At 66.5% G+C, this 57,671-nt stretch carries 48 protein-coding genes (2 of these 48 cut by a window edge); 28 read left to right on the top strand and 20 right to left on the bottom strand.

What is annotated here, in order from left to right; translation table 11 throughout:
- From ABWV23_RS07585 to ABWV23_RS07565, 5 genes are all read left to right on the top strand, one after another.
- Positions 1-882 carry the 3' portion of a glutamine synthetase family protein gene (locus tag ABWV23_RS07585; protein WP_353346592.1) on the top strand. The gene continues 453 nt to the left of window position 1, outside the view, so the window shows 882 of its 1,335 coding nt (coding positions 454-1,335); the start codon falls outside the window, past its left edge; it ends in the stop codon at positions 880-882.
- Between the two features lie 65 nt (positions 883-947).
- Positions 948-1,631: a type 1 glutamine amidotransferase gene (locus ABWV23_RS07580; RefSeq protein ID WP_353346590.1), complete on the top strand. Its 684-nt coding sequence runs from the start codon at positions 948-950 to the stop codon at positions 1,629-1,631.
- Positions 1,628-2,986: a glutamine synthetase family protein gene (locus ABWV23_RS07575; protein WP_353346588.1), complete on the top strand. Its 1,359-nt coding sequence runs from the start codon at positions 1,628-1,630 to the stop codon at positions 2,984-2,986. Before ABWV23_RS07580 ends, ABWV23_RS07575 begins: the two co-directional genes overlap by 4 nt.
- A gap of 50 nt (positions 2,987-3,036) precedes the next feature.
- Positions 3,037-4,341, top strand: a complete 1,305-nt coding sequence (locus ABWV23_RS07570; RefSeq protein WP_353346586.1) for an NAD(P)/FAD-dependent oxidoreductase — start codon at positions 3,037-3,039, stop codon at positions 4,339-4,341.
- 134 nt (positions 4,342-4,475) lie between these two features.
- Positions 4,476-5,693: a DegT/DnrJ/EryC1/StrS family aminotransferase gene (locus ABWV23_RS07565; RefSeq protein ID WP_353346584.1), complete on the top strand. Its 1,218-nt coding sequence runs from the start codon at positions 4,476-4,478 to the stop codon at positions 5,691-5,693.
- Between the two features lie 86 nt (positions 5,694-5,779).
- Here the strand turns inward: ABWV23_RS07565 and phaR are convergent, their stop codons facing one another.
- The 5 genes from phaR to ABWV23_RS07540 all read right to left on the bottom strand — a co-directional run bounded on the left by phaR (position 5,780) and on the right by ABWV23_RS07540 (position 10,995).
- Positions 5,780-6,340, bottom strand: a complete 561-nt coding sequence (gene phaR, locus ABWV23_RS07560) for a polyhydroxyalkanoate synthesis repressor PhaR (protein WP_353346582.1) — start codon at positions 6,338-6,340, stop codon at positions 5,780-5,782.
- 90 nt (positions 6,341-6,430) lie between these two features.
- Entirely contained in the window at positions 6,431-7,681 is a 1,251-nt protein-coding gene (locus ABWV23_RS07555; protein WP_353346580.1) for a hypothetical protein, read from the bottom strand.
- 239 nt (positions 7,682-7,920) lie between these two features.
- Entirely contained in the window at positions 7,921-8,379 is a 459-nt protein-coding gene (locus ABWV23_RS07550) for a phasin family protein (protein WP_353346578.1), read from the bottom strand.
- Positions 8,380-8,615: 236 nt separating this feature from the next.
- Positions 8,616-9,059, bottom strand: a complete 444-nt coding sequence (locus tag ABWV23_RS07545) for a phasin family protein (RefSeq protein ID WP_353346576.1) — start codon at positions 9,057-9,059, stop codon at positions 8,616-8,618.
- A gap of 130 nt (positions 9,060-9,189) precedes the next feature.
- Complete coding sequence (locus tag ABWV23_RS07540) at positions 9,190-10,995, bottom strand: PHA/PHB synthase family protein (protein WP_353346574.1); 1,806 nt, start codon at positions 10,993-10,995, stop codon at positions 9,190-9,192.
- A 110-nt stretch (positions 10,996-11,105) separates the two neighbouring features.
- Here ABWV23_RS07540 and phaZ point away from each other — a divergent pair, with 110 nt between their 5' ends.
- Complete coding sequence (gene phaZ, locus ABWV23_RS07535; protein ID WP_353346572.1) at positions 11,106-12,392, top strand: polyhydroxyalkanoate depolymerase; 1,287 nt, start codon at positions 11,106-11,108, stop codon at positions 12,390-12,392.
- Positions 12,393-12,459: 67 nt separating this feature from the next.
- Here phaZ and ABWV23_RS07530 read toward each other — a convergent pair whose 3' ends face one another.
- The 4 genes from ABWV23_RS07530 to ABWV23_RS07515 form a co-directional block, all read right to left on the bottom strand.
- Complete coding sequence (locus ABWV23_RS07530) at positions 12,460-13,176, bottom strand: alpha/beta fold hydrolase (RefSeq protein ID WP_353346570.1); 717 nt, start codon at positions 13,174-13,176, stop codon at positions 12,460-12,462.
- Between the two features lie 98 nt (positions 13,177-13,274).
- Positions 13,275-13,889, bottom strand: a complete 615-nt coding sequence (locus ABWV23_RS07525) for a hypothetical protein (RefSeq protein WP_353346873.1) — start codon at positions 13,887-13,889, stop codon at positions 13,275-13,277.
- A 22-nt stretch (positions 13,890-13,911) separates the two neighbouring features.
- On the bottom strand, positions 13,912-14,904 hold the full coding sequence (locus ABWV23_RS07520) for an alpha/beta hydrolase (RefSeq protein ID WP_353346568.1): 993 nt from the start codon (positions 14,902-14,904) through the stop codon (positions 13,912-13,914).
- Positions 14,904-15,653 carry an alpha/beta fold hydrolase gene (locus ABWV23_RS07515; RefSeq protein ID WP_353346566.1) on the bottom strand — a complete coding sequence of 250 codons (750 nt, stop codon included), beginning with the start codon at positions 15,651-15,653 and terminating at the stop codon, positions 14,904-14,906. The genes ABWV23_RS07520 and ABWV23_RS07515 overlap by 1 nt, the downstream gene beginning before the upstream one ends.
- A gap of 265 nt (positions 15,654-15,918) precedes the next feature.
- On the opposite strand from ABWV23_RS07515, the gene purU reads away from it, so the two are divergent.
- Complete coding sequence (gene purU / locus ABWV23_RS07510) at positions 15,919-16,803, top strand: formyltetrahydrofolate deformylase (protein WP_353346564.1); 885 nt, start codon at positions 15,919-15,921, stop codon at positions 16,801-16,803.
- Positions 16,804-16,941: 138 nt separating this feature from the next.
- Here the strand turns inward: purU and ABWV23_RS07505 are convergent, their stop codons facing one another.
- The 3 genes from ABWV23_RS07505 to ABWV23_RS07495 all read right to left on the bottom strand — a co-directional run bounded on the left by ABWV23_RS07505 (position 16,942) and on the right by ABWV23_RS07495 (position 20,382).
- Positions 16,942-18,207 (bottom strand): O-antigen ligase family protein, encoded by a 1,266-nt coding sequence (locus tag ABWV23_RS07505; RefSeq protein ID WP_353346562.1) that lies wholly within the window; start codon positions 18,205-18,207, stop codon positions 16,942-16,944.
- The gene (locus ABWV23_RS07500; RefSeq protein ID WP_353346560.1) at positions 18,204-19,658 is read right to left on the bottom strand and encodes a GumC family protein; all 1,455 of its coding nucleotides are present in this window, start codon (positions 19,656-19,658) and stop codon (positions 18,204-18,206) included. The genes ABWV23_RS07505 and ABWV23_RS07500 overlap by 4 nt, the downstream gene beginning before the upstream one ends.
- 109 nt (positions 19,659-19,767) lie before the next feature.
- Complete coding sequence (locus ABWV23_RS07495) at positions 19,768-20,382, bottom strand: response regulator transcription factor (RefSeq protein WP_353346558.1); 615 nt, start codon at positions 20,380-20,382, stop codon at positions 19,768-19,770.
- A gap of 244 nt (positions 20,383-20,626) precedes the next feature.
- Here ABWV23_RS07495 and ABWV23_RS07490 point away from each other — a divergent pair, with 244 nt between their 5' ends.
- From ABWV23_RS07490 to ABWV23_RS07480, 3 genes are all read left to right on the top strand, one after another.
- Positions 20,627-22,018, top strand: a complete 1,392-nt coding sequence (locus ABWV23_RS07490; protein WP_353346556.1) for a WecB/TagA/CpsF family glycosyltransferase — start codon at positions 20,627-20,629, stop codon at positions 22,016-22,018.
- A 100-nt stretch (positions 22,019-22,118) separates the two neighbouring features.
- Positions 22,119-22,625: a putative pterin-binding protein gene (locus ABWV23_RS07485; RefSeq protein ID WP_353346554.1), complete on the top strand. Its 507-nt coding sequence runs from the start codon at positions 22,119-22,121 to the stop codon at positions 22,623-22,625.
- Between the two features lie 56 nt (positions 22,626-22,681).
- Positions 22,682-25,228, top strand: coding sequence for a hybrid sensor histidine kinase/response regulator (locus ABWV23_RS07480; protein WP_353346552.1), 2,547 nt, complete (start codon positions 22,682-22,684; stop codon positions 25,226-25,228).
- A 15-nt stretch (positions 25,229-25,243) separates the two neighbouring features.
- Here ABWV23_RS07480 and ABWV23_RS07475 read toward each other — a convergent pair whose 3' ends face one another.
- Positions 25,244-26,440: a polysaccharide biosynthesis/export family protein gene (locus ABWV23_RS07475; RefSeq protein WP_353346550.1), complete on the bottom strand. Its 1,197-nt coding sequence runs from the start codon at positions 26,438-26,440 to the stop codon at positions 25,244-25,246.
- A 201-nt stretch (positions 26,441-26,641) separates the two neighbouring features.
- Between ABWV23_RS07475 and ABWV23_RS07470 the strand changes: the two genes are divergently transcribed.
- The 9 genes from ABWV23_RS07470 (at position 26,642) to ABWV23_RS07430 (ending at position 40,852) form a co-directional block, all read left to right on the top strand.
- Positions 26,642-27,877 (top strand): oligosaccharide flippase family protein, encoded by a 1,236-nt coding sequence (locus ABWV23_RS07470; protein WP_353346548.1) that lies wholly within the window; start codon positions 26,642-26,644, stop codon positions 27,875-27,877.
- 3 nt (positions 27,878-27,880) lie between these two features.
- Positions 27,881-28,798, top strand: a complete 918-nt coding sequence (locus ABWV23_RS07465; RefSeq protein ID WP_353346546.1) for a glycosyltransferase family 2 protein — start codon at positions 27,881-27,883, stop codon at positions 28,796-28,798.
- 22 nt (positions 28,799-28,820) lie between these two features.
- The gene (locus tag ABWV23_RS07460; protein ID WP_353346544.1) at positions 28,821-29,816 is read left to right on the top strand and encodes a glycosyltransferase family 2 protein; all 996 of its coding nucleotides are present in this window, start codon (positions 28,821-28,823) and stop codon (positions 29,814-29,816) included.
- A complete protein-coding gene (locus ABWV23_RS07455; protein WP_353346542.1) occupies positions 29,813-30,868 on the top strand; it encodes a glycosyltransferase in 1,056 nt (351 codons plus the stop codon). The genes ABWV23_RS07460 and ABWV23_RS07455 overlap by 4 nt, the downstream gene beginning before the upstream one ends.
- Positions 30,869-31,040: 172 nt before the next feature.
- Positions 31,041-32,492, top strand: a complete 1,452-nt coding sequence (locus tag ABWV23_RS07450; protein WP_353346540.1) for a hypothetical protein — start codon at positions 31,041-31,043, stop codon at positions 32,490-32,492.
- Positions 32,493-32,522: 30 nt separating this feature from the next.
- Entirely contained in the window at positions 32,523-32,756 is a 234-nt protein-coding gene (locus ABWV23_RS07445; protein WP_353346538.1) for a hypothetical protein, read from the top strand.
- Positions 32,757-32,790: 34 nt separating this feature from the next.
- Positions 32,791-33,768, top strand: a complete 978-nt coding sequence (locus tag ABWV23_RS07440; RefSeq protein ID WP_353346536.1) for a hypothetical protein — start codon at positions 32,791-32,793, stop codon at positions 33,766-33,768.
- Positions 33,769-33,799: 31 nt separating this feature from the next.
- The gene (locus tag ABWV23_RS07435) at positions 33,800-40,336 is read left to right on the top strand and encodes an ATP-binding protein (RefSeq protein ID WP_353346534.1); all 6,537 of its coding nucleotides are present in this window, start codon (positions 33,800-33,802) and stop codon (positions 40,334-40,336) included.
- A 123-nt stretch (positions 40,337-40,459) separates the two neighbouring features.
- A complete protein-coding gene (locus tag ABWV23_RS07430; RefSeq protein ID WP_353346532.1) occupies positions 40,460-40,852 on the top strand; it encodes a rhodanese-like domain-containing protein in 393 nt (130 codons plus the stop codon).
- 21 nt (positions 40,853-40,873) lie between these two features.
- On the opposite strand, the gene ABWV23_RS07425 is transcribed toward ABWV23_RS07430, so the two are convergent.
- Positions 40,874-41,641: an alpha/beta fold hydrolase gene (locus ABWV23_RS07425; RefSeq protein WP_353346530.1), complete on the bottom strand. Its 768-nt coding sequence runs from the start codon at positions 41,639-41,641 to the stop codon at positions 40,874-40,876.
- Between the two features lie 114 nt (positions 41,642-41,755).
- On the opposite strand from ABWV23_RS07425, the gene ABWV23_RS07420 reads away from it, so the two are divergent.
- From ABWV23_RS07420 to ABWV23_RS07410, 3 genes are all read left to right on the top strand, one after another.
- Positions 41,756-42,127, top strand: coding sequence for a hypothetical protein (locus ABWV23_RS07420; RefSeq protein ID WP_353346528.1), 372 nt, complete (start codon positions 41,756-41,758; stop codon positions 42,125-42,127).
- A 24-nt stretch (positions 42,128-42,151) separates the two neighbouring features.
- A complete protein-coding gene (locus ABWV23_RS07415; protein ID WP_353346526.1) occupies positions 42,152-42,565 on the top strand; it encodes a VOC family protein in 414 nt (137 codons plus the stop codon).
- Between the two features lie 95 nt (positions 42,566-42,660).
- Positions 42,661-43,701, top strand: coding sequence for an NADP-dependent oxidoreductase (locus ABWV23_RS07410; RefSeq protein WP_353346524.1), 1,041 nt, complete (start codon positions 42,661-42,663; stop codon positions 43,699-43,701).
- Between the two features lie 247 nt (positions 43,702-43,948).
- Here ABWV23_RS07410 and ABWV23_RS07405 read toward each other — a convergent pair whose 3' ends face one another.
- The gene (locus tag ABWV23_RS07405) at positions 43,949-44,854 is read right to left on the bottom strand and encodes a LysR family transcriptional regulator (RefSeq protein ID WP_353346522.1); all 906 of its coding nucleotides are present in this window, start codon (positions 44,852-44,854) and stop codon (positions 43,949-43,951) included.
- A 96-nt stretch (positions 44,855-44,950) separates the two neighbouring features.
- Here ABWV23_RS07405 and metF point away from each other — a divergent pair, with 96 nt between their 5' ends.
- Positions 44,951-45,820: a methylenetetrahydrofolate reductase [NAD(P)H] gene (metF, locus tag ABWV23_RS07400; protein ID WP_353346520.1), complete on the top strand. Its 870-nt coding sequence runs from the start codon at positions 44,951-44,953 to the stop codon at positions 45,818-45,820.
- Positions 45,821-45,880: 60 nt separating this feature from the next.
- Positions 45,881-46,387, top strand: a complete 507-nt coding sequence (locus ABWV23_RS07395) for a PaaI family thioesterase (RefSeq protein ID WP_353346518.1) — start codon at positions 45,881-45,883, stop codon at positions 46,385-46,387.
- A gap of 13 nt (positions 46,388-46,400) precedes the next feature.
- Here the strand turns inward: ABWV23_RS07395 and ABWV23_RS07390 are convergent, their stop codons facing one another.
- The 3 genes from ABWV23_RS07390 to ABWV23_RS07380 are packed head-to-tail and all read right to left on the bottom strand — an operon-like array spanning position 46,401 to position 50,935.
- Complete coding sequence (locus ABWV23_RS07390; RefSeq protein ID WP_353346516.1) at positions 46,401-47,468, bottom strand: T6SS phospholipase effector Tle1-like catalytic domain-containing protein; 1,068 nt, start codon at positions 47,466-47,468, stop codon at positions 46,401-46,403.
- Positions 47,446-49,743, bottom strand: a complete 2,298-nt coding sequence (locus ABWV23_RS07385; protein WP_353346514.1) for a xanthine dehydrogenase family protein molybdopterin-binding subunit — start codon at positions 49,741-49,743, stop codon at positions 47,446-47,448. The genes ABWV23_RS07390 and ABWV23_RS07385 overlap by 23 nt, the downstream gene beginning before the upstream one ends.
- A 34-nt stretch (positions 49,744-49,777) precedes the next feature.
- Entirely contained in the window at positions 49,778-50,935 is a 1,158-nt protein-coding gene (locus ABWV23_RS07380; protein WP_353346512.1) for a type III PLP-dependent enzyme, read from the bottom strand.
- Positions 50,936-51,040: 105 nt separating this feature from the next.
- Here ABWV23_RS07380 and ABWV23_RS07375 point away from each other — a divergent pair, with 105 nt between their 5' ends.
- A complete protein-coding gene (locus tag ABWV23_RS07375) occupies positions 51,041-51,475 on the top strand; it encodes an Lrp/AsnC family transcriptional regulator (protein WP_353346510.1) in 435 nt (144 codons plus the stop codon).
- 196 nt (positions 51,476-51,671) lie between these two features.
- Positions 51,672-54,788: a valine--tRNA ligase gene (locus ABWV23_RS07370; RefSeq protein ID WP_353346508.1), complete on the top strand. Its 3,117-nt coding sequence runs from the start codon at positions 51,672-51,674 to the stop codon at positions 54,786-54,788.
- A 123-nt stretch (positions 54,789-54,911) separates the two neighbouring features.
- Here the strand turns inward: ABWV23_RS07370 and ABWV23_RS07365 are convergent, their stop codons facing one another.
- On the bottom strand, positions 54,912-55,694 hold the full coding sequence (locus ABWV23_RS07365; RefSeq protein WP_353346506.1) for a crotonase/enoyl-CoA hydratase family protein: 783 nt from the start codon (positions 55,692-55,694) through the stop codon (positions 54,912-54,914).
- Positions 55,695-55,812: 118 nt separating this feature from the next.
- Here ABWV23_RS07365 and ABWV23_RS07360 point away from each other — a divergent pair, with 118 nt between their 5' ends.
- Together ABWV23_RS07360 and ABWV23_RS07355 are read left to right on the top strand one after the other, a co-directional pair.
- The gene (locus ABWV23_RS07360; protein ID WP_353346504.1) at positions 55,813-56,919 is read left to right on the top strand and encodes a pyridoxal phosphate-dependent aminotransferase; all 1,107 of its coding nucleotides are present in this window, start codon (positions 55,813-55,815) and stop codon (positions 56,917-56,919) included.
- A 146-nt stretch (positions 56,920-57,065) separates the two neighbouring features.
- Entirely contained in the window at positions 57,066-57,461 is a 396-nt protein-coding gene (locus ABWV23_RS07355) for a DUF6858 family protein (protein ID WP_353346502.1), read from the top strand.
- Positions 57,462-57,493: 32 nt separating this feature from the next.
- Here the strand turns inward: ABWV23_RS07355 and ABWV23_RS07350 are convergent, their stop codons facing one another.
- Positions 57,494-57,671: the 3' end of a pyridoxal-phosphate-dependent aminotransferase family protein gene (locus tag ABWV23_RS07350; RefSeq protein WP_353346500.1), read on the bottom strand. It continues 1,034 nt past the right edge of the window; 178 of the gene's 1,212 nt are visible here — the last part of the coding sequence; its start codon lies off the right edge, out of view — the gene reads right to left on this strand; it ends in the stop codon at positions 57,494-57,496.

Raw genomic sequence — 57,671 nt, 5'->3', positions numbered from 1 at the left:
TCACCCCGCTCGGGCAAGCGGCGCAAGGCGGCCGAGATCATGTCGATCCGGGCGCTGGATGCCTTCGACACCTTCTTCGGCGATCTCTACGATGCCTGCGAAGAGATGGACATCCCGGCCGATACCGCCATCTCCGAGGCTGGGCTGGGCCAGTTCGAGATCAACCTGATGCACCAGTCCGACGCGCTGCGCGCCGCCGACGATGCCTGGCTGTTCAAGATGCTGCTCAAGGGGATGGCCCGGCGGCACGGCTTTGCCGCCTCCTTCATGGCCAAACCCTATGAGGATTACTCCGGCTCGGGACTGCACATGCATTTCTCGATCCTCGACGACGAGGGCAACAACGTCTTTGACGACGGCGGCCCGCAGGGCACCGACACCCTGCGCCATGCCGTTGCCGGCTGTCTCGACGCGATGCATGATTCCGCGCTGGTCTTTGCCCCGCACGGCAACAGCTATGACCGGCTGGTGCCCGGCAACCACGCCCCCACCAGCATCTGCTGGGCCTATGAGAACCGCACCGCCGCCCTGCGCATCCCCTCGGGCAACCCCGCCGCGCGGCGGATCGAGCACCGAGTCGCGGGCGGTGACGTGAACCCCTACCTGATGGTCGCCGCCGTGCTGGGCGCGGCGCTGAACGGGATCGAGGACGGCGCCGAGCCGCCTGCTCCGATCACCGGCAGCGCCTATGAGCTCGACCTGCCGCAGATGCCGATCGACTGGGGCAAGGCCATCGACATCTTTGCCGACAGCAAGATCATGCCGCGCATCTTCGATCCCGGCCTGATCCGCAACTTCGTCCTGACCAAGCGGCAGGAACTGCATTACATGGCCGAGCTTTCGCCGGCAGAACAGGTGGATATCTATCTCGACACGGTCTGATCCGCACGGCCTTGTGCGGCCCCGGACCTGCGCCTAGGTTCGACCCATTCCACAATCGGTGACTCATGAAAATCGGCATCCTGCAAACCGGCCACGCCCCCGACGACCTGATCGGATCGACGGGGGATTACGACCAGATGTTCCGCACCCTGCTGGGCGGACACGGCTTTACCTTTGAAACATACCCGGTGCTGGAGGGCGTCCTGCCCGACAGCCCCGAGGCGGCGGACGGCTGGCTGATCACCGGCTCGCGCCATGGCGCCTATGAGGCTCACCCCTGGATCCCGCCGCTGGAACAGTTCATCCGTGACATCCGCGACAGCGGCCGGCCGTTGATCGGCGTCTGTTTCGGCCACCAGATCATCGCGCAGGCGCTTGGCGGCAAGGTCGAGAAATACGATGGCGGCTGGTCCGTCGGGCGCACCGAGTACGACCTGGGCGGCGAGACGGTCGCGCTGAACGCCTGGCACCAGGACCAGGTGACCGAACGCCCCGAAGGGGCCCGCGTCCTGGCCAGCAGCCCGTTTTGCGAGAACGCCATCCTGGCCTATGGCGATAGCATCTGGACGGTGCAGCCACACCCCGAGTTCACCCCCGAGTTCATCGAGGGCCTGATCCGCACCCGAGGCAAGGGGGTGGTGCCCGACGCGCTACTCTCCGACGCCGAGAAACAGCTCGACGCGCCGCTGGACGTGGCCCGCATTGCCGGGTTCATGGCCGATTTCTTTAAGAAAGAGAGGTCGAAATGACCGACTGGCTGAAAACCCTGCCCGAGGCCGCGCAGGCCTATCTCGAAGGCCGCCGCCTCGACGAGGTGGAGTGCATCATTTCCGACCTCCCCGGCATCGCCCGGGGCAAGGCGGTGCCGGCCAGCAAGTTCGCGCGGCAGGATTATTTCCACCTGCCCGACAGCATCTTTTACCAGACCATCACCGGCGACTGGGGCGAGGCCGCCGGCGAAGAGGGATTCATCGAACGCGACATGATCCTCAAGCCGGACATGTCCACCGCCACCGCCGCCCCCTGGACCGGCGACTGGACGCTGCAGGTGATCCACGACGCTCACGACCGCGAGGGAGAGCCGATCCCGTTCAGCCCGCGCAACGTGCTGAAACGGGTGGTGGAGCTTTACCACGCCAAGGGATGGGAGCCGGTTGTCGCCCCCGAGATGGAGTTCTACCTGGTCGCCCGCAACGTCGACCCGGCGAAAGAGATCGAACCGATGATGGGCCGCTCCGGCCGCCCCGCCGCCGCGCGGCAGGCCTATTCGATGACCGCCGTGGACGAATTCGGCCCGGTGATCGACGACATCTATGATTTCGCCGAGGCACAGGGCTTCGAGATCGACGGCATCACGCAAGAGGGCGGCGCCGGTCAGCTGGAAATCAACCTGCGCCACGGCGACCCGGTTAAGCTGGCCGACGAAGTGTTTTATTTCAAGCGGTTGATCCGCGAGGCAGCACTGCGCCACGACTGTTTCGCCACCTTCATGGCCAAGCCTATCGCCGAAGAGCCGGGCAGCGCCATGCATGTGCACCACTCGATCATCGACATCGAAAGCGGCAACAACCTGTTTTCCGGCCCGCAGGGCGGGGAAACCGATGCCTTTTACCATTTCATCGGCGGCTTGCAGAAACACCTGCCCTCGGCGATCGCGGTGCTGGCGCCTTACGTCAACTCCTATCGCCGCTACGTGCGCGACCACGCCGCGCCGATCAACCTGAGCTGGGGCCGCGACAACCGCACCACCGGCATTCGCGTGCCGCTCTCGGGGCCCGAGGCGCGGCGGGTGGAAAACCGGCTGGCCGGGATGGACTGCAACCCCTACCTGGGCATCGCCGCCAGCCTGGCCTGCGGCTATCTCGGCCTGGTGCAGGAAGAGCGCCCGGACCGGCAGCAACGCGGCGATGCCTATGACGGTGAACCGGACATTCCGCAGGTGATGGGCCAGGCGCTGGACCTGTTCGACGAGTCCCCCGATCTGCACGCGGTGCTGGGCGAGGAGTTCTGCCGCGTCTACGGCATCGTCAAGCGCTCGGAATACGAGGAGTTCCTGCAGGTGATCTCGCCCTGGGAGCGCGAGCATCTGCTGCTGAACGTGTAACCCCGTTCGGGGAATTTCGGGCGCGAATTGTACAAGGGGCGAGACCGGCGATGAACCTGCTCTATTCCAACGACCAGCGCGGCGCGTATCCCGCCAGCTGGTACGCGGCCACGGCGCATGAGCTGCCCCCCTTCCCGGCGTTGGAGGGCGAGGCGCGCGCCGATGTCTGTGTCGTCGGCGCCGGCTATACCGGGCTGTCGGCGGCGCTACACCTGGCCGAGGCCGGGCTGTCGGTGGTGCTGCTGGAGGCGCAGCGGGTCGGCTTTGGCGCCTCGGGGCGCAACGGCGGCCAGTTGGGCAGCGGTCAGCGGGTGGAACAGGACGGTCTGGAATCGCTGGTCGGCCCGGACGAGGCGAAAACATACTGGACCCTGGCCGAAGACGCCAAGGACCTGGTCAAGGGGCTGGTGGCGAAACACGGCATCGACTGCGATCTGAAACCCGGCGTGGCCTGGGCCGGATCGTCCAAGGGCGACGTGAGGCACCTGCACGACTATGCCGCGTTGCTGCAAACCCGTTATGGATATGATCAAATCGAGGCGCTGGACGCAGAGGCGTTTCACGCGCTCTGCCCCTCGCCCGATTACCGGGGCGGCGTGGTGGACTGGGGCGCCGGGCACCTGCATCCGCTGAACTTCGCCCTCGGGCTGGCGCGGGCGGCGCGGGATGCGGGCGTGCGCATCTTTGAGAACACCGAGGTCTTGCAAATCGACGAGGGGCACCCGGCCCGCCTGACCTGCCCGGCGGGCAGCGTCACCGCCGATCACGTGGTGCTGGCCTGCAACGGCTATCTCGGCGGGCTGAACGGCAAGGTCGCCGCGCGAGTGATGCCGATCAACAATTTCATCGCCGCGACCGAGCCGCTGGGCGACGAGGCCGCGAAGGTTCTGACCAAGGATATCGCGGTGGCCGACAGCCGGTTCGTGGTCAACTATTTCCGTCTCAGCGCCGACAAGCGGCTGCTGTTCGGGGGCGGTGAAAGCTATGGCTATCGCTTCCCCGCCGATATTGCCGCCACGGTGCGCAAGCCGATGTGCGAGATTTACCCGCACCTGCGCGACGTCAGGATCGACTATGCTTGGGGCGGCACGCTGGCGATCACCATGAAGCGGCTGCCCTATCTCGCGCGGGTGGCGCCGAACATCCTGTCAGCCTCGGGCTATTCCGGGCACGGGGTCGGCACCGCCACCCATGCGGGGCAGTTGATGGCGCTGGCGATCCGGGGCGAGGCGGAAGGGTTCGACACCATGTCGCGCCTGCCCAACACGCCCTTTCCCGGCGGGCCGGCCCTGCGCAACCCGCTGCTGGTGCTGGCGATGACCTGGTTTTCGCTGCGCGACCGGCTGGGGATCTGATCCACCGCCTGTTTCCGATCTGCAACGCACGCTGCGTCACCGGCCGGATTTCGCCGGACGTTTTGGCGTGCGCGCTTGGCTTCTCATTGCCACTGTTTTATATTTTTGAAAGGCTCTATTAAGGAAACAGAAATATGACAGCCATCCCGAACGTCCACGACGCCGAGCCCATCCCCCCCGCCGCGCGCGATGCCATTGATGCGCTGCTGCAATCGGGGGACCTGTTCCGCTATACCGCGCCGCAGGATGCGCCGGTCGCATTGCTGGAGCGGGAGTTCGCGGAGATGATCGGCAGCAAGTACGCGCTGGCGGTGTCGTCCTGTTCGGCGGCGCTGTTCCTGTCGCTCAAGGCGCTGGCCCTGCCGCGTGACGCGCGGGTGCTGATCCCCGGCTTTACCTTTGCCGCCGTGCCCTCTTCGGTGGTGCATGCGGATTGCCAGCCGGTGCTCTGCGAGGTGGGCGAGAATTACCGGGTGAACCTGGCCGATTTCGAGGCCAAGCTCGACCAGGACATCGCGGCCGTGATCATCAGCCACATGCGCGGCCATACCTCGGACATGGATGCGATCATGGCGCTGTGCGACGCGCGCGGCATTCCGGTGATCGAGGACGCGGCGCATTCGCTGGGCACCACATGGGACGGCCGCAACATCGGCACCATCGGCAAGATCGGCTGTTTCTCGTTCCAGTCCTACAAGATGATCAACGCCGGCGAGGGTGGCATCATGATCACCGACGACGCCGACCTGGTGGCCCGCGCGGTGATCATGTCGGGCGCCTATGAGCACAACTGGAAAAAGCACAAGGGTCCGCACGGCGACAATACCGACGCGCTGGAGGCCGCCTTTGCCAAGTGGCAGAACCAGTTGCCGCTGTATAACCTGCGGATGAGCAACCTCAGCGCGGCGGTGATCCGGCCGCAACTGCCCGAATTGCTGCGCCGTGTGCGTGACGGTCGCGCCAATCACGACCACGTTGCGGCCAAGCTGAACGGCTCGCCTTTCCTGTCGGTGCCCGATCCACTGGGCCCCGAGGTGCGCGCTCCGGATTCGATCCAGTTCAACCTGGTTGGCCTGGATGAGGGCCAGACCCGCGCCTTTGCCGAGGCCGCCGGTGCCAACGGGGTCAAGGTGCAGGTGTTCGGGTTGAGCGCCGACAATGCGCGCGCCTTCTGGAACTGGCAGTTCATCAAGGATCTGCCGGAATTGCCACAGACCCGCGCCATGCTGATGCAGGCCTGCGACGTGCGGCTGCCGGTCTACCTGAAGCCCGAGCAACTGGATGCCATCGCGGATGTGCTGATCAGCGCCGCCGCCGAGGCCGCTGGCCCGACCCGCGCCTACGGCACCTGACAAAACGGGCGCGGGAGCCCCCTGCCCCCGCGCCCGGTACCATCCGTCCTGTCACACCACCAGTCTTGTCATGCCAAGCGGCGCGTCTATTTCAGCTTGGACAGCTTGTCCTGAAGATCGGCGAGCTGCTTCTTGATCGCGTCGAGATCCTCGCCGCTGGCGCCACCGCTCTCGCCGCCGCCTTCGGCCTCCGGGCCGGACCAGCTGCCGCCAAGCCCCCCGGTCATCGCCTTGAGAAAGGCCTCTTGCTGCGCCTGCATCGCCTCGAACCCGGGGATCTTGGAGATCGGGTTCATCACGGTCATGTTCTCCATCATCTTCGACTGGCTCTCGCGCAGCATCTCGAAGGAGGATTGCAGGAACTGTGGCATCATGCCGCCGCCCGGCAGCATGTAACTGCGCACCAGGTCGTTCAGAACGTTGACCGGCAACACGTTTTCGCCGCGGCTCTCATGTTCGGCAATGATCTGCAACAGGTATTGCCGGGTCAGGTCATCACCGGTCTTCAGATCGACGATCTGCACCTCGCGGCCCGCGCGGATGAACCCCGCGATATCTTCCAGCGTCACGTAATCGCTTGTCTCGGTGTTGTAGAGCCGGCGGCTGGCATAACGCTTGATCAGCAGTGGTTTCTGGTCTGCGGCCACGTCTCGCCCTCCAAACACGTTGCGTTGCAGCAAACACTAAGCCAGCGCAAAACAAAAAGAAAGAGCGGCTGTTGGGCCGGGTGCAGCGGATCAGAACGTGAGTTTGGCCCCCAGGACGACCGTGTGCGAGGTGACGCCTGCATCGGACACCACCTTGGGCAGGATCAGCGGAACGAAGCCGTCGTTGAACAGGTATTCCGCCCCCAGCTTGAGGTGCTTGGCCACATCGACCTCGACACCCAGGGTGACCTGATCCATCTTTTCCCAAGGGGTGCCCTTGGCCCCCTGGATGCCGCGACTGGCGGCCAGCGAATAGGTGCAGGGGCGACCGAAAAGGGTCGAGCGATAGCGGCCTTGCAGCGTCATCGCGGTGACCTTGTGGCCGGTGGCGGGCCAGATATGCTCGGTTTGGGTGAATTCCCCCATCAGGTCGAAATTGTCACCGCTCAGCGTGACGTTCACGTCATAGGCGCCGTTCCAGCGCCGATTTATCCCCGTGCTCGGCGGGTGATAGGCGATCACGCTGTCATAGATCGTGCCACGCAGGTAACCGGCCCCGATCCTCAGGCTCAGATCGCCGCCCAGGTCGACCCGGTGGGCGATGTTCAGGGCGTAATTGTCGTAGGTTCCGTTGTTGTCCGGGCTGCTGACCACGCGAAAGCCACGGTGCTCGGGGATCAGCGAGACGGCGATTTCGGTGCGGTCGGTGACATAGCCCAGTTCGATCAGCGGATCCTCGACCTGCGCCCAGAAATAATGGGCGCTGTGGGTGTGGGTAAAGGGCGCATAGCTGGCGAAGTTGCCAAAGTTTACCGACTTGCGCCCGACCGCGAGGTAGAACGGCGAGCGGTCCAGATCGCCGATCGCGACCCAGATCTTGCGCAACTGGACATCGTCCTGCCCCGGGTAGGGCACCTCGGTGTATTCGCCCTGCGCAAATGCGGTGACCAGCGGCAGGGTCAAGGTGGCGGTGAGTGAAACCTCGTTGACCACCCGGTAGGTATCGGAGAGGCCCGAGGCATGGCTCGGCGGCAGACGGGACAGGATCGGGAACTTGCCCGCCGTGTTCGTCTCTTCATGGATGATCGTGCCAAAGGCCCGCCCACCGAGGTACAGGCGGTTCTGCTCCAGCGCGCCCGCCTGGCGCGCCCGGAGCGCGGCAGAAAGCTTGTTGGTGACAGTGTCCTGCCGGTCGAGCATCGTCTCGGAAAATGACAGGCTGGTGCCGAACCAGCCGCTGTCCAGCCCGTCGGCCTGCTGCGCACCTGCGCCACCGGACCCCACCCCGGGCGCAAGAAACAGACACAGGACCGCGCAAAATCGCGCTGTAAACCCGCACATCGATCAACCTCCTCCCGAAGGGAAAAATCGCTTGCATCAATCAGGCATCCCGCCGTGGCGGGCAGAGAAAAAATTAATTCAATTTTAACTATACTCACAAAAGCGTGATCACGCAACTATGGCCCGAGTTCCACCGATCCGGTTGCGGTGAGAGGGGGGCGGCACCGGGCACGAAAAAGGGCAGGCCCTGCTGGGCCTGCCCTGTCATGGTTGCCACCCGTGGGCGGCCCGGATGCGGCTTACTTGGCGCGCGTCGCCTTCTTGGCGGCGGCCGGTTTGGTGGCAGCGGTCACGTCGCTGGCGGCCTTTTGCATCGCGGCCGAAGCCTCCTGCCCCATGTCCTTGCCGGCGGAGATCATCAGCTCGACGGTGTCCATCTGCACCTTCTTGGCGATCTCGGCGAAGGCGGACATGTTCTCGGCGGCAACCTCGGCCGAGGCCGAGGCGAAATCGCTCATCGCCTTGGCATAGTCGGCCGGCTCGGCCTTGGCCTTGGCGATCTCGTTCACCTTGGCCAGGGTGTCCTGGGCCCAGTGGCTGGACAGTTCGGCGGATTTGCCGGCGGCCTCGAGGGCCACGCCCGAGAGCTTCTCGCTCAGTGCGGCGGTGGTCTTGAAAGCATCGTCCATGGCGCTGGTGTCCACGGGGAAGGCGTTCATCATGTCTTTCATGACTTCGGAGTAATCTTTGTTCAGCATCGGTCTGGTCCTTTTGAACTCGGTGTCATTCGGGCGCAGGCCCGTCGTCTTGTGAAGTTTATATATTGCTGCATCGCAGCATTTCAAGGGTATTTTTCTGCGCTGCAGCATTTTGTGTCGGAACAGCAGAACGCCGGCCGAAAAACCACAAAAAAAGGGCAGGTCTTGCGACCTGCCCTTTTGCGCTCTTGCACCGGTTGGGAGGAGAGAGGGACAACAGCGCTTAAATCGTTGCCTTACTTGGCGGCGGCCTTCTTGGCGGCCGTGGTCACCTCGTCGGTGGCCTTCTTGACGGCTTTGGTCGCATCCTCGGTGATGTCCTTGCCGGCAGCCATCAGCAGTTCGACGGTGTCCATCTGCATTTTCTTGGCGATCTCGGCAAAGGCGGACATGTTCTCGGCGGCAACCTCGGCGGTGGCGGAGGCGAAATCGGTCATCGCCTTGGCATAGTCGGCCGGCTCGGTCTTGGCTTTCGACAGGTCAGCCAGCTTGGCCAGCGTGTCCTTGGTCCAGGAGCTCGAGATTTCCGAGGTTTTCCCAGCGGCTTCAAGGGCCACGCCGGTCAGCTTCTCGTTCAGGGTCGCGGTCGACTTGAACGCGCCTTCCATGGCGGAGGTGTCGACGGGGAATGCGCCCATTGCATCTTTCATCATCGCGGTAAAATCTTGGGTAGTTGCCATTGTCACTAATCCTTGCGCTGGTCGGGACGATCCCGGTTTACAACTCGTCTAGAGACAATATGCATGCTGCGTCGCAGCAATTCAAGAAAAATCGCTGCAACGCAGAAAAACTAGGCAGAACGCCGTTAAATCAAGCCTTTGGCTTGGCCACCACATAGGTTCCGGGCGCCGCCGCGAGGCCCGGATGCTCCGAATCACCGATGTCGCGGGCCGGAACCTGCTTGCCCGATCGCTTGGCAAGCCAGCCCTCCCAGCGCGGCCACCAGGACCCCTCGTGAAAGGTTGCCCCCTGCATCCAGGCCTCGGCATCGCCCTTCAGGTCGGTATTGGTATAGTGTCCGTACTTCTTCTTGCTGGGCGGGTTCACGATCCCGGCGATATGACCCGACTCCGAGACGATGAAGGTCTTGGAGCGCGATCCCATCTTCTGCACGCCGCGATAGCAATCCTTCCAGGCGGCGATGTGGTCGGTCTCGCAGGTGATCGACATCAGAGGAACGCTCACGTCCTTCACGTGCAGCGTCTCGCCCAGGATCTTGAAGCCGCCCTCGCAGAACTCGTTACGCTGGCACAGCCCGCGCAGGTACTGCACCGCCATCCGTCCCGGCAGGTTGGTGCTGTCGCCGTTCCAGAACAGCAGGTCGAAGGCCGGCGGCGCCTCGCCCAGCATGTAGCTGCGCACCGCCGGGCCATAGACCAGATCGTTGGACCGCAGGTAAGAGAAAGTGCGCGACATGATGTAGGAGCGCAGGATGCCCTGTTCGTCGACCTCGGCCTCGATCCCGTCGATGAAATCGTCCTGCAGGAAGGGGGTGAACTCCCCCTGATCGGAGAAATCGGTCAGCGCGGTAAAGAAGGTGGCCGATTTCACCGATGTGTCGCCGCGTTTCTTCATCAGCGCCAGCGTCAGAGACAGCGTGGTACCGGCGATGCAATAGCCCACGGCGTTGACCTGGGGCACGTCGCAGATCGCCTTGACCTCGCGGATCGCGGCGAGGATCCCCTCTTCGATGTAATCCTCCAGCCCGATCTCGGCATAGGAGTGGTCGGGGTTGACCCAGCTGACCACGAACAGCGTGTAACCCTGTTCTACGATCCACTTGATCAGGCTGTTCTGCGGCTTGAGGTCGAGAATGTAGAACTTGTTGATCCAGGGCGGGAACAGCACGATCGGGGTTTCATGCACGGTCTCGGTGGTGGGTTTGTACTGGATGATCTCCATCATCCGGTTGCGGTACACCACCTCGCCCGGGCTGGTGGCGATGTTGCCGCCCACCTCGAACGCCTGTTCGTCGGCCAGGCGGACCACCAGTTCGCCGTCGTTGGCCTCGAGGTCGGCGATCAGGTTTTCCATCCCCTGCACCAGCGACTGCCCCTCGGTCTCCAGCGCCTTTTCCAGCGCATCCGGGTTGGTGGCGAGGTAGTTGGTCGGCGACATCATGTCGACGATCTGCTGGGCAAAGTACTTGAGCCGCCGCTTTTCCTTTTCGTCCATGCCCTCGACACTGGTGACCGCGTGTTCGATGGCCTCGGCGTTGATCAGGTACTGCTGCTTGACGAAGTTGAAATAGGGGTGGCTGTCCCACAGCGGATTGGAAAACCGCTTGTCGCTGGGGCCGGGATCCTCGGGCGCGGCCAGCTTGCCCTGCGCCAGCGCCTGCTGCGCCTCGGCGAAATGCTTGACCGACTTGCCCCAGAACTCGATCTGGTTTTCAAGCAGCTTGGCCGGGTTCTGCACCGCCTGGGTCCAATAGGCGGTGGCGGCCCGGGTAAACAGCTCCTGGTTCGGGGCGTTCAGCGCCGGGTTGTGGGTGGTCTTGTTCGACATCACCTCCATCAACCGCTTGGAAAGGGTTTCGACCTTCTTGAGATTCTCGGTCAACTTGTCGAGAGGTTCGCCGGCCACGGCGCCTCCACCATCGTCACTAGTTGTCATTTTAACGAATCCCCCCTAATCTTTCTGCCATGCAGAATACCGTCGCAGCGTTCGGGAGGCAAAGCGACGATTGAACCTAACGGTGTAAATCGCGAACCGAGGAGACCCGAATGCGCTATATGATGACATACGACCTGATGGAGACGGCCCGAAACGCCAACCAGTGGCTTGGTGCGACGGCGCAATCCTTTGCCTCCTACCCCGCCTTCAGCATGATGCCGAACCCGGCGCTCAACTGGATGGCCGCCTGGGGCGAGGTGACCGAGCGCACGTTCCAGCGCATGGTGGTCAAGCCCGACTGGGGCATCCGCACCGTCACCTGCGAGGATGGCAAGGACCACGTGGTCGAGATCCAGACCGTGGTCGAGAAGCCGTTCGGCGATCTCATCTACTTCAAGGTTCCGGGCCGGGACATCCAGCCGCGCAAGGTGCTGCTGGTCGCGCCGATGTCCGGGCACTATGCCACCCTGCTGCGGTCGACCGCCCAGAGCCTGTTGCCCGATTGCGAGCTTTACGTGACCGACTGGCACAACGCGCGCGACATCCCGGTGTCGGCGGGCAAGTTCGACATCGAGGATTACACCCTCTACCTGGTCGATTTCCTGCGCCACCTGGGGCCGGACACCCATGTGATCGCGGTCTGCCAGCCGGCGCCGCTGGCTCTGGCCGCCACCGCCTACCTGGCCGAGCAGGACCCCAAGGCGCAACCGCTGTCGCTGACCCTGATCGGCGGCCCGATCGACCCCGACGCCACCCCCACCGAGGTGACCGATTTCGGTCGTCGCGTGACCATGGGCCAGCTCGAGGAAACCGCGATCCAGCGGGTCGGGTTCAAGAACAAGGGCGTCGGACGGCTGGTCTATCCGGGCCTGTTGCAGCTCAGCTCGTTCATCTCGATGAACTCGGACCGCCATGCGGATGCCTTTTCCAACCAGATCCAGCGCGTGATGCGCGGCGAAGCCGGCGATCACGACGCCCACAACCGGTTTTACGACGAGTATCTCGCGGTGATGGACATGACCGCCGAGTTCTACCTGTCGACCGTCGAGCGCATCTTCAAGAACGGCGAGGTCGCCAGGAACGCGTTTGTCGTCGACGGGCACAAGGTGGACATCGGCAAGATCACCAAGGTCGCGGTCAAGACCGTCGAGGGCGCCAACGACGACATCTCGGCCCCCGGCCAGTGCATCGCCGCGCTCGACCTGTGCACCGGGTTGCCCGACAGCATGAAGGCCAGCCACGTCGAACCCGGCGCCGGTCACTACGGCATTTTTGCCGGCCGGTCCTGGCGCGACAACATCCGCCCGTTGGTGATCGAGTTCATGAACGCCAACAGTTCGGCCCCGGCGCCCCGGCGCGCAAAACGCCCGGCCAATCGCAACGCGGCCGCCAGCTGATATGCACAAGGGCGCGGTGGGCTGATGCCGCCGCGCCGCTTTGCGACCCGCGATCCCGCGTCGGGCGTCAGTCCGTCACGGAGGGGCGCGGCATCTCGAACCAGCCGCGCAACGCCGCCAGAACCGCTTCCGACGCCTCCAGCGTCGGCAGGTGACCGGCCCCTTCGATCACCGTCAGCTCGGCCGTCGGCATCAGCTCGGCCATGAAACTGTGCCGTTTCACCGGGGTCAACCGGTCATGCGCGCCGCACAGGATCAGGGCCGGCGCCTTGCACTTGCGCAGGGTGCTCTGCTGGTCGCGCCGCCGTTGCAACGCCCGGTTCTGGCGCACGAACACCTCTGGCCCCAGGTCGGCGGCCATGGCATAGACGCTGTTCAGCACCTCCATCCGGCGCGGTCCCGGGGCGAGATAGTCGGGCTTCATCGCCTCGCGCATCACCTCGTCCAGCCGGCCGGCGCGCACCCCCACGATCATCGGCTCGCGCGCGGCGGCCTCGGGCGGGGATTCCGCCAGCGGGTTGGTATCCATCAGGCACAGGCGGGTGATCCGGTCGGGCACCCGGCGCAGGATCTCCATCGCCACGATGCCGCCCATGCTGAGCCCGGCCAGCGCGAACCGCTGCGGCAGCTGGTCGATGATGTTCGAGGCGATCTCCTCGATCCGCTCGCCCTGGGTGACCGGGGCCACCATCACCGCGCGCTCGCGGCTCAGGATGTTGATCTGCGGCTCGAAAATGCGTGCGTCGCACATCATTCCGGGCACCAGGACAAGGGCTTCGGTCATGCGGAAATCCTTTTTTGCATCGACGGATACCGGGGCCCCAGGCCCCTGCCGGTACCATGCGGTTTTCCATCCGGCCCGGCAAGCGGTTGCAACCCCGGTCAGGGGTAGACGACGCCACGAAAGGGCGGAAAATCGCGATGGCGCGCCCGGCGTTGCTCGGGCGCCTCGGCCGGTGCCTCCCCGGCGCGCAGCAGGGTTCCGCGCGGGGCGATATAGCTGTCGATGCGGCGTTGCGGTTCCGGTCGCCAGGCGATGTTGAAGGCGCAGAGCCGGGGAAAGAACCAGACCTCGGAAAACGGCAGGTGATCATACAGCCACCAGGCCAGATCGCGCCAGTCGCGGCCCTGCGCGTAACGATCAGCGAACCAGGGGATCACCACGCTGGCCCCGGCCACCCGCTCGGCCCCGCGCCCGCGATCCCAGATATGGCATTCCAGCGGGTGATCGTTGCGGGCGCAATTCAGACCATTCTCATTGCCGAACCGGTTCAGCTCCGCCGAGCGGTAGCCCGAGCGCACCGCGATCCGGCCAAAGGTCTCTTCCAGCGGGTCGAGCAGCGTTTCGCAAAGCGCCCGGCCGGTCTCGATCGCCAGGTCGGGATCATCAGGCAGGTTGGGGACGCGATGGAAACTGCCGATCTCGGAATAGAGAAAATCGCGGAAAAAGAAATGCTTCGACAGCCGGACGCGCCCCAGCTCCTCCAGCCCGCGCATGCTGCCCGGTGTCCGCATGGGCCTACCGCAGCCCCTGCGCGTGCAGCCAGTCGATCATGCCCAGGGCCGCCACCTCGGTCTGGTCCGGAGACAGGATGTCGCCGGCGATCACATGGGCGTTGGGATCGTCCACCGGCCCCGGTTTCACTGCCTGCACCCGCGCGCCGCCGCCCCAGCGCGCGGCGATCTCGCGGCTGATGTCGGGGCGCACCACCCCATCGTCATCCGACAGCCAGAACAGCGCCGGCACCCGCTCACCGGAATAGTCCAGCCGCGCCGCCCGGCGCACCAGCGCCGCCATCGGCATCAGCGCCACGGTGGGATACCCGGTGGTCCAGAAGCGCGCCTGCCCGTCATTCTGCGGCGTGAACCCGTGGTCGCGCCCGGCCACCAGCGGCACCCAGTAGCGCGCAGCGGGCAGCGTCAACAGCACCGCCGCCGGATCGTTGATGCCGAAATTGGGCGAGACGAACACCGCCGCCGCGACGCGCTCGGACATCTGCGGATCCCGCATCGCCACGGCGGCCAGCGTCGCCCCGGTCGAGGTGGCGATCACCACCACCCGGTCGCCCACGGCGCGGGCCACCGCCAGCCCCTCGGCCAGGTCCGCCATCCAGTCACCGACATCCGCCTGCGCCATGGCCGCGCCGCCGCGCCCATGGCCGCGCAACCGGGTATAGACCAGGTTCGCGTCCAGCGCCTCGGCCACGAGATCGGGCACCGGGCGGATCTCTTCCGAGGTGGCAGAAAACCCATGCACGTACAGGATCGAGACCGGCGTGCGCTGCTCTTCATGGCCCGGTCGCCAGACCACCCGCTTTTCCACGCCGGGGGTGATGTCGTCGAACCGGGCCTCCTGCGCGGCCAGGTAGTCGGACACGCCCGCCTCCAGTCGCGCCGGATCGAACTCTGCCTTGAGCGGCACCGGCTCATAGGGGCCGAACGCCCAGAGACCAAGGCCCACCACGCCGAGGGAAAGCATCCCCCGCCGCAACCACTTCTCAAAAACCTGCATCAGCCCTCTTTCAGCACCTCGTCCAGCGCCGCCTCGATCAGCCCCAGGCAGGGGCCGTCGGAAAACCGGTGATCGGCGTCTTTGACCAGCGTCAGCCGCATGTCCGGGCATGTCGCGTGATCCATCAGGCGCAGCGCGGTTTCGGTGGAAACGGCGGTATCGGCGGTGCCCTGCAGGCAACGCACCGGGAACGGCAGCGCCAGCGGGTCACGCAGCACCAGCCGGCGGCGGCCATCCTCGATCATGCGTTTTGTGATGACATAGGGCTCCATGTAATCGGAGGTCTTCACCACCTGCCCTTCGCGCGCGAGCTGGTCCTTTTCCTCATCGGTGAAACTGGCCCAATAGCCGTCCTCGGTAAAGTCGGGCGCGGCGGCGATGGTGACCATTCCCTTGATCCGCTGCGGGATCTCGCGCGCCATCAGCAGCGCCTGCCAGCCGCCCATGGAGGAGCCGACCGGCACGATCTCGCCCTCGGTCAGCGCGCCGACGGCAGCCAGCGCATCCTCGTGCCAGTCGCCGATGCAGCCCTCTTCGAAGGTGCAGCTGCTTTCACCGTGACCGGAATAGTCGAACCGCAGAAAGGCACGGCCGCGCGCCCTGGCCCAGGCCTCGAGGTGCAGTGCCTTGGTCCCCTCCATGTCGGATTTCAATCCGCCGAGGAACACGATCCAGGGCCCCTGCCCCGTGCTGCGGTGATAGGCGAGCCGGCGCCCCTGGGGCGTTTCAAGAAATGTCGTTGCGGGCATGTGATCTCCTTGCCCGGGATCATGCCGACAGGAGGCGCCCCGTGCAATCGCCAATTGCACGCGCAACCCGCTCCATTATCCGTGGCAATATTTCCGATGGTGCGCTGCTGTTCGCAATGCGTCGCATGCGGATCAGGCAACCGGGTCGAACGGTGCGAAAACCGGGCCGGAGCCGCTGGAAAACCCATCGCGGCGCTGACATAGAAACCCGATGCACCGGGGCCGCGACACCCTCCGCGCCCCTCGAACCCTGGACCGGACACACATGAGCAAATACGCCCTTACCGTTTCCTGCCGCACCCAGCGCGGCATCATCGCCGCCGTTGCCGGCTATCTCGCCGAGACCGGCTGCAACATCCTCGACAGCCACCAGTTCGACGACCTGCAGACCGGCCGCTTTTTCATGCGCGTCAGCTTTGACAGCGAAGAGGGCCGGACCCGCGAGCAGCTGATCGAGGGCTTCACCCCGGTGGCCGAACGGATGGAGATGGAATTCGACGTGCACCACAGCTCCGAGCGGATGAAGGTTCTGCTGATGGTGTCCCGGTTTGGCCATTGCCTGAACGACCTGCTGTATCGCTGGCGCATCGGCGCGCTGCCGGTGGATATCGTCGGCGTGGTGTCGAACCACCTCGATTACCAGAAACTGGTGGTCAACCACGACATCCCGTTCCACCACATCAAGGTGACCAAGGAGAACAAGCCCGAGGCCGAGGCGCGGCTGATGGCCGTGGTCGAGGAAACCGGCGCAGAGCTGGTCGTGCTGGCCCGCTACATGCAGGTCCTGTCCGACGCGCTGTGCCAGAAGATGTCCGGGCGGATCATCAACATCCACCATTCCTTCCTGCCCAGCTTCAAGGGCGCCAATCCCTACAAGCAGGCCTATGAACGGGGCGTGAAACTGATCGGGGCGACCGCCCACTATGTCACCGCCGATCTCGACGAGGGTCCGATCATCGAGCAGGACACCGTGCGCGTCACCCACGCGCAGTCCTCCGCCGACTATGTCTCGCTTGGCCGCGACGTCGAGGCCCAGGTGCTGGCCCGCGCGATCCACGCCCATATCCATCACCGCACCTTCATCAACGGCAACAAGACGGTGGTGTTCCCCGCCTCGCCCGGCTCCTACGCCAGCGAAAAGATGGGCTGACCGCCCGCCCCCGCGCCGGCCACGGCGGGCGCGGGAAACCACCGACGGTGACGTCGCACGGGTTGCAATCGCGCCCTCGCTCCGGGCGCCTTCCTGTCAGACCGGAACAACGCCGGCCGGGGCGCACCTGCGGGCGTCTCATGGATCGCTCGCTTGCGCGACCTCGCGCAGGTGAATCCCCAGCAGAACCAGAGCCGGCCACAGCATGTAGGCCTCGATCTCGATGTTCTCGCCGAAAGACAGCAGCACCATCGTCATCAGGATGCCCATCGGCAGCCGGCCACGCGGGTGGCGGGTGGCGTCGAGCATCGCGAAACCGGTGTGCCAGACCATCGGCACCAGCAGCGCGAGCAAGCCCACGATCCCCTTGACGAACAGCAGGCCGAACCAGGTGTGGTGGCTGCCGATCGGCATGTATTCCACCGCGTGCGATCCGGGGTGCACGGTGCCATGGCCGAACCACGGGGCATCGTTCTGCCAGCGTTCCCGCGCGATTCGCTGGAGGGTTTCACGGACCCTTGTGCTATCGGCCCGCGCGCCCTTGAAGGCGGCGACAGCATCCTGTGCCAGCGTCACCAGCGCGGTGCCGATCACCGCCAGAGAGGCGGTCAGCGCGGCGGTGACGTGCCAGGCCCAGCCGCGCAGCAACAGCGGCATCATCCGCGGCGCGATGGTGCAGGCGACCAGCCCGACCAGCCCCATGCGGGATTTCGAGGCGAGGATCATCAGGATGCCGGCGCCAAGCCCGGCCAGCATCCACTTGCGGTCCTTCTCCTCGAGCGCGAAGAGCGCCATGATCACCCCCAGCAGCGCGGCAAAGGGCGACCAGGGCGCGTAGAACTGCCAGCGCGGCGTCCAGCTTGCCGGGTCGAAGGTGAACAGATAGACGCTGAAGTATTCCGGGCCGGGGCCACCGATCGCCTTGAGCGGCGAGGTGAAGATCCGTTCGGGCAGCCCGATGTAGGGCGCCGCCAGCAGCAGTGGCGCCAGCATCAGCGTCCAAGCGCCCAGCACGCATTGACCGCGCACGAGGATCTCCCGCCGGATCGGCAGCACCGCGCCGACCAGCGGGAACAGCGCCAGCAGGGCCCAGCCCTTGGCCCAGCCGATCGAGGATTTGATCGTCTGTTTCAGGCCCAGCCCCCAATCAAGGTGCCCGGCCCAGAGCGCCACCAGCATGACACCCATCCCCAGGATCCACGCCCAGATGATCGGCGGCACCGGGCCGGTGGCGCGCAGGTCGTCGCGGATCGCCGGCCCGAGGTAGAGCGACAGCACGGCCAGCCCCCCGAGAATCCACGCCAGCACCGGGCCGACCACGTAAAGCGCGCCGACCGCGTAGAACGGCCAGGTCAGGGTGATCGTCTTGTAGACGAGGGATTCGGCGGGGGTCTGCGGGGTCATGCGGTGACCTCGGCACCCTCGGGGGCCTTGAGCAGGCGGCCGATCACGGAGGAGCGGATCCAGCCCAGCGAAAGGCCCATCAGCAGCATCAAGGTGGCGGCGACCCCGGCGGCCAGCGCCAGCTTGCGATTGGGCGACGAAGGGCGGTCGGGCAGCGACGGGTTCTCCAGCACCTGCACCAGCGGGTAAGAGGCATAAACATCGGACTTGGTCGACTGGGCGCGGGCGATGGCGGTGGCAAAGACCGCCTCGGCAACCGAGAAATCGCGCTGCAGGTCCTGCAGCCGGGCCGCCGGGGCGGCGAGGGCCTGCAGGCGCGCAAGCTCATCGGTCAGCCGGGCGGAGAGTGTGGCGTGTTGTTCGGCGACGCCGGCGCGCTCGGCATCCATGCGGACAAGCTCGGCCAAGAGCTCGGCCCGCGCGCCGGCAGGCGCGAGATCGAGCGCCTGAAGCGCGGGTTCCCCCATGCCGGTAACCGCGCCGGCCTGTTCCAGCGCGGCTGCTTTGGCGGTGGCATGGGCGGCGCGGGCCTCCTGCACCTTGGGGTGCCCCTCGCCAAAGCGCGAGCGGGCCTCGGCAAGGCCGGCGGCGTGCAGCCCGACCTCTTCGGTGAGGGCGATGAACTGCGCGTCGGCATAGAGCTTGAGCGTGGCGGCCGCCGATTGCGCCGGGCTGCCCAGTGTCGCCTCGAGCGCGGCAACGCTTTGGGTCTTTTCCTGCAGGGTGGCGCTGAGGTCCTGCACCCGGCTTTCCAGCACGCGGGTGGCCTCGACGATGGCGTCGTACTGGTCGGCCGAGATCAGGCCGGTTTCCCGTTGCAGCCGGGCGATGTCGGCACGGGTGGCGGCGACCGAGGCGCGGTAATCGCCGATGGCGGCAAGGCCGCTGTCCTCGCGGGTGGTCTGCTCGTCGATGCGCAGCGCGTCAAGCTCGGCAAAGAACGCCGCCAGCAGGGCATCGCCGCGCGCCTGCGCGTCCTCGGCGCTGCTTCCGGTCATCTCCAAATGAATCAGGCTGGTCTGGTCGACCAGCTTGATCCGGGGCTTGCCGAAGGCGGCCCGGTCGAGGTTCATGGATTTGGCGGCGGCCGCGAGGATGCGGTCGGCACCGATCAGGCGCTTGTAGGTTTCGGTCGGGCTGACCGAGTTGGAGGAAAAGGCCGAGTTGGCATAGGACGACGCCTGCCCGATCCCGTTGAGGTTCATCGAGGCCGAGGCGCCCGATCCGGGCAGGATCAGCGAAGAGGTCGACAGGAAGGTCAGCGGCGCGGTGCGCAGGTAACCGACGATCGGGGCCCAGATCAGCGTGCCGCCGATAAGCGCAAAGGCGAGGTAACGCGGCAGCCGCCCCAGATCGCCGACCTTGCCGCCCATCAGGATACGTCGAAACGACAGCCGCCGGCGCGGGCGGGGTTTGGTCGGGAATCCGGTTTGGGCATAGTGCAGCGTCATGAGGCATCTCCTTGTGCGTCATGACTAGACCGGACCGGGCGGGAAATCTGCCGCGCGCCCGGGTGGCGCGGCGGGACATTGGCAGACCCGGCCTATCCGAACGGATAGATCAGAACAGCCCGGCCTCGCGCGCGATCAGCGCCGCCTGGGTGCGGTTCGAGGCCTCGAGCTTGCGATACAGCGTCTTCATGTGCAGCTTGACCGTGGGTTCGGTGAGTTCCAGGTCGCGGGCGATTTCCTTGTTGGACTTGCCCTCGGTCAGCCCCTTGAGCACCTGCAATTCGCGCGGGGTCAGTTTCTCGGCCAGCGGGTGCACGGGGGTATCGTCCACCGCGGTCATGAAGTCGATCGGGGCGTATTGCTCACCCATGGCCATGAACTTGACCGCGTTGATCATGGATTTCGCCGGCAGCGTCTTGGGCACGAAACCGGCGGCCCCGGCCTCGAGCGCCTGTTCCGCGATCTCCCGCGTGGCGGTGCCCGACAGCAGCGCGACCCGCTGGCCGCCCTTCATCGCCATCGCCTGTTTCAACCCGTCCAGCCCGTTCATCCCCGGCATATTCAGATCGAGCAGCACCAGGTCATAAGGCGTGTCGGATTCGATCAGCTTGCGGGCCTGGGGGAAATCGGCCGCGGTATCGGTTTCGATATCGCCCTGCGCCTGCAGGAACATCACGAGCGTGTCGCGCAGCAAGTCGTGGTCATCGGCGATCAATACACGCATGGCGGCCTCCTTGGTTCCCCTACAGCTAAACCGGGATTCGGACCGTTGCACGACAAAAATCATCCCCGATCATGACGGCGGCCCGTCCCGAAAGGATAGGGTTCGATGCCTTCGGGTAGCGGTGTTGACCGACCGGAGCGGCGCGGCGTCGAAAGTGCCGCCAAGCTGTCCGTCCGCTTCGTTGAGCGCTTTGGCGGCCTCCGTCAGCTTGAGGACAACTTTCGTCACCTCAAGGGTTTACGCCATGAAACACGCTTCCTTCTCCGCCGGGTTCGATCTTGCCGATCTGATCGAAACGCCGCGCCTTGCCACTGCATTCGTGCCCGCCCTCGGCCTCGACCTGGTGGATGCGACGACCGACCGAGCGATCGCCGGGCTGCTTGCGCCGGGACGCCGCCGGGCGTTTTTCATGAACGCCCATTGCTGCAACACGCGCCGCCACGACGCCGCCTATGCCGATGCGGTGGCGGCGGCGGATGTGCTGTTGCCGGACGGAATCGGGGTCGAGCTGGCCGCCAAGATGAGCGGCGTGGCGCTGAGTGAGAACCTCAACGGCACCGACCTTGTGCCGGCCCTGCTGGAAAAGGCCGCGCGCATGGGCAGGTCGGTGTTCCTGTTCGGCGGCAAGCCGGGCTGCGCCGATGCGGCGGCGAACAGGTTAATCCACACCATTCCGCACCTTCGGATCGCGGGGACGCGGGACGGTTACGCCGGGGCAGCCGATGCCGAGGCGGTGATCGCCGACATCAACGAGAGCGGCGCCGATATCGTGCTGGTCGCGCTGGGGGTGCCGATGCAGGAGCTTTGGCTGCACCGCCACGCGCACCGGCTGGACGCCCCGCTGACCCTGGCGGTGGGGGCGCTGTTCGATTTCCTTGCCGGCACCGTGGTGCGGGCGCCGAAACCGGTCCGCCGGATACGGATGGAATGGGCCTGGCGCCTGGCGCAGGAACCGCGCCGCCTTGCCAGGCGCTATCTGGCCGGCAACATCACCTTCCTGGCCCATGCGGCGAAAACCCTGGTCGCGTGGCGCTCTTTCGCCGATGTCCAGCGCCGGTTCCTCGATCTCACGGTCTCGGGCGCGGCGCTGTTGGTGCTGTCGCCGCTGCTGATCCTGACCGCGCTGGCGATCCGGCTGGACAGCCGGGGGCCGGTGCTGTTCCGGCAGACCCGCGTCGGGCGTGACGGCACCCCCTTTACCATGTTCAAGTTCCGCTCGATGAGCACGGATGCCGAGGCCCGGCGCGCCGAGCTGCTGGCCAGTTCGGACCGCGATGGGGTGTGCTTCAAGTCCCGCAGCGATCCGCGCGTCACCCGCGTGGGGCGCTTCATCCGCCGTTTCTCGATCGACGAACTGCCGCAGGTCCTGAACGTGCTGCGCGGCGAGATGGCCATCGTCGGCCCGCGCCCGGCGCTGCCGAGCGAGGTTGCCCTCTATCCCCGCCGCGCGCTGGGGCGGTTGGTGGTCAAGCCGGGGATCACCGGCGTCTGGCAGGTGTCGGGCCGGGCCAACATCGGCTTCGACCAGATGGTCGAGATGGACATCGCCTATGCCTCGTCGCGCAACCTGCTGCTTGACCTGGTGCTGATCCTCAAGACCTTCGGCGCGGTGTTCTCAGGGCGCGGCGCGTACTGAGCCGCCCCTATCCGAAAGGATAGGTGGCTATCCGTCTGACCGGATGGGCGGGGGTCGGACGGCGTGGCATAACGGGACAAACGCCGAAGGGATTTGCCAGATGTATCGCGTTCTTTGTCATGTTGCGGCCGTGGTCGCCCTCTCCGCCGCCCCGCTCCGGGCAGGGGAGCTTGCCGCGCCCGAGGGCGATGTCATCCTGACCGTCACCGGCGCGATCACCACCACCAACGATGGCGACAGCGCCCGCTTCGACCTTGGAATGCTCGAGGCGCTGGAGGACCGGAGCATCGAGACCGCGACGATCTGGACCGAGGGCACCAAGCTGTTCCAGGGGGTGTCGCTGTCGACCCTCGTCGACACGCTCGGGATCGAGGGCGACAGGCTGCGTGCCACCGCGATCAACGATTACACGGTGGAAATCCCCCTCTCGGACGCGGTCGAGGGCGGGCCGATGATCGCCTACCGGATGGATGGCGAGGTCATGTCGGTCCGCAACAAGGGGCCACTCTGGATCGTCTACCCCTATGACGGCAATTCCGATTACCGCACCGAGGTGATCTATTCGCGCAGCATCTGGCAACTCGACCGGATCGAAGCGGTCGAGTAACCTTTGACGCGCCCCGCGTTCGCCCACCGAACGCCATTTCGTCAGAGAGAACCGGCATGTTCACGTTGAAGACCCCCCCGTTGCGGACCCGGCTGCTGGCCTGGTTCCTGTTGTCGGTTCTCGGGCTCGCGGTTGTCGCCTTCATGTCGGTGACGGTGGCAAAGGACCTGCGCCTGCTGAATTCGGCCAGTTCCGACAATGTGCAGTGGACGCTGTCGCAGGCCGAGGTGGAGTTCCTCGAGTACGAGTTGCACCTCGCCCGGGCGATCCAGGACCCAGCCCCGCACCTGCGGGACCTGCGCCGCGAATTCGATATCTTCTACAGCCGCGTCGCGACGCTCAGGGAATCCTCGATCTATGAAACCCTGCGCCGGCAAGAGGATTTCTCGACCAACCTCGACAAGATCCACGCCTTCCTGCTGGGCACGGTCCCGGCGATCGACGGCAGTGACGCCGATCTGATCGAGGGTCTGCCGCACCTGTTCGAACAGGCCCGGGACATCCGGTCGACTGTCAGGCGGCTGTCGATCTCGGGGCTGACCCATTTCGCCGCGGAGTCCGACCAGCGTCGCACCAAGATCGCGGTGACCTTGATGCAGATGGCGGCGGTGGTGAGCATCCTGCTGTTGGCGTTGCTGTTGCTGGCGCTCTACCTCAACCGCCTGAACATCCAGAACATCCGGCGCCGGTCGCAGGTCGTCGAGGCCAACAAGAGGATGAAGATCGTCACTGGAACCGCATTGGACGCGGTGGTGGTCAGCGATGCCACCGGCCGGGTTCTGGATTTCAACGCCGCGGCGGAACAGATCTTTGGCTATACCACCGAAGAGGCGATCGGCCGCGATCTGGCCGATCTGATCGTGCCGGACCATTTCCGCGCCGCCCATGAGGCCGGCTTGAAACGGATGCGCGAGAGCGGCGAAAAGCGCGTGGTCGGCAAGGGGCGGGTCAAGCTCGAGGCCAAGCGCGCCGACGGGCAGCTGTTCCCGGTCGAACTGGCGATCCAGTCGGCCCAGACCGACGACGGCGAACGGTTCATCGCCTTCCTGCGCGACATCTCGCATCTCGTCAAAGCCGAGGCGGAACTGGTCGCGGCGCGGGATCGCGCGCTGGCCGGGGAAAAGGCCAAGACCGATTTCCTCGCCACCATGAGCCACGAGATCCGCACGCCGCTGAACGGGCTGCTGGGCAACCTCTCGCTGTTGCGCGAGACCCGGCTCAGCCCGAAACAGGCGCGCTACATCAAGAACATGGACACCTCGGGCAAGCTGCTGATGGGCCATATCTCGGACGTGCTGGATATCACCAAGTACGATGCCGGAAAACTGCGCCTGCGCCCGGTCGAGATGAACATCAGCACCCTGCTTCAGGACATCATCGACAACCAGAGCGGCGCCGCGTCGGCCAATGACACCACCCTGCAATGGGGCTGGGTCGACGCACCGCTGACCTGGATCCGTGCCGACCGGGACCGGATCCAGCACATCCTGATGAACCTGATCGGCAACGCGGTTAAGTTCACCCATGGCGGCAGTGTCCGGGTCACCGCCCAGGTGGATCGCGACGCCCCCGAAGGGCCGCAGCTGCTGGTCACCGTCCGCGATACCGGCATCGGCATCGACGCGGACCAGATCGACCGGATCTTTGACGATTTCATGACTGGCGACAGTTCCTATGACCGCGATGTCGGGGGCACCGGGCTGGGCCTCGGGATCGCCAAGCGCTTTGTCACCGCCTTGGGCGGAACCATCGAGGTGGACAGCGAAAAGGGCACCGGCAGCACCTTTCGCATCCGCCTGCCGGTCGAACCCATCGCCGCACCGGCGCAGGCGGCAGGCCACGAGACCGGGGGCGAGGCCGGGCGGCCAAAACATGTGCTGCTGGTCGAGGACAACGAGATCAACCGGGTGCTGGCGCGCGAGATGCTGACCGCGGCGGGCCACCGGGTGACCGAGGCGCCCAATGGCCGGGTCGCGGTCGATCTGGCCGAACAGCAGCATTTTGACGTGATCCTGATGGATATCAGCATGCCGGTCCTGGACGGGCGCGGCGCCACCCGCGAGATCCGGGCCGGGACGGGCCCCTCGGCCCAAAGCCCGATCATCGCGGTGACGGCCAACGCCATGGCCGAGGAAAAGCAGGCGTTCCTCTCCGACGGGATGACTGACATCCTGACCAAGCCGCTGACCCGGGAGGGGCTGCTCAAGGCGGTGTCCGACCAGGCCGCCCCGGCTCCGGCGGAAACAGAGGCGGTGGCGGATCTTGTCGACCGCGCCACGCTTGACGAGATGCGCGACACGCTGGGCGCCGAGGCCCAGACCGCCCTGCTGGGGCGGTTCGTGACCGAGGTCGACCGGACGCTGTCAGAGCTTTCTGACGCCGATCCACAGGACCTGACCGAGACGGCGGCACAGGCGCATAAAACCGCCGGCAGTGCCGGTGTCATGGGGGCGGCGAAACTGCGGGCCGCACTGGTCGCGGTCGAAAACGCTGCCAAGCGCGCCGATCACGCCGGCACCAAGACCGCGATCAAGGCCCTGCCCGCGATCTGGGCGGCGACCCTGCCGATCCTGCAGGTGCAGGGCGACCGGGACGACAGCTGAGCGCGAGGCGTCCGCCTACAGGCCCAGAACCCCCAGCACCCGGCCGATTTCCCCGGCATTGGTCACCGTGCTGTCATAACAGGCAAGGGAATCGCCGGGCAGCAGGAAGGGGTCGTAATCGTCGCGATCGGCGCGGCGCAGCAGGTTCTCGATATTGCGCTCGATCACCACGGACACATCCGTCACCGGGTTGCGCGAGAACAGCACCGCCGAGCGGTTGGCACTGGTGGCACGCGCCCCGCCGACGCAGTTGGTGTTAATCACCGCCTGCAGGAACCGCGTGCCATAGGGCACCTCCCGCGCCTCGCGCCCGATGGCGGATGAGGCATTGCTCGCCGCCGGCTGGGTCAGGTTCGACAGGAACAGGGTGATCCCCGGCGGGCTGACCGGGCTGGGCCGCATCAGGTCCTCCTGGAAGCAATCGCGGCTGTGCACGCGGACCTCGTCGCCGGTCAACAGCATGATGTCGACCGCGTTGCGCCCCTCGAAGACGCCGCGCATGTCGAGCTTGTACAGGGTCCCGCCGCGGCGCACCTCGACCGACGACAGGTCGGCGTCGGGCCGCACGCCCCCGGCGGCGCGCAGCGCGGCCGACAGGTTGCGCCCCTCGCCGGCCGCGCCCAGTGCGCCCTGCCGACGCACATCGACCTGATCGCCCTGGATGCCGCCGATCTCCACCGCGTGCGGCTCGAACACGGCGCCGGACACGCCGACGGTGACCGAGGCGAAATCCGCGATCCGGACCGAGATGCGCGGGCGTTCGGAAAAGAAATCCCGCTCGACCAGCTGGCGGGCGATATCGCTTTCGACCTCGCCGGTGCTGCGGCCCTGTGCGCGGACCGGCGACAGGAACGGCAGTTTCAGCGTCCCGTCGCGGGACACCACGTAGTTGCCGTTGAAGGTCTCGTCGTCGCCGACCCGGATATCGACCAGGTCATTGCGCGACAGCCGCTCGCCGCGCAGGGCATGGGCCGCCAGCGCCTCGCCCTTGCCGCCGGTGCCACCGCGCGGTGGCCGGCAGGTGCTGGCGTTGATCCGTTCCGACCGCAGCAGGCCCGCATCGCCCCGGCTGACGTCGGGGGTTCGGTACTGCGCCTGATAGCCGCCGCCGGTTTCCACCGGCCCGATATTGTCGGGGGTGTCGAAACTGGCGCAGTTGCCCAGCGCCAGAACGGCGGCAAGAAGCGGCCCGGATCGTGTGAGTTTGCGCATCGCTGTCCTGGTCCTGTCACCGGCGGTTTTCCAATTGATAGGCAATCAACGTTTTCCGGTCGAGAGGACGTTGGCCCTGCACACCCTATCCGTTCGGATATGATGCTGTTCCGTTGCACCCCTGCCCTCTCCGCCGGGGTCGGGGACAGGCGGGCGGGATGGGCCCATAACAGGTCCAACAGTTTCGATTGGACCGAATGCATGACCCTGACCCTCAGACCCTCGCGCGTTGCGCAGAACCTGTTCGCCTATGGCGCGTCCGAGGTGGCGGCCAAGGCCTCGCGCCTGCTGGTCGTCGTCGTGGTGGCGCGCTCGCTCGACCTGGCGCAGATCGGCGTGGCGGCGGCGGCGCTGGCGGCAGCGGACATCCTCAAGGCGCTGACCGAGAACGGGGTCGGTCAAAGGATCATCGCCGCGCGGGATGAGGAGCTGCCGCAGACCTGCGCCGCCGCCCACCGCATCTTCTGGCTCTGGTGTGTCGGGCTGTTCCTCGCACAGGCGGCGGTCGGCCTCGCGCTTTACTCGACCGGGGGCAGCCTGGAATTGCTTGTCCTCATCCTTTTGCTGGCGGGCGAATACCTGTTCATGCCCGCCGGGCTGGTGCAGGCGGCGCTGGCCATGCGGGCGGGCAAGCTGCGCCAGACCGCGGCAATTGCCGGGGCGCAGAACGTCGGCGCGAACCTGATGTCGGCCGGGCTTGCCCTGGTCTGGCCCTCGGCACTGGCGCTGATCCTGCCGCGCCTGCTGACCGCGCCGTTCTGGCTGATCGCGATGCGCCGGCTGCACCCCTGGGTGCTCGACCTGCGCAACGGGCGCGCGCCGCTGCGCCCCTTCGTCCGCTTCGGCGGCGCCGTGCTGGGGGTCGAACTGGTCAAGGCGATGCGCCTACAGGCCGACAAGCTGATCGTCGGCGCCCTGATGGGGGCCGAGGCGCTGGGCCTCTATTTCATGGCGTTCAACGCCGGGCTCAGCCTTGCCAATTCCTTTGCGGTGGCCTTCTCCACCGTGTTGTTCCCGCATCTCTGCGCCCATGACGACAAGGCGCTGGCACTGCGCCAGGGGCTGATCCTCGCGCTGTCGCTGATCACGCCGGCGGTGATCCTGCAAGCCGTCCTTGCGCCCTATTACGTGCCGGTTCTGCTGGGCGACGGCTGGGCCGGGCTGGACCAGATCGTCTCGATCCTCTGCCTTGTTGCCATTCCCACCACGCTGTGGTCGGCCACGGCAGGCTGGCTGCGGGCGACGGATCGGGCATCGCGGGAGTTCTGGGTCACGGCGGCGATGACGCTGGCGCTGATGGCGAACACCGCGGTGCTGAGCCCGCAGGGGTTGACCGCCATCGCCACCGGCTACGCCCTGATCGCGACGGTGGGGATGGTCTGGGCCTCGCTGCCGGCGCTCTCCTTCGCCTTTGGCCGTTCTTTCGTGAGGATCTGATCCATGACCACCTTTTCCATCGTCCTGCCCTGTTTCAACGCACAGGCGACCATCCCCGACACGCTGGACGGTCTCACGGCGCAGACCTTCGCCGATTGGGAGGCGATCTGCGTCGATGACGGATCGACCGACACCACCACCGACCTGATCGCGCAGGCCGCGACCGCTGATCCGCGCATCCGGCTGCTGCGCAATCCGGGCAAGGGTCCCAGCGCAGCGCGCAACTTCGGCGCCGCCAACGCAACGGGCGAGGTGATTGCCTTTTGCGACGCGGATGACATCTGGATGCCGGGCAAACTGGCCGAACTGGCCGTTGCCTTCGCGGATCCCTCGGTTGATGCCGGTTTTGGCCGGATCGGGTTCTTCACCCGCGCCCCGGAGGATGCGACCGTGTTCTCCACCGTGCCGGCGGGTGATCTGAGCATCGCGATGCTGCTGGGCGAGAATCCGGTCTGCACCATGTCCAACATCGCGCTGCGCCGCCGGGCATTCGAAACCACGGGCGGATTCGACGCGACGATGGTCCACAACGAGGACCTGGAATGGCTGATCCGGCTGGTGGGCAAGGGCGCGCGGGTCGTCGGCCTGCCGTCGCTGCATACGATGTACCGGACCTCGACCGGCGGGCTGTCCTCGGACCTCGGCGCGATGCTGTCGGGGCGGGCGCGGGCGATCGAGACCGCCGCGCGCTTCGGCGTTGCCCCCGACGGGCGCAGCCATGCCATCCACCACCGCTACCTCGCGCGCCGGGCGCTGCGCCTGGGCGAGGGGCGGACGCTGGCGCTGCGCCATGCGCTCCGGGGGCTGGCCCATAGCCCCACGGGGTTCTTTTCGCCGCTGCGCCGGGGTGCCCTGACCCTGCTGGGGTCCCTCGCCGCGCTCACCCTGCCGCGCAAGACGCGCCAATTCCTCTTTTCCTGATATCCCTCAAGGACCGTTCAAAATGACCTTTGCCTCGATCATCGTTCCCGCCTTCAACGTCCAAACCACGATCCGCGAGACCCTGACCGCGCTGCTGGCGCAGACCCACAAGAGCTACGAGATCATCATCGTCGATGACGGATCGACCGATGACACCGCCGCCATCATCAAATCGTTCGAGGACGGTGACAGGGTGCGGGTGATCCGCCAGGTCAATCGCGGCCTGGCCGGGGCGCGCAACAGCGGGATCGCGGCGGCGCGGGGGGAGGTGATCGGTTTTTGCGACGCGGATGATCTTTGGGTTCCGTCAAAGCTGGCCGCCCATGTGGCGCATCTGGAGGCGAACCCAAAGGTCGGCGTCAGCTATTCCGGCTCGGCCCTGATCAACGATGCGGGCGAGAGGCTGTCGCAGGCGCAGCACCCGCGTCTGAATGACGTGACAGCTGCCGTGATCTTCAAACGCAACCCGATCGGAAATGGCTCGGCCCCGGTGCTGCGCCGCGAGGTGTTCACGGAGATCGCCTATCGCCCGCGCCACGAGACCCGGCGCGACTGGTACTTCGACGAGACCTTTCGCCAGTCCGAGGATATCGAATGCTGGCTGCGCATCGCGCTCTCCACCGAGTGGGGGTTCGAGGGGGTGCCGGGGTTGCTGACCCATTATCGCATCAGCGCGGGCGGGCTGTCCGCCGCCACCGACCGGCAGCTGGCCGCGTGGGAGCGGATGGTGACCAAGCTGACCCCGTTGAACCCGGCGTTCTTCGCGGTCAACACGGCCGATGCGCGGGCCTATCAGCTGCGCTATCTGGGCCGCCGCGCGATCAGCGACCTGGATGGCCAGAGGGCGCTGGCGCTGGGCCGGGCCTGGCTGGCGGAATCGCGGGCGCCGCTGATCGAGGAGCCGGTGAAATCGCTGATCACCCTGACCGCGACCGGCCTGCTGTCGGTTCTGGGCGGTACGCTCATTCGCAAGGGCATGGCGCTTGCCTCTCATCCCCGGACGGGGGCGCCGACATGAGCCGCCCGCGCGTCGTGCACCTGGTCGATGACACCACGGCGGGGGGCGTGATGCGGGTGCTGGACCATATCCTGACCGCGCCGGAGATGGGCGAGATGGCGCAGCACGACCTTGTGCAGGTAACGCGCGGCCGGATGTCGTTGAAACGGATCGAGGCCGACGTGATCGTCTCGCACCTCGCGGTCAGCTGGCGGGCGCTGCCGATGCTGGCGGCGCTGAGGGCGCGTCATCCGCGAACGCCGCTGGTTCATGTGGAACACAGCTATACTCAGGGGTTCACCGCCGCCAACGTCCGCCGGAAACGGCGGTTCGCGACCCTGTTGCGCCTGTCCTATCGCCTGTTCGATCGCGTGGTCGCGGTCAGCCGGGCACAGGGCGACTGGCTGATCCGCAGCGGCGCCGTCCCCGCCGCCTCGCTGCGGGTGATCCGCTCCTGTGTTGATCTGTCGGCCTTTCGCGCGCTGGACCCGACCAAGGGGCGCCCGCGCGTGATCGGGGCGATTGGCAGGCTGGATCGGCAAAAGGGGTTCGACACCCTGATCCGGGCGTTTCGCCACCTGCCCGACCCGGACCTGAGCCTGCATGTCCATGGCGAAGGGCCGGAACGGGACCGGTTGTGCGCCCTGGCGGGCGACGACCCACGCATCCGCTTCATGGGGTTTGCCACCGATCCGGTCGCCGCGATGCAATCGGTCGATGTCGTCGCCATGCCGTCGAAATGGGAGGCCTATGGCCTCGTCGCCATCGAGGCGCTTTGTGCGAAACGATGCCTGCTGATCAATCCCGTCGATGGCCTGACCGATCACATCCCCCACGGCGCGCAGGCGGTCGACGACACCTCCGAGGGGGCGTGGCAGACCGCTCTGACCCGCCTGTTGGCCACCCCGACCCCGCAGGCCGCGCCCCTGCCCGATACCCGCTTCGAGGCGGATTTTGCCAACCAGTGGAGGGTCTTGTTGACCGACCTACTGCAAGAGGACCCCGCCAATCACCGGCCCCGGGACCGCGCCCCGACCGCCGGTCAGGCCCCCCGTATCGAGGCCGGAGGCTGACACGGAAGGGTCGCCGACAACCCGTTCCGCCCATGGGCCCTGCGCCCGACCGGCAGCGGCAGCTATCGAACTCCTTTGTCAGAATGCGATTCGGGCGTAGGATGGCAGGATGCCTTCGCCCCCAAGCGATGGCGCACGGGGGTGCGCAGGCTGTTCGGAAAGGTTGGTCGCCATGCGCGAATCCTTTCACACCGTGACCCTGACGATCCTTTTGACAGCCGCCGCCGCAGCCATGGCCGGGGCGCAGGCCCCGCCGGATTGCGATCCGATGGAACAGCTAGCCTGTTCCTGCGAGGCCGCCGGGATTGATCCGGTCAACAGCACGGTCAGCGCCTGTTTCATCGGCGACGTCAACACGATCACCGCCAACCAGGCCGACAGCTTCACCGCGCGGATATTCGCCGGGATCAACTGGCCGGTCAAACTTGACGACAACGGGCGGGTGGTGCCGGGCGTGCCCGATTACACCGCCAGCCTCGACGGCAACTGGACCACCGTCTGGGAAACCTGGAAGAGTACGAACCACATCTTTCGCGGAAACCAGCCGCCGCTGGACTGGAACAGCGACGCCTACCCGCTGCCCGAGGCCTGCGCCGAGATCGACGTCGAGGCCGCCATGGCCGAGGTGCCCTATGCCGACCGGATCCCGAACACCATGCAGCCGCGCCTGCTGGACGAATACGTCAACCCGGAGGGGCACGCACTGCTCGACCGCAACGGGGTGCCGGTGCGCTATGACGTGATCTTCAACAAGGCGGCCTACGACTACACGGTCGAGAACAGGCTGTGGAACGCCCGCGCGCTGGATCAGTTTTTGGAAAAGAACGGCAAACTGTCCCTGCCCGAGGGCAGCTGGATCAAGCCCGCCGAGGGCCGCCAGCGCGGTGCCATCGTCCTGAAATCGTCCTGGATGGTGATGGACAAGGACCACGACCCGGACAGGTTTCACATGGCCTGGGCCTATGTCACGCCGGTGATCGAGAACGGCACACTCACCCATGACTGCCAGTTGAAGCCGGTGGCGCTTGTCGGTCTGCACGTTGTCTACAAGACCCAGAGGTTCGCGAAATGGGGCTGGGGCACGTTCGAGCACCGCGATGTCGCGCCAACCTGGAACGAGATCGGCGATACCAAGGCCGGCGTCTACGCGGATGGCGCAGCGGTTCCGAAATGGCTGTTCTTCGAACGGGACCACGACGGGGCGGCGCGGCTGAACCGGCCGCCAAAGGGGCCGACCGACGACCGCCCGTCGCGGGTCGCGTCGTTCTACGCGCCGGGATATTATGCCGAGCCGATCGGTATCGCCAAACCCGACTGCTCGGACACCGACCAGAATTTCTGGTGTTTCAACGCGCGGCTTGCAGCGGGGTTTGGGAACAGCCCGCTGAAGAACTACCGCCTGCACGGAACCCAGTGGGAGCTGTTGAATTCCGGCGGGCGGCTGGTGCCGGAAATTCTCGGAAATGCCACGATGGAGACCTACACCCAGAGCACCTCGAGCTGTCAGACCTGCCATTCCTACGCGGTGCCCGAGCATTCCAGGGCCCCGCGCGGCACGCTCGATTTCCTCTTTACCTTCAACCGGGACGTCTTGCTGCGGTCGATCCCGTCTCAAACCAAGTAGCCCCACCCGACCAACAGGAAGGAACAAGACATGAGTGGAGATCGTTCACAGGCCTATTACACCTGCGAAGTCGTGTCCAAATGCTTTGCCGACGACGCGACGCGGCAGGGCTTCATGGCCGCCTATACGCAAAGTCCCGACGCCGCGCAGGCCTATCTGGAAAAGCTCGGCATGCCAGACGACATGGCGGCCAAGGTCGTGACCCTGCAGGGCAACGACCTGAACCTGTTCATCGGTCAGAACGTCTGCGACTATCTTTGGTGACATCCGGGTCGCCCCGGATGTCCGGCGCGGGACGATGATATCTGCGCAACGGCATGTGGCCCACGCAGCGCGGGCGCTGGGCGCGGCGTTCCTGACCCCGCGCGCCGAGACCGCGCTGGCGCGTTTCGCGGGCCGGTATCCCGATCTTGCCTCTGGCCATATCCTGGAATGCGATCTGCGCGGGGGGGCGGGCGTGGCGGATTACTCGCTTGCCCTGCTGCCCTGCCCGCCGGGAGCTGCGGGGGCTTTGGTGCATGGACCGGTTGCGGCGGTGCTGCGCGGGTTTTGCGACGGCACCCTGCCCGCCGCGGTGCTCTGGCTGGAACACGACATGTCCGCCACCGGCGAATTGGGGGCGCCCAGCGTGTTTCTGGCCCCACTGGCCGGCCCGGAAAACGGAACGGCCGCCGAACAGCTGGCCCACGCCCTGTGCGACGCGATCTGGCCCGGCCAGCCCTGTCCGCAGGTCCGGCAGATCACCGGGCATTTGCCACCGGGGGGCTTTCTGAAACAGATCGGCGCAATGGCGGGCCGGGACGGGCTGACCGAACCCTCGCTGCGGCTGGTGATCGACGGAATCGCCCCGCACGCGGTCCTGCCCCTGCTGGAGCGGTTGGGCTGGCCGGGGCCGCAGGACCTTGCGACAGAGATCGCCGATCTGGCCACCCGCCACCTTGCCAGCGGCGCGTGCCGCGTCGACCTTGACCTCGCGCAGGATCTCGCGCCGACGCTTGGCCTCGAACTGCCCGCAAGCGGGATCCGCGCGATTCCTGCCCTTGCCGCCGATCTTCGCACTACCGGGCTGTGTTCCGCGCCCAAGGCCGGGGCGCTGGCGGCACGCGCCGCTCGGCACACTCTGGCCGACCGTAATCCGGACAGCCGGTGCGAACGGCTGGATTTTGGCCTGAACCACGTTAAACTGTCGTTAACCAGCGGCGATGTCGATGACAGCACCAAGGCCAAGGCTTACTTTTCCCTGGTGTCGACGCCCGATTTTTCGGGGACGGACTGACCATGGCGCACACTGACCCAACGGCACAGGAATGACCCGGTACCGGCAGACCGCCGAGACCGACCCCTACCGCTCGGCCTCCGGGGCCGACGGGTCGTCGGTGCTGGTCTGGGACGGGGCGCCGGTCACACCCGACCTGACCGAGCGGCTGGAACACAGGCTGGCGATGTTCCAGGACCGCCCCAGCGCCACGCTGGCACAGCCGCTTTCGGTGAAACACGGCGCCGACGGCCTGTCGCTGGTGATGGAGGATCCCCCCGGCATCCGTCTGTCGCGTCTGCTGCGGATGAACCGGATGCGCACCGACATGTTGCTGGGCTTTGCCGTCCAGCTGACCGAGGCGGTCGAGGTGATGCACAACCGGCGCATTGCCCATGGCCGACTGAGCCCGGAGGCGGTCTTCGTGCACGCCGAGCGGCGCGAACTCAAGCTGGCGCTGCATCCCGAATGCCTGGTGCGCCCCCTCGAACACCCGTCCGACATCGAGGGGCGCGACGTCTCGGAAATCGTCTATTGCGCCCCCGAGCAAAGCGGCCGCACCGACACAAGGCCCGACACCCGTGCCGACCTTTATGCGCTCGGCGTGATCTTCTACGAGATGCTGACCGGCGCGCCGCCGTTCGAAAGCATCGACAAGCTGGAACTGCTGCACATGCATCTGGCGGTCTCGGCGGCCGGGATCGCCCGCGACAAACCGGGCGAAGAGGCGCTGGCGCGGATCGTCGCCCGGCTGTTGGAAAAGGCGCCCGGCAACCGCTACCAGACCGCCTATGGCCTGCTGGCCGACCTGCGGCTGTGCCGCGATGCCTTCCTCCGGGACGGCAGCTTACCGGACTTCGAACTGGGCGTGCAGGACCAGAAGGCGACCTTTGCCATCCCCGACAAGCTCTATGGCCGCGACGCCGCACAGGCGCAGTTGCGCCGGGCCTTCGAGGGCGTGATGGCGGGCGGCGCCGGCCTGGTGATGGTCAGCGGCCCCAGCGGCTCGGGCAAATCCGCGCTGGTCGAAACCCTGCGTTCCCTGACATGCCCGGGCGCCGAGCCGGTCTTTCTCTCCGGCAGATACGAAGAGATCCACGGCCTGCCCTACCTCGGGCTGCGCCAGGCGCTGCGCAACCTGATCCTCGAGAAACTGGCCCGGGGCGAAGAGGCGGTCGCGCGGTTCCGCAGCGCGCTGACCGAGGCGCTGGGTGACAACCTGCCCGTCGTCGTCGCCTTCCTGCCCGATTTGCAGCATATCGTCGGCGACATCCCGGCGGATGCCGCCGAAGACCCGATGGAAATCAACCAGCGGTTCCAGGTCTCGATGCAGGCGTTTTTCGAAACCCTGTCGGACGCCGCGGCGCCGCTGATCCTGTTCCTGGATGACCTGCAATGGGCGGACATGGAATCGATCCGGCTGCTCGAGGATATCTTCCTGACCGCCACGCCGTCGCATTTCCTGATCGTCGGGGCCTTTCGCGACAACGAGATTCCCGAGGCGCACCCCCTGCGCAAGCTTCTCGCAACCGTCTCCGACGCCGGGATCACCGCCGCACAGATCGAGGTCGGCCCGTTGTCGGATGCCGATATCCGGCAGTTGATCATCGACACCATGCACCTTGACCCCAAGGTCGATGTCGACGAACTGGCCGGTGTCATCGCGGTCAAGACCCAGGGCAACGCGTTTCACGTGCGCCGCCTGCTCATCGCGCTCTACCGCGAAGGGGCGATCCGCTTCGATCCCCGCTTGGGCCAGTGGCAATGGGTGATGGACGCGGTCACCGAGCGCATGGTCGAGGTCGACGTCGCCAACCTGATGACCGAGCGTATTCAGACCCTGTCGCCGCGCGCGGTGGCGGCGCTGCGACTGGCGGCGGCCTTCGGCACGCGTTTCGCCGCTGCCTCGCTGCGGATCGTCTCGGACCAGAGCGAGAAAGAGATCCTCGACGACCTCGGCGAGGCCATCCACGAAGGTTTCGTCACCGAGGGCCAGGGCGACGAGACCGGGGTGTTCCGGTTCAGCCATGACATCGTGCGCGACGCCGCCTACCGGTCGATCCCCGAGGATCGCCGCGTGGAACTGCACTACCAGATCGGGGCGTTTCTGCTGCGCGACATCGACACCCCGCAAGAGGATGACCGCCTGTTCAGCGCGATGGACCAGATCGCGCTGGGCGCCGACCTGATCACCGACCCCGAGATCGGCCGGCGGGTGACGCAGGGCGCCATTCACGGCGCCCGCCGGGCCAAGGCCGTCGCCGCCTACGGGATCGGCGCGGGATACCTGTCGCTGGCCGACAGCCTGCCCGCCGGCGTCTCGGGCATCGACTGGGCCACCGACCCCGAGATCACCCAGGACCTGCGCACCGAGGCGATGGAGGCCGCATTCATGTCCGGCGGTTTTGCCGAGGCCGAACCGCATTTCCAGGAGCTGATCGCCCACCTGGCCTCGGATGCGGAAAAGGCGCGGATCTATCAGACCCTCGTCACCCTGTTCACCTCGCGCTCGGAATACCAAAAGGCGATCGACTTCGGTGTCGAAGGGCTGAAACTCCTGGGCGTCAACCTGCGCGGCCCCCCGGGGCCCAAGATCATGACCCAGCTGATCGGCACCCGGATCGACCTGCGCCGACACGACGTTCTCGATTTCTCCAAGCTACCAGACATGGACGACCCCAAGGCCGAACAACTGATCGAGATGCTGATGATCGTCTCGACCCCGGCCTTCCTGCAGAACAAGGATCTCTTCGTCCTGATCTCGCTGCGCATGTTCCGCCTGACCCTGCGCAAAGGGCTGACCAGCGCCGGGCTGTTCTCGATCCAGAACTACGCCATCGTCATCTACCTGGCCTTCAACTCGATCGACAAGGCCTATGAAATGGGCACCAACCTGTTCAAGCTGCTGGAACCGCGCAAGATCCACCCGCTGGTGCGCGGGCGCTTCACCTATACCTACAGCGTGGTCCTGGCCTGGCATTTTCGCCGCTACGACGACCTGCGGGCGCTGCTGCGCGACGGGCTGGTGCACAGTTGGACCGCGTCGGACCTCGAATATGTCGGCTACTATTACTACAGCCTGCTGAAATACGCTTGGCTGATGTGCAAACCGCTGGACCGCATCGCCGACCAGCTGGTGGAATACGACCGCTATGACCGCCGGCTGCGCCACGAGGTCCTCAGCTCGATCACCCGCATCTATCACCGCGCCGTGGCCCGGCTGACCGATCCCGCCGAAACCGGGCTGTGGACCAGTGACGACCGCGAGATCGAAGAGCAGATGACCGGCGAGGCATCGGTGGGCTCCTTCTGCACCACCGAACTGCTGCTGACCCATGTCTTCGGCGACTGGGCGATGGTCGGGGAAATCAGCGACAAGCTGCGGGCGCAGGAGGGCTTTGCCACGCTCGGCCCGGAGTTCGTCGATTACCACCTGCTGCTGGGACTCAGCCTGACCCGTGCCGGCAGCCGCCTGTCGAAACGCTCGCCGCGAAAACGCCGGGCGCAATTGCGCAAGCATCTCGCCGCGCTCAAACGGCTGGCCGAAAAATATCCCACCAACCACCTGTACCAGTATCCGCTGCTGCTGGCCGAGGACCGCCGCATGAACGGGGCCACCGGGCAGGCGCGCGACCTCTACGACGAGGCGCTGCGCAAGGCCGAGGAAAGCGGCGCCTGGAGCTATCTGGGCATCGCCTGCGAATGCGCCGCCGCCCTGGCCGACCAGACCGGGGACAGCGCAGCCAGCGCAGAGTACCTGCGGCGCGCGCATCACGCCTATGCCCAATGGGGCGCCGCCAACAAGCTGCGCGCGCTCGAGGCCGAGCGGCCGGATCTGGTCACACCGGGGCCGGCGGCCCCGCCCGCCTCTGCGGACGATGCGCTCGACGTCACCTCGGTCATCAAGGCCAGCCACCTGATCCTCGAGGTGACCGAGTTGGACACCCTGCTCAAGCGGCTGATGCAGATCACGCTGGAAAACGCCGGGGCCGATGCCGGATCCCTCTACCTGATGCACGACGACGGGCATTTGCACCTGGCCGCCGAGGGGCGGATGCAGGGCGCCGAACCCGAGATTTCCATCCAATCAGACGACGGCGCGCTCGACACGCTGGACCCGGCCAGCTACCCGCGCGAACTGGTCGCGCAGGTGGCCGCGGCGCGCGATGCGGTGATCCTGTCCGACGCCCGCTCGGCCTCGCGCCATGCCCGGCTGGCCTATGTGCGCGCCCGCGCCCCGAAATCGCTGATGTGCCTGCCGGTGCTGGGCCAGCACGGGTTGCAGGCGGTCCTGCACCTGGAAAACTCGCTGTCAGAGGGCGTGTTCACGATCCAGCGTCAGGAAATCCTGTCGACGCTGACCTCGCTGGCGGCGATCTCGCTGTCGAACGCGCGGCTCTATGCCCGGCAGTCCAAGGCGCTGGAACTGGAAAAACGCGCCACCGAGGAACTGGCCCGGGTCAACCGGCTCAAAGACGAATTCCTCGCCACCACCAGCCACGAATTGCGCACGCCGCTCAACGGCATCATCGGGCTGGCCGAGGCGCTGATCGAGGGGGCCAAGGGCGATCTTCCCGCCCCGGCGCGCGCGACGCTGGAGCTGATCGTCTCCTCGGGCGAGCGGCTGTCGCACCTGGTGACCGATATCCTCGACCTGTCGCGCCTGCGCGAGGGCGAGCTGAGCCTGCAGCCCAGGCCGCTGGACCTGCGCGCACTGGTCGACGTGGTGTTTTGCGTGATGGAGCCCCGCGCGGCACAGAACGGCGTCGACATGATCAACGCGGTACCCGGGGATGCGCAGGCGTTGCTGGCCGATGAAAACCGTTTGCAGCAGATCCTGTTCAACCTTGTCGACAACGCGATCAAGTTCTCCCCGGGCGGCCAGGTCACCGTGGGGCTGGACCTGCGCAGGGATCGCGGTCACGTCACCGTCACCGACACCGGCATCGGCATCCCGCTGGAGGCGCAGACCGCCATCTTCGAAAGCTTCCGCAAGCTGGACGCCTCGGATGAAAGCGCGTTCGGCGGCGTCGGGCTGGGCCTCGCGATCAGCAAGAGCCTGGTCGAGATGCACGGCGGGCACATCGCGGTCGACAGCGCCGAGGGGCGCGGCACCACCATCTCCTTCGACCTGCCCGCAACCGACGCGCCGGCCCAACCGACCGAGAGCAAGACCGTTTCGCGGCTCATGCCAGGGACAAGGGCGCAGCCCGGCCCCAAGGACGACACGACGGGCGGGGCGAGCGACGAGACCGGCGACGGCACCAGGCTGTTCCAGCCCACCGCCTTTTCCGACGTCGACACGGCGCAACCGGTCATCCGGCGGCGCGATGCGGATCGAACGGAACGCCAATACCGGGCGCTGCTGATCGACGACGACCCGATCAACCTCGAGGTGCTGCGCAACTTCATGGAACTCGAAGGGTTCGGCATCGAGATGGCCCGGGACGGCCCCGAGGGTTTGCGCGCGCTCGAAGCGGGGTTCGAGCCCGATATCGTGCTGCTCGACGTGATGATGCCGGGCATGTCGGGATACGAGGTCTGCCGCCGCATCCGCGCCACCCGCCCGGTGGCCGCCCTGCCGGTGGTGATGCTCACCGCCAAGAACCAGGTCGAGAACCTGCGCGCGGGGTTCGAGGTGGGCGCCACGGACTATCTGGCCAAACCGTTCTCGCGCGAGGAACTGTCGGCGCGGATGCACGCCCATATCGAACTGGCCCGCCTGTCGACCGCCTATGAACGCTTCGTCCCGATCGAGTTCCTGCGCTTCCTGGAGCGTGACAGCATTCTCGACATCGAACTGGGCAACAACGTCGAACGGCAGATGACCGTGATGTTTTCCGATATCCGCAGCTTCACCGGTTTCGCGGAAAAAAGCGGCCCGGCCGAGACCTTTGCCTTTCTCAACGACTATTTCGGCCGCCTCGGCCCGCTGGTGCACAAGAACAAGGGCGTGGTGAACCAATTCCTGGGCGACGGGATCATGTCACTGTTCCCCGGCGCCCCGGAGGAAGGGGTGCAGGCGGCGGTCGAGATGCTGCGCGAGCTGCGCCGCTTCAATGCCGACCGCGAAACGCGCGGCCAGCCGTCGATCACCACCGGCATCGGGCTGCATACCGGCGATCTGATCATGGGGATCATGGGCGACAAGAACCGGATGAGCGGAAATGTGGTGTCCGACGCGGTCAATCTCGCCGCCCGGCTCGAGGGGCTCACGGCACGCTATGGCGTCGGTATCGCCGTGTCCGAAGAGGTGATCGCAGCACTGCCCGACCCCGGCGTCTACCCGCACCGGCAGTTGGACGTGGTCCGCGTGGCCGGGCGGGACAAACCCGTCGTGGTGTACGAGATCTTCGCCGCCGACCCGCCCGACAGCGCCCGGCACAAGGCCGAGACCCGCCCCGCCTTCGAGGCCGCGCTGGCGGCGTTGCGCACAGGGCATTTCGCCTCCGCCGAGGCCGGGTTCGCCGAAATCGCCGCCGCCGCCCCCCGGGACAAGGCGGCCCGAACGCTGGCCGAACGGGCCCGCCACCTGGCCCGGAGCGACCTGCCCGAAGGCTGGAGCGGGATCGAGATGCTGGAGAAATAGAGACGCCCCGAATTGCCGTTCTGAATTGCCACGCTGAATTGACCGTGATCCGGCCCCTGTTCTGTGGCCCCGTCCCGGCCCCCATGCTAGCCTGCGCGCGAACCGCGTGAACAGGAGAACACGATGCCATTGACGGTACAGCAGATGATGGAGGCCGCCAACGCGGCGGTGGAACGGATCGACGGCCAGACCGCCCAAGACATGGTGGCAAAGGGGGCGCTGCTGCTCGACATCCGCGACGCGCCCGAGTTGCAGAGCGCCGGCCGCGCGGTCGGCGCCCACCACGTGCCGCGCGGCATGCTGGAGTTCCGCGCCGATCCCGCGACCCCGTTCCACGACCCCGAGATGCGCTTTGACCGCCCGATCGTGCTGCACTGCGCCTCCGGCGGCCGCGCCGCGCTGGCCGGCAAGCTGCTCAAGGACATGGGCTATGCGCAGGTCTTCAACATGGGCGGGCTGGACGACTGGAAGAAAACCGGCGGCCCGATGATCGAACCGGTTGACCAGGGCATGTGAGCACAGCCCCGGCGGTGCGGCTCAGGCGTTCAGGAACGCCCGCACCGTCGCCTCGAATTCGCGCGGCTTTTCCGCATGCAGCCAATGGCCTGCCCCGGACAGCCGCGCGAACCGCGCGTTCGGGAACAATTCGCGGATGCGCGGACGATACTCGGGCTTCACGTAGTCCGACTCCGACCCCGACAGGAACAGCGCCGCACCGTCCCAATGCCCCTCGACCTGCGGAAACGACAGGATCTCGTCCATGTCGGCGGCCAGCGCATCCAGGTTCAGCCGCCAGCGTTTCTCCTTGAGGTCCAGCGACTGGGTGAAAAAACTCTGCAGCGCCCGATCCACCCCCAGCGCCGCCAGCTGCGCCTCGGCGTCCGAGCGTTTCTCGACCGTCGACAGGTCCACCGCGCGCATCGCCTCGATGAACTGCATCTGCGAATGGCCGTAAGGCACCGGCGCGATATCGGCCACCACCAGCCGGTTTACCGCCGCGCCATGCCGCAGCGCCAGCATCATCGCCGCCTTGCCGCCCATCGAATGGCCCAGCACGTCGGCCCGCCCACCGATCGCGCCGATCACCTCGGCCAGGTCATCGGCCATCTCGGCGTAGCGGTGCGGCGTGGTCCAGGGGCTCTGGCCGTGGTTGCGCATGTCCACCGCCACCACCTGCCGCTGGTCCGACAGCCGCTTGGCGATCACGCCCCAGTTGCGCGCCGAGCCGTACAGCCCATGCGCGATCAGCAGTGGCGGCACATCGGCGGCGCCCGGGGCGGGGGGATGGGAAATCCAGTTCAACATGCCGTGGTGATAGCCGCTGCACCGGACAAGGACCAGACCCCTCCCCTAACCCCGATACCAGCCATTGAGCCCCCCGCCCCGCACCGCTAGGTTGCCCCGGCAGGAGAGCCGCCGATGACCCACGCCCAGATCCCCGACCGCATCGCCCAGATCACCGCGCTGATGCACGCCCGCGTGGGTGGGCGCGGCGCAACCCTGCGCGACGTTCTGCGCCGCGCACGCCACCGCCTGCCCCGCCGAATCCGGACCCAGGCCGCCCGCCTGGCCGAGGCCGAATCCTTTGCCGCCCACCCGCGCCTGCGCCTGACGCTGGACGCCCAGGCCCTCGACAAGGCCGCGAGTGAGGTCGAAACCCACCTCAACACCATCGACCTTGCCGACCGGCGCAAGGGCTGGTGGCTGGGAATGCTGGGCGGCCTTGCCTTCAACATGCTCGCCTTCCTCGCGCTGCTGCTCGCGGTGCTGGTCTGGCGTGGCTACCTTTAAAACCCGAATCTCAAGGACATCTTCATGAATTCCGTCTTTCACCTCGCCCTCCACGTGCGCGACCTCGATGCCACGCGCGATTTCTACGGTCGCGTGCTCGGCTGCGCCGAGGGGCGCAGCACCGACACCTGGGTCGATTTCGATTTCTTCGGCCACCAGCTCTCGCTGCATCTGGGCGAGCCCTTCCCGACCACGCGGACCGGCAAGGTCGGCGATCACATGGTGATGATGCCGCACATGGGCGCGGTGCTGCCGCTCGACGCCTGGCTCGACCTCTCCGCGCGGCTGGAACGCGAGGGGATCGACTTCGACATCCCGCCGGTGATCCGCTTTGCCGGGGAACCGGGCGAGCAACGCACGATGTTCTTCTTCGACCCGTCCGGAAACCCGATCGAGATCAAGGGCTTCCGCGACTTTGACGCGATCTTCGCCAGCTAGGCACCGGCACTCTTCCGCCACGTTACACCCCGGGCCGCTTGCCTATTCCGCCCATGACCCCCACCGTTGCGCCAAAGCGCGAAGGAGGAAACGCAATGACAGATCAGATGTACCGCATCGCCCTGGCCAGCCGGCCCGAGGGGGCCCCCGGCCCCGACAATTTCAGCTATGAATCCGCCCCGGTCCCGACCCCGGGCGAGGGCGAGGTTCTGGTGCGCAGCCACTACATGTCGCTCGATCCCTACATGCGTGGGCGCATGGACGACGCCAAATCCTATGCCGCCCCGGTGCCGATCGGCGGCACCATGGAGGCCGGTGCCGTGGGCGAGGTGATCGCCTCGAACAGCCCGCATTTCAAACCCGGCGATTTCGCCTTCGGCATGCTCGGCTGGGCCACCCACGGCTGCCTGCCGGCCAACCAGCTGCGCAAGCTCGACCCGAACCAGGCGCCGATCACCACCGCGCTCGGGGTACTCGGCATGCCCGGCTTCACCGGCTGGCACGGGCTCACCGAATACGGCAAGCCCAAGGCGGGCGAGACGCTGGTCGTCGCTGCCGCCACCGGCCCGGTTGGCTCGATGGTCGGCCAGGTCGCCCGGCTCGCCGGACTGCGCACCGTCGGCATCGCCGGTGGTGCCGAGAAGTGCAAGCTGGCGACCGAGACCTTCGGCTTCGACGCCTGCCTCGACCACCGCGCCTATGACAGCGCCCGCGACCTGCGCGCCGCGCTCAAGGGCGAATGCCCCGACGGCATCGACATCTATTTCGAGAACGTCGGCGGCAAGGTGCTCGAGGCGGTGATGCCGCTGATGAACAACCACGGCCGCATCCCGATCTGCGGCATGATCGCCTGGTACAACGCCGGCGGTCTCGGCGCCGGGGCCAGCGACGAGGGCCTCACCGCCCCCGGCTTGTGGCGCAACATCCTGGTGAAGTTCCTCTCGGTGAACGGCTTCATCATCTCCAATCACTACGACCGCTACCCGCAATTCCTGAAAGAGGTCGCGCCGAAAGTGATGAGCGGCGAGATCGCCTATCTCGAGGATATCGCCGAGGGGCTGGAAAACGCGCCGGCAACCTTCATGGCGCTGCTCAAGGGCGGCAACAAGGGCAAGCAGATCGTCAAGCTGATCTGAGGGCACCCGCCCCCTGTCACCCCGGGCCTGACCCGGGGTCAGACAGCCCCCCATCACCCCGCCCGGCCGCAAGGTCGGGCGGCAGCCGGTCCGCAACGCCCGCACATGGTGCAACGCGCGCCGAACCGGCAACAGGCGACCTTGACCCGGTTTGTACAATTCGCTCGGAAAACTCCCCGAACCGGGTTTTTCGCGGCAATTCGCCCACCCGAATTTGTACAATCCGGACCTGAAAACGTACTTATCCTCAGGCGGACTGCAGCCGCCGCGCCTCTTGCCGGGCCAGCGAGATCAGCTCCCGCACAAAGGGTTTTTCCCGGTCGTCCCTGCGCACTGCGGCGTAAAGCCGCCGGGTGATGCCGTCCTTGGTCAACGGCCGGGTGACGTAATCCGAGCTGTATTTCACCTCGCGCACCACCCAGTCGGGCAGCACCGAAACGCCTCGGTTCGAGGCCACCAACAGCAGGATTACCGCCGTCAGTTCCACCGGTCTCACCGCCTTGGGACTGACCCCGGCGGGGGTCAGCAACTGGCTGAACACGTCCAGCCGGGACCGCTCCACCGGGTAGGTGATCAGGGTCTGATCGCGGAAATCCTCGGCCTCGACATAGGGTTTCGCGGCCAGCGGATGCTGCGACGCGGCCACGAAAACCGGCGCATAATCAAAGAGTTCGACGAACTCCACCCCGGCGATATCCTCCGGGTCCGAGGACACGACCAGATCGACCTCTTCCTTTTGCAGCGCCGGCAACGCGTCAAAGGCAAGGCCGGGGCGGATGTCCACATCCACGTCCGGCCAGGTCTTGCGGAATGCTTCCAGCACCGGGAACAGCCATTCGAAACAGGCGTGGCATTCGATGGCGATATGCATCCGCCCGGTCTCGCCCGAGCGCAGCGCGCTGAACTCGGCCTCCATCGCCTCGACCTGAGGCAAGACCTGCTCGGCCAGCCGCAACAGGCGCAGCCCGGCCGGCGACAGCTTCATCGGTTTCGATCGTCGGATGAACAACTCCACTCCAGCTTGATCCTCCAACCCCTTGATTTGATGGCTTAAAGCGCTTTGCGTGATGTTCAGTTGATCAGCCGCCCGCGCCAGCCCGCCGAAGTCGTGAATCGCCTTGATCGTGCGCAGATGCCGAAATTCAATATGCATCCCACCGCCTTGTTCATGTTGTTGTTGAGAATTATGAGTTTGTCTCACAATGTCGAATGTGCAACAAGGTCCGAAATCCAAAGGATGGTGCGACCGATGAAAGCCCCTGAAGTTTCGTTCGAATTCTTCCCGCCGCAGAACTTGCAGGCCTCGTTCCGGCTCTGGGATACGGTACAGGTTCTGGCGCCGCTCGACCCGCGGTTCGTCTCGGTCACCTATGGCGCCGGCGGCACCACGCGGGACCTGACCCGCGACGCGGTGGCGACGCTGCACAAATCCTCGGGCCTCAAGGTTGCCGCGCATCTGACCTGCGTGAATGCCACCAAAGAGGAAACCCTTGAAATCGCTGATGGTTTTGCCAAGGCCGGCGTAACCGAGATCGTCGCGCTGCGCGGCGACCCGCCCAAGGGTGAGGGCAAGTTCACCCCCTACCCCGGCGGATTTGCCAATTCGGTCGAGCTGATCGAGGCGCTGGCGGCGACCGGGAAATTCTCGATCCGCGTCGGCGCCTACCCCGACGTGCACCCCGAGGCGGCCAGCGCACAGGCTGATATCGACTGGCTCAAGCGCAAGCTCGACGCCGGGGCCGACGAGGCGCTGACGCAATTTTTCTTCGAATCCGAAAGTTTTTTCCGGTTCCGCGACGCCTGCGAGAAGGCCGGGATCGACGGAACACGGATCACCCCGGGCATCCTGCCGATCGAAAACTGGAAAGGCGCCCGCAATTTCGCCCGCAGCTGCGGCACCAAGATCCCGCAATGGGTCGAGGACGCCTTTGACAAGGCCGTGCGCGACGGCCGCGAGGACCTGCTGGCCACAGCCATCTGCACCGAGCTGTGCAGCGACCTGCTGGAGGGCGGTGTCGACCGGCTGCACTTCTACACGCTCAACCGCCCCGAACTGACCCGCGATGTCTGCCACGCGCTGGGGGTCACGCCCAAGGTCAGCCTCGAGAACGTGGCGTAACGGCTTGCCCGCGCCCGGCGGACTGTTAGCCTGCCCTTCGCCAGGATGGAGGAGGGCAGAATGAACCAAGAGACACCACCGAATTACGCAAAGGGCCCCGAGGAACTTCTCGGTCCCGCCGACATGGCCAGCATGTCGGGCGAGGAGTTCATGCGCGGCATCCGCGACGGCACCCTGCCCGCACCGCCGATCTCAAAGACGTTGGGATATCACCTGCATTCGGTCGACAAGGGCCGGGTGGTGTTCCGCGGGACGCCCACCTTTGATTACACCAACCCGCTGGGCACGGTGCACGGCGGCTGGTACGGCACCCTTCTGGACAGCGCGATGGCCTGCGCGGTGCAGACCATGGTGCCCAAGGGCGCGGCCTATACCACCTTGGAATACAAGATTAATATCCTACGCTCGATCCCGCTGGGAACCGAGGTCGACTGCATCGGCGTCGCCGATCACGTGGGCCGCTCCACCGGCGTCGCCCATGGCGAGATCCGGGGTATCGAAGACGGCAAGCTCTACGCGACGGGGTCCACCACCTGCATCGTGCTGCAACTGCCGCCCAAGGGCTGAGGCCCGATCGCCGCTAGCCGGCCGGCGCGCTGGTCTGATGCGATGGGAGGCCGGGGACGGCCTCTCGCACGGTCTCATGCAGGCGTTCGGAGGGGTCCTGCCCCACCACCCGGCGGCGGCGCAACAGGAACAGCTTGCCCCAGCCACGCCAGGTCCCGACCGACGGCGCATCCGGGTCGGTATAGAACCGCGCCCGCCATCCCGGCGGCAGAGGCAAGCCGCAGGTTTCGGCCCGCTCCAGCATCCACACCAGCGAAATGTTGGCCAGTGGCCGCGCCGCCTCGTAGCCGCCAAGCTGGCCGCCAACATCGCCGTGCGTCCCCCGGAACCAGACCTGTTCGACGTGACCGCTCCAACCCTGCGGGAAAGACCAGAGTTCAGGCGCGAACACCTCGCGCGTCTCGTCCAGCGCCAACGCGTGAAAGCCGTTGCGGATGCTCGCCCCCAGGGCGTGGCTGTGAAAGGAATGCTGCGCCTCGGCCCAGGTCCACAGGAACGGAAGGCGCAGGCCCAGCGCCTTGACCGTGTCCCAGACGCCGACCATCTCGATCTCCACCGCCTCGTGGCAATGGGCGCGGGCGAAGGTCCTGGAAAATTCGCTGTCCGGGTCATTCTGGTAATGGCGATAGACCGTGCGCAGGTTGCGCTCGGTGGCGCAGTCGGCGCGCAGCAACCCGACCCGGTCGATCACCCCGGCCAGTGAGCGCACCGCATAGGCGCCGCGCGAATAGCCCATCAGGAAAATGCGGTCACCCGGGCGATAGCGCGAGGCCAGGTAGCCATAGGCGCGGCGGATCTGCCGGTTGATCCCGCGCCCCATGAGCACGTCGGGCGCAGCCCGCCATCGCGGCATCTGCACCCCGGATTCGTAATAGACCGACACCGGCGCGCCCATCTCGCGGCAGAGCCGATAGGTGACGCCGGCATGGGTCTCGTACCCCGGTTCGAGCGAGGACATGGTGCCGTCGAGGATGATGACATGATCCAGCGGCTCACGGTGGCGGGTCTCGGCAGAGTGGACCGATTGCAGGGGCCGGGCAAGCCAGCCGAAGATCCGATCACGCAGTTGCCTCAGCACCATCCCGTAACAGTTCCCACACTCTCAGCGGCGTGAACGGCATGTCTGCCTGCCGCACGCCGCGATCCCACAGCGCATCCTGCACCGCGTTGGCGACCGCCGCCATCGACCCCACGGTCCCGGCCTCGCCACAGCCCTTCATGCCCATCAGGTTGGCGGTGGAGGGCACCGGTTCCGACGTGAATCCGATCATGGGGGTATCGGCGGCGCGCGGCAAGGCATAGTCCATGAACGACGCCGTGAGGAGTTGGCCGTCCTCGTCGTAGACCACCTGTTCGGTCAGCGCCTGGCCCAGCCCCTGGACCACCCCGCCATGCACCTGCCCCTCGGCCAGCATCGGGTTGATCAGGTTGCCGAAATCGTCGACCACGGTATAGCGATCGACGCGGACCTGCCCGGTTTCGGGGTCGATGACCACCTCGGCCAGATGCGCCCCGTTGGGATAGGACCGGCCGTCGAGCTGGGCGCGTTCCTCATGCACCAGAAGGTCGGCGCGGCCATCTTCGCGGGCCATCTCGGCGGCCTCCAGCAGGGTCGGCGTCAGGTTCGAGCCCGGCGCACGGAAGGTCTCGTCGTCGAACGTCACCGCGCCCGCCTCGACCCCCATCTTGTCGGCCAGATAGGGGGTGAAGGCGGCGATCATCGCATCGACCGTGGCCAGTGTCGCGGTGCTTTGCGTGGTGACCGAGCGCGAGCCGCCGGTTCCGCCACCCTGCTTGATCAGGTCGCTGTCGCCCTGGACGACATGGATGCACCCGGCGGGGATGCCGGTCTGATCGGCAAGGAACTGGGCATAGACGGTTTCATGCCCCTGCCCGTTCGACTGCGTCCCGACATAGAGGTTGACAGTGCCGTCCGCGCAGAACTCGACCTTGGCGCCCTCGGTCGGATCGCCAAGAATGCTCTCGATGTAATAGCACAGCCCCTGCCCGCGCAGCAGGCCGCGTTCCGCATCCGCCGCGCGACGGGCGGCAAAGCCGGCGGTGTCGGCCTCGGCCTCGGCCCGGGTCAGGACCCGGTCAAAGGCGCCCACGTCATAGGTTTCGCCGGTGGTCGATTTATAGGGAAACCGGTCGGGCCGGATGAAGTTTTTCCGCCGCAACGCCGCAGGATCGACGCCCAGCTCGCGCGCGGCGCGGTCCATCGCCCGCTCCAGCACGTAGATCGCCTCGGGGCGCCCGGCGCCGCGATAGGCATCGACCTGGGTGGTGTTGGTGTAATAGCCCTCGACCTGCAGCCAGGTGGTCTGCACGTCGTAAACCCCCATCAGCACGCGCGAGAACAGCTGCGTCTGGATCAATTGGCCGAAATTGGAGTTGTACGCCCCCAGGTTGCAGCGCGTCGTCACCCGATAGGCGGTGATCCTGTGATCGGCGTCAAACGCCAGCTCGGCGGTCGAGGTCAGATCGCGCCCGCCATGGTCCGACAGCATCGCCTCGGTCCGCTCAGACATCCAGCGCACCGGGCGGCCCAGCAGACGCGCGGCCTGCGCCACGGCGAAATACTCGGGATAAGGGGCGGCCTTCATGCCAAAGCCGCCGCCCACATCAGGCGTGGTGACATGCACCGCCTCCTTGTCGAGGCCGAGCATGCGCGCCAACTCGCCCTTCAGGGCCCAGACGCCCTGACCGCCGAAGGCGAAATGCAACCGGCTGCCGTCCCAGTCAGCAAAACAGCCACGCGGCTCCATCGCGTTGACGATGATGCGGTTGTCCGCCACCTCCAGCCGGACCACATGGGCGGCGGCGGCAATGGCGGCCTCGGTCGCGGCCTCGTCGCCAAGGCCCCAGTCCAGCGCCAGGTTGTCGGGCGCTTCCTCGTGCACCGGGGCGCCGCCACGGGCCAGATCCAGCTTGGCGGGCAGATCATCGGTCTCGAACAGGATCATCTCGGCCGCATCACGGGCCTGCGCCAGCGTCTCTGCCACGATCAGCGCCACAGGTTCGCCCACATGGCGCACCTTGCCCTTGGCCAGGACCGGGCGATGCGGATCGGCGGCCTTGGTCCCGTCGCGATTCTTCAGCACCACGCCGGCCATGCTCGCGGTGATGCCCGCCGCCTCCAGGTCGTCACTGCTCAGCACCAGGTGCACGCCCTCGGCGGCGCGGGCGTCGGACAGATCCAGTTCGGTGATCGTGCCATGCGCCACCGGCGAGCGGAACATGAAGGCATGCAGCGCGTCGGTCGGCGCGACGTCGTCGACATAGCGTCCATGCCCCGTCAGCAGTCGCAGATCCTCGATCCGTGTGACCGACTGGCTTTTTCCGAACTTTTCCATTGCGCGCCCCTGAGCTGTGGTGTCCGGCGCGACCCTAGCTTTCGTGCCGGCAATGTCCAGTCAGGCGCAGCACCGTCACCACGTCTCGCAGTCCGTAGCCGTTGAATTCGGTCGACATGGCCACGGAATAGGCCCCCATCCCGGCAAACAGCACGTAATCGCCCGGCGCACAGTCGGCGGGCAGCGCCAGCCCGTCGGGCAGCCGGTCGAGGCTGTCGCAGGTGGGTCCGAAGACCCGGCGCGGCCGCGCGGCGTCCTGACGGGGCGTGCCATCGGGGGCCAACACCCGGACCCGGCCGGTCAGCCCCATGTCGCGCAGATCGATCAGCCCGCCATAGATACCGTCGTTGAGAAAGACCGTCTCGCCCTGCTGCCGCATCCCCTTGATCCGCGCGGCCAGGGTAAAGGCCTCCGACGCCATCGCGCGGCCCGGTTCGCAGACCAGCGCCGGCGCCTCCGGTCCAAAGGCGCACGTCGTCGCCGCCTTGATCCTGGCAAACACCGACTCGAGGTCCGGGGCGGCGCCGGTCCGATGGGCGGCGAACCCGCCGCCGACATTCAGCCGGGCGATGCGCACCCCGGCCCGCGCGGCGATCTGCGCCGCCGCCGCGATATAGCTTTCCCAGGCCCCGGCATCCTCGCATTGGGTCCCGGGATGGAAACACAGCGCCGGACGCCAGCCGCCCTCGGCCACGCGCTGCAGCAGCTCTGCCGCCCGCTCCGGTTCCGCGCCGAACTTGTCCCCGAAATCATAGGCCGCGCCGGTGACCGGCAGGGCAAAGCGCACCGCGATCTCGGCCCCGCGCGGCACCTTTGCAAGCTTGTCCAACTCGCTGCTGTCATCCACCGACCAGCTTGCCGCGCCCATGTCGATGCCCGCCGCGACCTCGGCCTCGCTGCGCACCGGGTTGTTGTAATGCAGCACGGCGGCGGGGTTGATCGCCCGAACCGCCCGCATCTCGGCAGGAGAGGCGACATCGAAGGCGGCCAGCCCGGCAGTGTCGAGGTTGGCCAGAACCTCGGCCCGGTCGTTGGCCTTGACCGCATAGGTCACCAGCCCGGGAAATCCATCGCGGAACCGCCGCGCGGTGGCCTGAAGCATGGCCGGAGACAGGAACAGGACCGGCGCATCGGGGCGCATCCGGGCCAGGTAGGTGGCCGGATCGGGCCAGGGGGCGGAAAGTTGCTGCATCTCATACCTCATGCGTTTCTTTCCAGACTCGCGCGGATTTCGGTCGATTTCGCGTGTCACCTTGATAATATTGCTGGAAATTTTCGTCATAATGCCGAGAAAAATATGCAAACCGACGAAACAGATCAGAAGTTGCTGCGCCTGCTGCGTGAGAATGCCCGCGCGCCGGTGACCGATCTGGCGCGGCGGCTGGGGTTGGCGCGGACCACCGTGCAGGCGCGGATCGAAAGGATGGAGAAATCCGGCGTGATCGCGGGCTATACCCTGCGCAGCAGCGCCGCCACCGCGCCGCCGCTACGGGCCACGGTGCTGGTCTCGATCGAACCGCGCAGCGGCCCGGCCGTTCTGGCCCGGCTGAAGAGCCTGCCGGGTGTCGAGGTGGTCCATACCACCTCGGGTCGGTTCGACCTGCTGGTACAGGTCGCCGCCGCAACCACCGCCGAGCTGGATGACACGCTGGACCGGATCGGCGAGGCCCGGGGGGTGAAAAGCTCGGAAAGCCTGATCCACCTGTCGACCAAGCTGGATCGCGCGCCCTGACACCGGCGGCGCGTTGCCGCCAGGGATCAGCGCCCCCTCATTCAGCGGAACAGCCAGTTCTGCCCCAAGGGGACGGTCCCATCTCTCTTTGTCACATGCTTTCCACCGGGGCGCGGGGCAAGAAATCCGCCCGGCCGCCTTCCCCTTCGCCCTCAGCTTCGATAGATGATCCAGCGACCAGAAAGGGACCAGCAGCATGGCGATGGAAAAGACCTTCAACGCGGCCGAGGCCGAGGATCGTTTGTACCGGGCCTGGGAAGAGGCCGGATGTTTCACTGCGGGCGCCAATGCCCGCCGCGCGGAAACCTTCTGCATCATGATCCCGCCGCCGAACGTCACCGGCAACCTGCACATCGGCCATGCCTTCAACAACACGCTGCAGGACATCCTGGTGCGCTGGCATCGGATGCGCGGTTTCGACACCCTGTGGCAGCCCGGCCAGGACCACGCCGGCATCGCCACCCAGATGGTGGTGGAGCGGGAGCTAGCCAAGACCGAACAACCCGGCCGCCGCGACCTGGGGCGTGAAGCTTTTACCCAGAAGGTCTGGGAGTGGAAACAGCAGTCGGGCGGCACCATCATCAACCAGTTGAAGCGCCTCGGCGCTTCCTGCGACTGGTCGCGCAACGCCTTCACCATGTCCGGCGCCCCCGGCGCGCCCGAGGGCGAAGAAGGCAATTTCCATGACGCGGTGATCAAGGTCTTTGTCGACATGTACGACAAGGGGCTGATCTATCGCGGCAAGCGGCTGGTGAACTGGGATCCGCATTTCGAGACCGCGATCTCCGACCTTGAGGTCGAGAATATCGAGGTCGCGGGCCACATGTGGCACTTCAAGTACCCGCTGGCAGGCGGGCAGACCTATACCTATGTCGAGAAGGACGAGGACGGCAACGTCGTGCTGGAGGAAGAGCGCGACTATATCTCCATCGCCACGACACGCCCCGAGACCATGCTCGGCGACGGCGCGGTGGCGGTGCACCCCTCGGACGACCGCTATGCCCCCATCGTCGGCAAGCTTTGCGAGATCCCGGTCGGCCCCAAGGAACACCGCCGCCTGATCCCGATCATCACCGACGAATACCCCGATCCCGATTTCGGCTCGGGCGCGGTCAAGATCACCGGCGCGCATGATTTCAACGACTACCAGGTGGCCAAGCGCGGCAACATCCCGATGTACCGGCTGATGGACACCAAGGGCGCGATGCGCGACGACGGGCTGTCCTATGCCGATTGCGCCACCCGCGCGCAGGAGATCGCCAACGGTGCCGGCTTTACCGAGATGGAGGTCGACACCCTGAACCTGGTCCCCGACGAGCTGCGCGGGCTGGACCGGTTCGAGGCCCGCAAGCGGGTGGTGGCCCAGATCACCGAAGAAGGTCTGGCGGTGATGATCCCCGAGGTGCAAACGGACGAGGACGGCAACGAGACGATGGTCGCCGTGCCGCTGGTCGAGAACAAGCCGATCATGCAGCCCTTCGGCGACCGCTCCAAGGTGGTGATCGAACCGATGCTGACCGACCAGTGGTTCGTCGACACCGACAAGATCGTCGGCCCGGCACTGGACGCGGTGCGCAAGGGCGATATCACGATCCAGCCCGAGAGCGGCGAAAAGACCTATTTCCACTGGTTGGAAAACATCGAGCCCTGGTGCATCTCGCGCCAGCTGTGGTGGGGCCACCAGATCCCGGTCTGGTACGGGCTCGACCTGTCGGCGCCGGATTTCCGCGACGACGAGGGCGACGGCACCATCGACCTGGTCGAGATGGGCCGGCTGCTGCTGAACGGCATGGTCCACATGGGCGACGTCCACCACTGCGCCGCCGATTTCGACGGGGTACAGCCCGCCTTCCGCGATGAACTGGCCGACACCCCGCATCCGCTGGCCGATGCCCGCATCGTCGAGGTCGCCGACCGGCAGGCGGCGATCGAGACCTTTGCCAAGGCGCTGGCGCAATACGAGATCGACCAGGACCCGACCAAGCTGGTCTACCCGGTCTGGCAGGATCCGGACGTGCTGGACACCTGGTTCTCCTCCGGCCTCTGGCCGATCGGCACGCTGGGCTGGCCGGAACAGACGCCGGAACTGGACCGCTATTTCCCCACCGACGTGCTGGTCACCGGGCAGGACATCCTGTTTTTCTGGGTCGCCCGGATGATCATGATGCAGCTTGCCGTGGTCGACGAGATCCCGTTCAAGACCGTTTACCTGCACGGGCTGGTGCGCGACGCCAAGGGCAAGAAGATGTCCAAGTCGGTCGGCAACGTGGTCGACCCGCTGGAGATCATCGACGAATACGGCGCCGACGCGCTGCGCTTTACCAATGCCGCGATGGCCTCGCTCGGTGGGGTGCTCAAGCTGGATATGCAGCGCATCGCCGGCTATCGCAATTTCGGCACCAAGCTGTGGAACTTTGCCCGCTTCGCCGAGATGAACGGCGTGTTCGAGACCGAGGTCACCGGCCTTCCCGCCCCCGAGCAGACGCTCAACAAGTGGATCATCGGCGAGACCGCCAAGGTCCGCGAAGAGGTGGACGCGGCGCTTGCGACCTTCCGCTTCAACGACGCGGCAAAGGCGCTCTATTCCTTTGTCTGGGGCAAGGTCTGCGACTGGTACGTGGAGTTCTCCAAGCCGCTGCTACAGGGCGAGGACGCCGCCGCGCAGGCCGAGACACAGGCGGTGATGAAATGGGTTCTGGACCAGTGCCTGATCCTGCTGCACCCGATCATGCCCTTCATCACCGAAGAACTCTGGGCGCTGTCCGGCACCCGTGCGAAACCGCTGGTGCACGCCGATTGGCCCGAGTACAGCGCCGCCGACCTGGTCGATGCGGCCGCCGACCACGAGATGAACTGGGTGATCGGCCTGATCGAGGCGGTGCGCTCGGCCCGGGCCCAGATGCATGTGCCCGCAGGGCTCCATGTGCCGATGCTGGTGAGCGAGATCGACGCCCCCGGCCAGGCCGCCTGGGACCGCAACGAGATGCTGATCAAGCGGCTGGCGCGGATCGAGGGGCTGACAGCGGCCGACAGCCTGCCCAAGGGCACGGTGACGATCCCGGTCGAGGGGGCCACCTTCGGCCTGCCGCTGGCCGGTATCATCGACATCGCCGAGGAAAAGGCGCGGCTGGAGAAAACCCTGACCAAGCTCGGCAAGGAGCTGGGGGGGCTGCGCGGCCGGCTGAACAACCCCAAGTTCGCGGATTCCGCCCCCGCTGAGGTGGTCGAGGAAACCCGCGCCAACCTTGCCGCCCGGGAAGAGGAAGAGGCCCGCATCAAGGAGGCGCTGGCCCGGCTGTCCGAACTGGAATAGACCGACCCGTTCCGCAGAAACAGGCCGGGGCCGGAGGGTTGCACACCTCCGGCCCCGTTTCTTTTGCCGATCCGCCCCCCGGATCACCGCCCTTGATCCGCGGGCCCGATGAATGCGTCGCGCCTATTTGAACTCCGGCTTGCGCCCCTGCATCCGCGCGGCGATCACCTCCATCTGCTCGGGCTTGCCGATCAGCTTGACCTGTTCCCGCGATTCCGCCAGCAGAACCTCGGCCCGATCGGCGGTCTCGGCCACCCCGATCAACCGCTTGGCGGCGCGGATCGCACTCGGGCTCTGTTCGGCGATTTCCTCGGCCAGCGCCAGCGCCGCGGCCAGCGGATCCTCCTTGACCTGCGTCACCAGCCCCCAGGCCTCGGCCTGCGCCGCCGGGATCGGCCGCGCGGTATAGGTGAGTTGGCGCAGGACGTCCGAGCGCACCAGTTGCGGCAGCAACGCCATGCCGCCCATGTCGGGCACCAGCCCCCATTTCATCTCCATCACCGCCAGCTTGGCGTCGGGCGCAGCGATCCGGATGTCCGCGCCCAGCGCCAGTTGCAGCCCGCCGCCATAGACCGCCCCCTGCACCGCCGCGATCACCGGCACCGGCACCCGCCGCCAGATCAGGCCGATCTCCTGCATGCGGTTGGCGTCGTGGTGGCTGCGCTCCATCAGCCATTGCTCGGGATCGACGCTGCCCATCTTGGCGAAACTGGCCATGTCGAGCCCGGCGCAGAAACTCTTGCCCTCACCCGAGAGCACCACCGCGCGCGCGTCCGAGGCCGCCACCTCGGCGCCTGCGGCCAGGATCGCCTCGACCATCGCGTCATCCAGCGCGTTCATCTTGTCGCCCCGGGTCAGGGTGACCCGTGCGATGTGATCCTTGTACTCCACCGATACGCGCGCCATGGCACTTCCTCCTGTTGCTGCCGGGGCCGATCCTGCCCGCGCGGCGCCGGGAAATCCACCGGGACGTGGGGGCACCTGCCCCTTGCCGTGGCGGGCAATCCCGGCTTATCTGCGCGCCATGACCGATCCACGCTACACCCCGCTTGTCCAATCCCTGCCCGCTTCGGTGCCCTTCGTCGGCCCCGAAACCCAGGAGCGCGCCCGCGGCACCCCCTTCGCCGCACGTTTGGGCGCAAACGAGAGCCTGTTCGGCCCCTCGCCCAAGGCGATCGCGGCGATGCAGGCCGAGACGGCAGAGATCTGGAAATACGGCGACGCCGAAAGCCACGATCTGCGCACGGCGCTGGCCGCCCATCACGGCGTCGGGCCCGAACACTTCGTCGTCGGCGAGGGGATCGACGGTCTGTTGGGATACCTGGTGCGGCTGCTGGTGGCCGAGGGCGATGCGGTGGTCACCTCCGAGGGGGCCTATCCCACCTTCAACTACCATGTCGCCGGTTTTGGCGGGGTGCTGCACAAGGTCGACTACGTCGAGGATCGCGAGGATCCCGCCACGCTCTTTGCCAAGGCGGCGGAGGTCGGCGCCAAGCTGGTCTACCTTGCCAATCCCGACAACCCGATGGGCAGCTGGCATTCGGGGCAGGCAATCGCCGACGCGCTGGAAACCCTGCCCGAGGGCACGCTGCTGGTGCTGGACGAGGCCTATGTCGAATTTGCCCCCGAGGGCACGGCGGCGCCCGTTGGCGCCGATGATCCGCGGGTGATCCGCATGCGCACCTTTTCCAAGGCCTACGGCATGGCCGGGGCGCGGGTCGGCTATGCCATCGCCGCGCCGGGGCTGATTTCCGCCTTCAACAAGGTGCGCAATCATTTCGGCATGAACCGCTTTGCCCAGGCCGGCGCGCTGGCCGCGCTGCGCGACCAGGACTGGCTGGCGCATGTCCAGGCGCAGGTCGCCACCGCACGCGACCGGATCGCCGCCATCGCCCGCGACAACGGGCTGACCACCCTGCCCTCGGCGACCAATTTCGTCGCGGTGGATTGCGGCGGTGATGGCCCCTTTGCCAAGGCGGTACTCGACGCACTGGTCGATCAGGGGGTGTTCGTGCGCATGCCCTTCGCCGCGCCGCAAAACCGCTGCATCCGCGTCAGCTGCGGCCGCCCCGAGGATCTCAATGCCTTTGCGGCCGCACTACCTGTTGCGCTGGATCGCGCCCGGGGCTGAACCCGCAACCGTGTCCGGGGCGGCGTCCCGGCGGACTGCCGCCCCCGAGGCAAGCTGACGCATCGCAAATCCTGCATATCAAATGCATCTCTATATCCTGCCGGCCTGCGCCCCGTCACGGGCCGATGTCATGAAGGATGAGACGCATGAAACAATCGCTCCTGATGGAAAAATACCCGGTCTTCGACCTGGAGATCCCGAAATCCGAAACCAGCTGCGCCAGCACCGACGCGGTGATCGCGGCGCTCAAGGCCCGGATCGACGCCCACCCCAAGGTGGCCTATATCGCCACCTTCGATCACTTCGCCCACACCACCGCCATCGGGGGTACCATCGCCGAGGCGGTGAAGGACGCCCGCAACATCGTGTTCTGCTTTGGCGTGGCGCTGCCCAACCCGCATGTGCTGGCGGTGCGCCCGCGCTCGATCGGCGTGGCCGACATGGGCGATCATTTTCACGTGACCTTCCTCGAGCCGCCGATGGAGATCGCGACCCGGGAAATGGAAGCCTGGTGCAAGGGGCTGGCCGACAAACCGGCCTGATCCCCCGGGCCCCGGCGCCCGCGCCGGGGAGCCTAGCCCTTGGCGATCACCGCTGCGGCGGCCTCGACCGCACCCTGCCCATGCGGGATGTCCAGCGCGATCAGCCCGGCCTCGATCCCGGCCAGCATGCCCAGCACCATGTGGCCGTTCACATGTCCCATGTGGCCGATGCGGAAAAACCCGTGCCAGGCCGGGTCGCCCGGCTCGGCC

This window comes from Aquicoccus sp. SU-CL01552 (assembly GCF_040365005.1).
Classification (GTDB): Bacteria; Pseudomonadota; Alphaproteobacteria; order Rhodobacterales; family Rhodobacteraceae; genus Antarcticimicrobium.
Note: the sequence above shows the minus strand (reverse complement) of the source record. Positions and strands in the feature narration are given on the sequence as shown.

Bases quoted from the DNA above. Each gene is read 5' to 3' on its own strand.
- ABWV23_RS07580 (WP_353346590.1), top strand. From the start codon at position 948: ATGAAAATCGGCATCCTGCAAACCGGCCACGCCCCCGACGACCTGATC.
- ABWV23_RS07460 (WP_353346544.1), top strand. From the start codon at position 28,821: ATGACCTTTGCCTCGATCATCGTTCCCGCCTTCAACGTCCAAACCACG.
- metF (WP_353346520.1), top strand. From the start codon at position 44,951: ATGAAAGCCCCTGAAGTTTCGTTCGAATTCTTCCCGCCGCAGAACTTG.
- ABWV23_RS07570 (WP_353346586.1), top strand. From the start codon at position 3,037: ATGAACCTGCTCTATTCCAACGACCAGCGCGGCGCGTATCCCGCCAGC.
- ABWV23_RS07360 (WP_353346504.1), top strand. From the start codon at position 55,813: ATGACCGATCCACGCTACACCCCGCTTGTCCAATCCCTGCCCGCTTCG.
- ABWV23_RS07530 (WP_353346570.1), bottom strand. From the start codon at position 13,176: ATGACCGAAGCCCTTGTCCTGGTGCCCGGAATGATGTGCGACGCACGC.
- purU (WP_353346564.1), top strand. From the start codon at position 15,919: ATGAGCAAATACGCCCTTACCGTTTCCTGCCGCACCCAGCGCGGCATC.
- ABWV23_RS07455 (WP_353346542.1), top strand. From the start codon at position 29,813: ATGAGCCGCCCGCGCGTCGTGCACCTGGTCGATGACACCACGGCGGGG.
- ABWV23_RS07450 (WP_353346540.1), top strand. From the start codon at position 31,041: ATGCGCGAATCCTTTCACACCGTGACCCTGACGATCCTTTTGACAGCC.
- ABWV23_RS07410 (WP_353346524.1), top strand. From the start codon at position 42,661: ATGACAGATCAGATGTACCGCATCGCCCTGGCCAGCCGGCCCGAGGGG.
- ABWV23_RS07385 (WP_353346514.1), bottom strand. From the start codon at position 49,743: ATGGAAAAGTTCGGAAAAAGCCAGTCGGTCACACGGATCGAGGATCTG.
- ABWV23_RS07420 (WP_353346528.1), top strand. From the start codon at position 41,756: ATGACCCACGCCCAGATCCCCGACCGCATCGCCCAGATCACCGCGCTG.
- ABWV23_RS07520 (WP_353346568.1), bottom strand. From the start codon at position 14,904: ATGCAGGTTTTTGAGAAGTGGTTGCGGCGGGGGATGCTTTCCCTCGGC.
- ABWV23_RS07390 (WP_353346516.1), bottom strand. From the start codon at position 47,468: ATGGTGCTGAGGCAACTGCGTGATCGGATCTTCGGCTGGCTTGCCCGG.
- ABWV23_RS07435 (WP_353346534.1), top strand. From the start codon at position 33,800: ATGACCCGGTACCGGCAGACCGCCGAGACCGACCCCTACCGCTCGGCC.
- ABWV23_RS07365 (WP_353346506.1), bottom strand. From the start codon at position 55,694: ATGGCGCGCGTATCGGTGGAGTACAAGGATCACATCGCACGGGTCACC.
- ABWV23_RS07380 (WP_353346512.1), bottom strand. From the start codon at position 50,935: ATGCAGCAACTTTCCGCCCCCTGGCCCGATCCGGCCACCTACCTGGCC.
- ABWV23_RS07355 (WP_353346502.1), top strand. From the start codon at position 57,066: ATGAAACAATCGCTCCTGATGGAAAAATACCCGGTCTTCGACCTGGAG.
- ABWV23_RS07405 (WP_353346522.1), bottom strand. From the start codon at position 44,854: ATGCATATTGAATTTCGGCATCTGCGCACGATCAAGGCGATTCACGAC.
- ABWV23_RS07425 (WP_353346530.1), bottom strand. From the start codon at position 41,641: ATGTTGAACTGGATTTCCCATCCCCCCGCCCCGGGCGCCGCCGATGTG.
- ABWV23_RS07440 (WP_353346536.1), top strand. From the start codon at position 32,791: ATGATATCTGCGCAACGGCATGTGGCCCACGCAGCGCGGGCGCTGGGC.
- ABWV23_RS07445 (WP_353346538.1), top strand. From the start codon at position 32,523: ATGAGTGGAGATCGTTCACAGGCCTATTACACCTGCGAAGTCGTGTCC.
- ABWV23_RS07370 (WP_353346508.1), top strand. From the start codon at position 51,672: ATGGCGATGGAAAAGACCTTCAACGCGGCCGAGGCCGAGGATCGTTTG.
- ABWV23_RS07485 (WP_353346554.1), top strand. From the start codon at position 22,119: ATGTATCGCGTTCTTTGTCATGTTGCGGCCGTGGTCGCCCTCTCCGCC.
- ABWV23_RS07470 (WP_353346548.1), top strand. From the start codon at position 26,642: ATGACCCTGACCCTCAGACCCTCGCGCGTTGCGCAGAACCTGTTCGCC.
- ABWV23_RS07415 (WP_353346526.1), top strand. From the start codon at position 42,152: ATGAATTCCGTCTTTCACCTCGCCCTCCACGTGCGCGACCTCGATGCC.
- ABWV23_RS07465 (WP_353346546.1), top strand. From the start codon at position 27,881: ATGACCACCTTTTCCATCGTCCTGCCCTGTTTCAACGCACAGGCGACC.
- ABWV23_RS07515 (WP_353346566.1), bottom strand. From the start codon at position 15,653: ATGCCCGCAACGACATTTCTTGAAACGCCCCAGGGGCGCCGGCTCGCC.
- ABWV23_RS07505 (WP_353346562.1), bottom strand. From the start codon at position 18,207: ATGACCCCGCAGACCCCCGCCGAATCCCTCGTCTACAAGACGATCACC.
- ABWV23_RS07575 (WP_353346588.1), top strand. From the start codon at position 1,628: ATGACCGACTGGCTGAAAACCCTGCCCGAGGCCGCGCAGGCCTATCTC.
- ABWV23_RS07555 (WP_353346580.1), bottom strand. From the start codon at position 7,681: ATGTGCGGGTTTACAGCGCGATTTTGCGCGGTCCTGTGTCTGTTTCTT.
- ABWV23_RS07395 (WP_353346518.1), top strand. From the start codon at position 45,881: ATGAACCAAGAGACACCACCGAATTACGCAAAGGGCCCCGAGGAACTT.
- ABWV23_RS07480 (WP_353346552.1), top strand. From the start codon at position 22,682: ATGTTCACGTTGAAGACCCCCCCGTTGCGGACCCGGCTGCTGGCCTGG.
- ABWV23_RS07565 (WP_353346584.1), top strand. From the start codon at position 4,476: ATGACAGCCATCCCGAACGTCCACGACGCCGAGCCCATCCCCCCCGCC.
- ABWV23_RS07430 (WP_353346532.1), top strand. From the start codon at position 40,460: ATGCCATTGACGGTACAGCAGATGATGGAGGCCGCCAACGCGGCGGTG.
- ABWV23_RS07475 (WP_353346550.1), bottom strand. From the start codon at position 26,440: ATGCGCAAACTCACACGATCCGGGCCGCTTCTTGCCGCCGTTCTGGCG.
- ABWV23_RS07495 (WP_353346558.1), bottom strand. From the start codon at position 20,382: ATGCGTGTATTGATCGCCGATGACCACGACTTGCTGCGCGACACGCTC.
- ABWV23_RS07545 (WP_353346576.1), bottom strand. From the start codon at position 9,059: ATGGCAACTACCCAAGATTTTACCGCGATGATGAAAGATGCAATGGGC.
- ABWV23_RS07550 (WP_353346578.1), bottom strand. From the start codon at position 8,379: ATGCTGAACAAAGATTACTCCGAAGTCATGAAAGACATGATGAACGCC.
- ABWV23_RS07540 (WP_353346574.1), bottom strand. From the start codon at position 10,995: ATGACAACTAGTGACGATGGTGGAGGCGCCGTGGCCGGCGAACCTCTC.
- ABWV23_RS07490 (WP_353346556.1), top strand. From the start codon at position 20,627: ATGAAACACGCTTCCTTCTCCGCCGGGTTCGATCTTGCCGATCTGATC.
- ABWV23_RS07525 (WP_353346873.1), bottom strand. From the start codon at position 13,889: ATGCGCGGGCTGGAGGAGCTGGGGCGCGTCCGGCTGTCGAAGCATTTC.
- ABWV23_RS07500 (WP_353346560.1), bottom strand. From the start codon at position 19,658: ATGACGCTGCACTATGCCCAAACCGGATTCCCGACCAAACCCCGCCCG.
- phaZ (WP_353346572.1), top strand. From the start codon at position 11,106: ATGCGCTATATGATGACATACGACCTGATGGAGACGGCCCGAAACGCC.
- ABWV23_RS07375 (WP_353346510.1), top strand. From the start codon at position 51,041: ATGCAAACCGACGAAACAGATCAGAAGTTGCTGCGCCTGCTGCGTGAG.